The 56,894-nt window shown below is 64.8% G+C and carries 49 protein-coding genes and 6 pseudogenes (1 of these 55 running past the window's edge); 31 read left to right on the top strand and 24 right to left on the bottom strand.

The features are described from left to right. On the top strand, positions 1 to 1,086 hold the 3' portion of the coding sequence (locus BEMPMBAN_RS19365; protein WP_159232870.1) for a hypothetical protein. Its footprint begins 57 nt before the window's first position; only the last 1,086 of its 1,143 coding nucleotides appear in the window; its start codon lies beyond the left edge, outside the window; its stop codon occupies positions 1,084 to 1,086. Here the strand turns inward: BEMPMBAN_RS19365 and BEMPMBAN_RS19360 are convergent. From BEMPMBAN_RS19360 to BEMPMBAN_RS19350, 3 genes are all read right to left on the bottom strand, one after another. Next, entirely contained in the window at positions 1,063 to 1,920 is an 858-nt protein-coding gene (locus BEMPMBAN_RS19360) for a hypothetical protein (RefSeq protein WP_159232869.1), read from the bottom strand. The two genes, BEMPMBAN_RS19365 and BEMPMBAN_RS19360, sit on opposite strands and share 24 nt — an antisense overlap. 129 nt (positions 1,921 to 2,049) lie before the next feature. Continuing rightward, positions 2,050 to 2,709, bottom strand: coding sequence for a hypothetical protein (locus BEMPMBAN_RS19355; RefSeq protein WP_159232868.1), 660 nt, complete (start codon positions 2,707 to 2,709; stop codon positions 2,050 to 2,052). A gap of 73 nt (positions 2,710 to 2,782) precedes the next feature. After that, positions 2,783 to 3,301 (bottom strand): hypothetical protein, encoded by a 519-nt coding sequence (locus BEMPMBAN_RS19350; RefSeq protein ID WP_234897580.1) that lies wholly within the window; start codon positions 3,299 to 3,301, stop codon positions 2,783 to 2,785. Between the two features lie 146 nt (positions 3,302 to 3,447). On the opposite strand from BEMPMBAN_RS19350, the gene BEMPMBAN_RS19345 reads away from it, so the two are divergent. From BEMPMBAN_RS19345 to BEMPMBAN_RS19335, 3 genes are all read left to right on the top strand, one after another. Beyond that, positions 3,448 to 4,632 carry a helix-turn-helix domain-containing protein gene (locus tag BEMPMBAN_RS19345; RefSeq protein WP_159232866.1) on the top strand — a complete coding sequence of 395 codons (1,185 nt, stop codon included), beginning with the start codon at positions 3,448 to 3,450 and terminating at the stop codon, positions 4,630 to 4,632. Between the two features lie 20 nt (positions 4,633 to 4,652). Continuing rightward, positions 4,653 to 5,948: a hypothetical protein gene (locus BEMPMBAN_RS19340; RefSeq protein WP_159232865.1), complete on the top strand. Its 1,296-nt coding sequence runs from the start codon at positions 4,653 to 4,655 to the stop codon at positions 5,946 to 5,948. Positions 5,949 to 6,088: 140 nt separating this feature from the next. Continuing rightward, positions 6,089 to 10,915 (top strand): DEAD/DEAH box helicase, encoded by a 4,827-nt coding sequence (locus tag BEMPMBAN_RS19335; protein WP_159232864.1) that lies wholly within the window; start codon positions 6,089 to 6,091, stop codon positions 10,913 to 10,915. Positions 10,916 to 11,307: 392 nt separating this feature from the next. Here the strand turns inward: BEMPMBAN_RS19335 and BEMPMBAN_RS19330 are convergent. Next, positions 11,308 to 12,578 (bottom strand): IS3 family transposase gene (locus BEMPMBAN_RS19330; RefSeq protein ID WP_159232863.1). Its coding sequence is split into 2 segments (ribosomal slippage): positions 11,308 to 12,305 and positions 12,305 to 12,578, totalling 1,272 coding nucleotides; the frame shifts between segments, so codons are not numbered across the junction. Here BEMPMBAN_RS19330 and BEMPMBAN_RS19325 point away from each other — a divergent pair. The 10 genes from BEMPMBAN_RS19325 (at position 12,577) to BEMPMBAN_RS19280 (ending at position 19,153) form a co-directional block, all read left to right on the top strand. Next, a complete protein-coding gene (locus BEMPMBAN_RS19325; protein WP_337761920.1) occupies positions 12,577 to 13,107 on the top strand; it encodes a uracil-DNA glycosylase family protein in 531 nt (176 codons plus the stop codon). The genes BEMPMBAN_RS19330 and BEMPMBAN_RS19325 overlap by 2 nt on opposite strands. 105 nt (positions 13,108 to 13,212) lie before the next feature. Next, positions 13,213 to 13,698: a hypothetical protein gene (locus BEMPMBAN_RS19320; RefSeq protein WP_159232862.1), complete on the top strand. Its 486-nt coding sequence runs from the start codon at positions 13,213 to 13,215 to the stop codon at positions 13,696 to 13,698. A 78-nt stretch (positions 13,699 to 13,776) separates the two neighbouring features. Continuing rightward, on the top strand, positions 13,777 to 14,097 hold the full coding sequence (locus BEMPMBAN_RS19315) for a hypothetical protein (RefSeq protein ID WP_159232861.1): 321 nt from the start codon (positions 13,777 to 13,779) through the stop codon (positions 14,095 to 14,097). A gap of 112 nt (positions 14,098 to 14,209) precedes the next feature. After that, on the top strand, positions 14,210 to 14,479 hold the full coding sequence (locus BEMPMBAN_RS19310) for a type II toxin-antitoxin system Phd/YefM family antitoxin (protein ID WP_425294992.1): 270 nt from the start codon (positions 14,210 to 14,212) through the stop codon (positions 14,477 to 14,479). Beyond that, a complete protein-coding gene (locus tag BEMPMBAN_RS19305; RefSeq protein ID WP_159232860.1) occupies positions 14,476 to 14,865 on the top strand; it encodes a type II toxin-antitoxin system VapC family toxin in 390 nt (129 codons plus the stop codon). Before BEMPMBAN_RS19310 ends, BEMPMBAN_RS19305 begins: the two co-directional genes overlap by 4 nt. A 24-nt stretch (positions 14,866 to 14,889) precedes the next feature. After that, a complete protein-coding gene (locus BEMPMBAN_RS19300; RefSeq protein ID WP_159232859.1) occupies positions 14,890 to 15,474 on the top strand; it encodes a thermonuclease family protein in 585 nt (194 codons plus the stop codon). 31 nt (positions 15,475 to 15,505) lie between these two features. Further along, complete coding sequence (locus BEMPMBAN_RS19295) at positions 15,506 to 15,811, top strand: hypothetical protein (RefSeq protein ID WP_159232858.1); 306 nt, start codon at positions 15,506 to 15,508, stop codon at positions 15,809 to 15,811. A gap of 17 nt (positions 15,812 to 15,828) precedes the next feature. Then, entirely contained in the window at positions 15,829 to 16,398 is a 570-nt protein-coding gene (locus BEMPMBAN_RS19290; RefSeq protein WP_159232857.1) for a hypothetical protein, read from the top strand. Continuing rightward, complete coding sequence (locus BEMPMBAN_RS19285) at positions 16,398 to 18,164, top strand: hypothetical protein (protein ID WP_159232856.1); 1,767 nt, start codon at positions 16,398 to 16,400, stop codon at positions 18,162 to 18,164. The genes BEMPMBAN_RS19290 and BEMPMBAN_RS19285 overlap by 1 nt, the downstream gene beginning before the upstream one ends. A gap of 125 nt (positions 18,165 to 18,289) precedes the next feature. Then, positions 18,290 to 19,153 (top strand): DUF4226 domain-containing protein, encoded by an 864-nt coding sequence (locus tag BEMPMBAN_RS19280; RefSeq protein ID WP_159232855.1) that lies wholly within the window; start codon positions 18,290 to 18,292, stop codon positions 19,151 to 19,153. Positions 19,154 to 19,249: 96 nt separating this feature from the next. On the opposite strand, the gene BEMPMBAN_RS19275 is transcribed toward BEMPMBAN_RS19280, so the two are convergent. The 6 genes from BEMPMBAN_RS19275 to BEMPMBAN_RS19250 all read right to left on the bottom strand — a co-directional run bounded on the left by BEMPMBAN_RS19275 (position 19,250) and on the right by BEMPMBAN_RS19250 (position 27,276). Further along, entirely contained in the window at positions 19,250 to 24,559 is a 5,310-nt protein-coding gene (locus tag BEMPMBAN_RS19275) for a helicase-like domain-containing protein (protein WP_159232886.1), read from the bottom strand. A 176-nt stretch (positions 24,560 to 24,735) separates the two neighbouring features. After that, a complete protein-coding gene (locus BEMPMBAN_RS19270; protein ID WP_234897577.1) occupies positions 24,736 to 25,512 on the bottom strand; it encodes a hypothetical protein in 777 nt (258 codons plus the stop codon). Positions 25,513 to 25,526: 14 nt separating this feature from the next. Continuing rightward, the gene (locus tag BEMPMBAN_RS19265) at positions 25,527 to 25,772 is read right to left on the bottom strand and encodes a hypothetical protein (RefSeq protein ID WP_159232853.1); all 246 of its coding nucleotides are present in this window, start codon (positions 25,770 to 25,772) and stop codon (positions 25,527 to 25,529) included. Then, a complete protein-coding gene (locus tag BEMPMBAN_RS19260; RefSeq protein WP_234897576.1) occupies positions 25,769 to 26,284 on the bottom strand; it encodes a hypothetical protein in 516 nt (171 codons plus the stop codon). Before BEMPMBAN_RS19260 ends, BEMPMBAN_RS19265 begins: the two co-directional genes overlap by 4 nt. Beyond that, positions 26,281 to 26,550: a helix-turn-helix domain-containing protein gene (locus BEMPMBAN_RS19255; protein WP_159232852.1), complete on the bottom strand. Its 270-nt coding sequence runs from the start codon at positions 26,548 to 26,550 to the stop codon at positions 26,281 to 26,283. Before BEMPMBAN_RS19255 ends, BEMPMBAN_RS19260 begins: the two co-directional genes overlap by 4 nt. 342 nt (positions 26,551 to 26,892) lie before the next feature. Next, a complete protein-coding gene (locus BEMPMBAN_RS19250; RefSeq protein WP_159232851.1) occupies positions 26,893 to 27,276 on the bottom strand; it encodes a WhiB family transcriptional regulator in 384 nt (127 codons plus the stop codon). Positions 27,277 to 27,682: 406 nt separating this feature from the next. Here BEMPMBAN_RS19250 and BEMPMBAN_RS19245 point away from each other — a divergent pair, with 406 nt between their 5' ends. Next, a complete protein-coding gene (locus tag BEMPMBAN_RS19245) occupies positions 27,683 to 28,303 on the top strand; it encodes a helix-turn-helix domain-containing protein (RefSeq protein ID WP_234897575.1) in 621 nt (206 codons plus the stop codon). A 32-nt stretch (positions 28,304 to 28,335) separates the two neighbouring features. On the opposite strand, the gene BEMPMBAN_RS19240 is transcribed toward BEMPMBAN_RS19245, so the two are convergent. After that, a complete protein-coding gene (locus BEMPMBAN_RS19240; RefSeq protein WP_200846046.1) occupies positions 28,336 to 29,433 on the bottom strand; it encodes a VldE C-terminal domain-containing protein in 1,098 nt (365 codons plus the stop codon). A gap of 538 nt (positions 29,434 to 29,971) precedes the next feature. Here BEMPMBAN_RS19240 and BEMPMBAN_RS19235 point away from each other — a divergent pair. Together BEMPMBAN_RS19235 and BEMPMBAN_RS19230 are read left to right on the top strand one after the other, a co-directional pair. Continuing rightward, entirely contained in the window at positions 29,972 to 30,244 is a 273-nt protein-coding gene (locus BEMPMBAN_RS19235) for an ATP-binding protein (protein WP_425294991.1), read from the top strand. Beyond that, positions 30,175 to 30,426 (top strand): annotated as a pseudogene (locus tag BEMPMBAN_RS19230) (integrase core domain-containing protein); the annotation flags it as partial. The gene BEMPMBAN_RS19235 and the pseudogene BEMPMBAN_RS19230, both read left to right, overlap by 70 nt. Positions 30,427 to 30,432: 6 nt before the next feature. Here the strand turns inward: BEMPMBAN_RS19230 and BEMPMBAN_RS19225 are convergent. Both BEMPMBAN_RS19225 and BEMPMBAN_RS19220 read right to left on the bottom strand, forming a co-directional pair. Then, positions 30,433 to 30,954 (bottom strand): RES domain-containing protein, encoded by a 522-nt coding sequence (locus tag BEMPMBAN_RS19225; RefSeq protein WP_234897574.1) that lies wholly within the window; start codon positions 30,952 to 30,954, stop codon positions 30,433 to 30,435. 340 nt (positions 30,955 to 31,294) lie between these two features. Further along, complete coding sequence (locus BEMPMBAN_RS19220) at positions 31,295 to 31,684, bottom strand: antitoxin Xre/MbcA/ParS toxin-binding domain-containing protein (protein ID WP_234897573.1); 390 nt, start codon at positions 31,682 to 31,684, stop codon at positions 31,295 to 31,297. Positions 31,685 to 32,358: 674 nt separating this feature from the next. Here BEMPMBAN_RS19220 and BEMPMBAN_RS19215 point away from each other — a divergent pair. The 5 genes and pseudogenes from BEMPMBAN_RS19215 to ripB all read left to right on the top strand — a co-directional run bounded on the left by BEMPMBAN_RS19215 (position 32,359) and on the right by ripB (position 36,712). Then, positions 32,359 to 33,219, top strand: coding sequence for an ICP22 family protein (locus BEMPMBAN_RS19215; RefSeq protein ID WP_159232847.1), 861 nt, complete (start codon positions 32,359 to 32,361; stop codon positions 33,217 to 33,219). Positions 33,220 to 33,792: 573 nt separating this feature from the next. Then, positions 33,793 to 34,563, top strand: coding sequence for a helix-turn-helix domain-containing protein (locus BEMPMBAN_RS19210; RefSeq protein WP_159232883.1), 771 nt, complete (start codon positions 33,793 to 33,795; stop codon positions 34,561 to 34,563). A 48-nt stretch (positions 34,564 to 34,611) separates the two neighbouring features. Continuing rightward, positions 34,612 to 34,713: pseudogene (locus BEMPMBAN_RS33050) on the top strand (sterol desaturase family protein); the annotation flags it as partial. After that, positions 34,712 to 35,625: pseudogene (locus tag BEMPMBAN_RS19200) on the top strand (Ig-like domain-containing protein); the annotation flags it as partial. The pseudogenes BEMPMBAN_RS33050 and BEMPMBAN_RS19200, both read left to right, overlap by 2 nt. Before the next feature lie 316 nt (positions 35,626 to 35,941). Then, entirely contained in the window at positions 35,942 to 36,712 is a 771-nt protein-coding gene (ripB, locus tag BEMPMBAN_RS19195) for an NlpC/P60 family peptidoglycan endopeptidase RipB (RefSeq protein ID WP_159232846.1), read from the top strand. Between the two features lie 63 nt (positions 36,713 to 36,775). Here the strand turns inward: ripB and BEMPMBAN_RS19190 are convergent, their stop codons facing one another. The 3 genes from BEMPMBAN_RS19190 to BEMPMBAN_RS19180 form a co-directional block, all read right to left on the bottom strand. After that, the gene (locus tag BEMPMBAN_RS19190; protein ID WP_234897572.1) at positions 36,776 to 37,372 is read right to left on the bottom strand and encodes a winged helix-turn-helix transcriptional regulator; all 597 of its coding nucleotides are present in this window, start codon (positions 37,370 to 37,372) and stop codon (positions 36,776 to 36,778) included. 523 nt (positions 37,373 to 37,895) lie between these two features. After that, complete coding sequence (locus BEMPMBAN_RS19185) at positions 37,896 to 38,816, bottom strand: M56 family metallopeptidase (protein WP_159232845.1); 921 nt, start codon at positions 38,814 to 38,816, stop codon at positions 37,896 to 37,898. After that, complete coding sequence (locus BEMPMBAN_RS19180) at positions 38,813 to 39,178, bottom strand: BlaI/MecI/CopY family transcriptional regulator (RefSeq protein ID WP_159232844.1); 366 nt, start codon at positions 39,176 to 39,178, stop codon at positions 38,813 to 38,815. Before BEMPMBAN_RS19180 ends, BEMPMBAN_RS19185 begins: the two co-directional genes overlap by 4 nt. Positions 39,179 to 39,549: 371 nt before the next feature. On the opposite strand from BEMPMBAN_RS19180, the gene ripA reads away from it, so the two are divergent. The 6 genes from ripA (at position 39,550) to BEMPMBAN_RS19145 (ending at position 47,114) form a co-directional block, all read left to right on the top strand. Beyond that, positions 39,550 to 40,959, top strand: a complete 1,410-nt coding sequence (gene ripA, locus BEMPMBAN_RS19175) for an NlpC/P60 family peptidoglycan endopeptidase RipA (protein ID WP_159232843.1) — start codon at positions 39,550 to 39,552, stop codon at positions 40,957 to 40,959. Between the two features lie 915 nt (positions 40,960 to 41,874). After that, positions 41,875 to 42,720 (top strand): F510_1955 family glycosylhydrolase, encoded by an 846-nt coding sequence (locus BEMPMBAN_RS19165; RefSeq protein ID WP_159232842.1) that lies wholly within the window; start codon positions 41,875 to 41,877, stop codon positions 42,718 to 42,720. Between the two features lie 293 nt (positions 42,721 to 43,013). Beyond that, complete coding sequence (locus BEMPMBAN_RS19160; protein WP_234897571.1) at positions 43,014 to 43,799, top strand: pyridoxamine 5'-phosphate oxidase family protein; 786 nt, start codon at positions 43,014 to 43,016, stop codon at positions 43,797 to 43,799. A gap of 226 nt (positions 43,800 to 44,025) precedes the next feature. Then, complete coding sequence (locus tag BEMPMBAN_RS19155; protein ID WP_159232841.1) at positions 44,026 to 44,319, top strand: metal-sensitive transcriptional regulator; 294 nt, start codon at positions 44,026 to 44,028, stop codon at positions 44,317 to 44,319. 162 nt (positions 44,320 to 44,481) lie between these two features. Continuing rightward, the gene (locus BEMPMBAN_RS19150) at positions 44,482 to 44,724 is read left to right on the top strand and encodes a heavy-metal-associated domain-containing protein (RefSeq protein WP_159232840.1); all 243 of its coding nucleotides are present in this window, start codon (positions 44,482 to 44,484) and stop codon (positions 44,722 to 44,724) included. Positions 44,725 to 44,762: 38 nt separating this feature from the next. Next, positions 44,763 to 47,114, top strand: a complete 2,352-nt coding sequence (locus tag BEMPMBAN_RS19145) for a heavy metal translocating P-type ATPase (protein WP_159232839.1) — start codon at positions 44,763 to 44,765, stop codon at positions 47,112 to 47,114. Positions 47,115 to 47,195: 81 nt separating this feature from the next. Here BEMPMBAN_RS19145 and BEMPMBAN_RS19140 read toward each other — a convergent pair whose 3' ends face one another. The 3 genes and pseudogenes from BEMPMBAN_RS19140 to BEMPMBAN_RS19130 all read right to left on the bottom strand — a co-directional run bounded on the left by BEMPMBAN_RS19140 (position 47,196) and on the right by BEMPMBAN_RS19130 (position 49,346). Further along, positions 47,196 to 47,450, bottom strand: a complete 255-nt coding sequence (locus BEMPMBAN_RS19140; RefSeq protein WP_159232838.1) for an SHOCT domain-containing protein — start codon at positions 47,448 to 47,450, stop codon at positions 47,196 to 47,198. 104 nt (positions 47,451 to 47,554) lie between these two features. Next, positions 47,555 to 49,122 (bottom strand): annotated as a pseudogene (locus tag BEMPMBAN_RS19135) (multicopper oxidase family protein). Next, a complete protein-coding gene (locus tag BEMPMBAN_RS19130; RefSeq protein WP_159232837.1) occupies positions 49,119 to 49,346 on the bottom strand; it encodes a hypothetical protein in 228 nt (75 codons plus the stop codon). Before BEMPMBAN_RS19130 ends, BEMPMBAN_RS19135 begins: the two are co-directional and overlap by 4 nt. A 126-nt stretch (positions 49,347 to 49,472) precedes the next feature. On the opposite strand from BEMPMBAN_RS19130, the gene BEMPMBAN_RS19125 reads away from it, so the two are divergent. Both BEMPMBAN_RS19125 and BEMPMBAN_RS19120 read left to right on the top strand, forming a co-directional pair. After that, positions 49,473 to 50,213, top strand: a complete 741-nt coding sequence (locus BEMPMBAN_RS19125) for a response regulator (protein WP_011780858.1) — start codon at positions 49,473 to 49,475, stop codon at positions 50,211 to 50,213. After that, a complete protein-coding gene (locus tag BEMPMBAN_RS19120) occupies positions 50,210 to 51,349 on the top strand; it encodes a sensor histidine kinase (RefSeq protein WP_159232836.1) in 1,140 nt (379 codons plus the stop codon). Before BEMPMBAN_RS19125 ends, BEMPMBAN_RS19120 begins: the two co-directional genes overlap by 4 nt. A gap of 68 nt (positions 51,350 to 51,417) precedes the next feature. Here BEMPMBAN_RS19120 and BEMPMBAN_RS19115 read toward each other — a convergent pair whose 3' ends face one another. Next, positions 51,418 to 52,149 (bottom strand): DUF305 domain-containing protein, encoded by a 732-nt coding sequence (locus BEMPMBAN_RS19115; protein ID WP_159232835.1) that lies wholly within the window; start codon positions 52,147 to 52,149, stop codon positions 51,418 to 51,420. Positions 52,150 to 52,370: 221 nt separating this feature from the next. On the opposite strand from BEMPMBAN_RS19115, the gene BEMPMBAN_RS19110 reads away from it, so the two are divergent. Next, positions 52,371 to 52,784, top strand: coding sequence for a DUF302 domain-containing protein (locus BEMPMBAN_RS19110; RefSeq protein ID WP_011780861.1), 414 nt, complete (start codon positions 52,371 to 52,373; stop codon positions 52,782 to 52,784). A gap of 36 nt (positions 52,785 to 52,820) precedes the next feature. Here BEMPMBAN_RS19110 and BEMPMBAN_RS19105 read toward each other — a convergent pair whose 3' ends face one another. From BEMPMBAN_RS19105 to BEMPMBAN_RS19090, 4 genes and pseudogenes are all read right to left on the bottom strand, one after another. Next, positions 52,821 to 55,211, bottom strand: a complete 2,391-nt coding sequence (locus BEMPMBAN_RS19105) for a heavy metal translocating P-type ATPase (protein ID WP_159232834.1) — start codon at positions 55,209 to 55,211, stop codon at positions 52,821 to 52,823. A gap of 832 nt (positions 55,212 to 56,043) precedes the next feature. Next, a complete protein-coding gene (locus BEMPMBAN_RS19100) occupies positions 56,044 to 56,544 on the bottom strand; it encodes a hypothetical protein (RefSeq protein WP_011767890.1) in 501 nt (166 codons plus the stop codon). Positions 56,545 to 56,621: 77 nt separating this feature from the next. Beyond that, positions 56,622 to 56,792, bottom strand: a pseudogene (locus BEMPMBAN_RS19095) (DUF3703 domain-containing protein); the annotation flags it as partial. Continuing rightward, positions 56,789 to 56,894 (bottom strand): annotated as a pseudogene (locus BEMPMBAN_RS19090) (IS481 family transposase); the annotation flags it as partial. The pseudogenes BEMPMBAN_RS19095 and BEMPMBAN_RS19090, both read right to left, overlap by 4 nt.

Below are 56,894 nucleotides of genomic sequence, written 5' to 3'. Positions count from 1 at the left end.
GAGAAGATGGACAAGCTGGACCAGGACACCACCAAGGCCATCAGGGAGGCGCGCGAGGCGCGAATCCGGCGCCTCGAACAGCTCGACGTGCAGGCCGACGCCATGAAGCGCGCCACGTCCAAGTACCGGAGGTTCGACAACGGCGATCATCCCGATATCAGGATCCGCCGGCGGTTCCTGCGGCTCGCGACGGCTCGGCCGCGTCGGGAAAGTAACCCCCGGCTCAAAACTGTGAGGGGCGACGTCGACACCAGGCCGGTTTTGACCAGCCTCATTCACCGGCCCAGTAATGCGCTGCAGGTGTATCTCAGCTTGCTCTACACCGCACACCTGGAGTTCGAACCCGGCGACCGGTGGAAGAACGAGCGGCCGAACAACGGTGTGGACGGTTGGAGCGAACTGTGCGGCCTGCTGGCGCTCGACGTGTCCAACCGCGAACTCAACCTGCGGATGACGAGGGCTCTCGCCAAGCTCGCTGAGCACGATCTCGTGCGCGTGGGCGCCCGCAGGAGCGAGCACCGATTCGACCGCTTCACCCTGTTCTGCGAAGACCGATCCCGGAAGCGCTACTTCGTCCCGTCAGAAGAGACTGGGGCGGTGATACTGCCTGCTGGTTTCTTCATGGCGGGGTGGCACCTCGTTCTGACCAACGAGGAGATGGCGACACTGCTCGCGGTCGCCGAGCAGACGCAGCGTCCACGGAGCCGCAAGGACGCCGACGAAGCTGGCGTTGCCTTGCCCCAGCTGACGCGGTGGCAGTGGTACGGCTTGGCGCCGGAGGCCTTCTCTGCCCGCCACGAACTGCAGGAGTTCGGCCTGATCGACATGTTCGACCCGATGGACCGAACCAACGGGAAGCTCTCCGAGAATCAGCGCCAGAAGGATCTCCTGCGCGCGCCACGAATTACGTTGAAGCTCGGCGATGTTGACTTCTCTCGCCCAGCGATCGAAGTGGTCAAGGCCAAGCTCCAGAAGCCAGTGGCGCCTCGGTGGGAAGACCGGGCCATCGCACTGCAATTGATCGACAACAATCGGCAGTGGCGAGAGCGCCCACCGATGGGGTCACCACATCATGGGGAAAAGTAGCCGCAAATCGCGCTCGATCATGTCCGCGAGTCGAGTCGGATCAGCTGCCTGCCACTGGTACCTAGCCCCGTCTGCTGGTTGAGTCGAGATCACGCCGGGGTTGCCGACATGATCGTTGAAGCCACCGACTCTCAAGCTGGCCATCCACGTCCAGGTGCAGTGCATTGTGGGCCGCGGGGCGAGTAGAACAGGCTGGTCCACCGCGACTCTGGTGCGGCCAACCGGAACCCCTGGCAGCACATCTGGCACCAGGCCGACGTTTAATACCGACCAACGATGGCCTCCCGGCTCCTCGCACAACCAAAGGTTGTACGTCGCAACTAAACTGCCGTCACTAAGGCGGTCGCCGTAATAGGTCGCCGTGGGCTCCAGCGCTTCTGCGCCGTCGCGGCGGCGGGGTAGAAACCTGGCGTCAAAGACGTCTAGCAGGTCGGCATAGGCGTTGCGCAGGTAATCGCTCACCGCATTGCTATAACTGATCTCAGCGTGCGGGTAACAGAGCCAGTCGTCGAACGGCGCCGGCAAAGCGGATTGAAGCGCACTGCGTACCGCATCGATCACACGTGGAATGTCTTCGGTCGTCCGGCGGCGATGCTCGGCCTGGGGCACCCGGATCATCCACTGGTAGTAGGGGATCTCATCCACCTCGTCATCGTCGTAGCAGCAGTCGAAGATGCAGCCATACGACGCAGCGACTGCGGAAACGGTGCCTTGTGTGCGCTCGCCAACACTGTCATCTACCAAGATCTTGGCCGGGTCTCGAACCTCGATGCACCACACCACCGAACGATAAGTTTGGAGTGCGTCGTCACCGCGCGTCGGCAAAACCTCCATGCCCACAATGATGGCACTAATGAAGCGCCGGGCGGTCCTAATCCGTTGCTGTCAGGTCTCCCCGCACGGCACTCTCATCTTGTCCCGGATTGGCCCCTTCACCGCGGTAGGACGGCAATCGGGGAGTGCTCACCAGTACTCAGGTAGCCGCTGCATGTAGGCGTGAGACTCCTGGCGAAGGATGATCCGGGCCGTAGCTGCACCGGATTCATTGTCCCACGTGTTGATGCGCTCCTCGAACCATGAACGCCAGTCGATGTCGACGCCGCCAGCCGCCAGTGCGGCACGGTAGGAGGCGGTTAGCTTGTCGCGCTGCATGATGAAGGTTGACAGGGACTGTCGTGCGGTGGCGTCGTTGCGGTCGTCGAGACTGGAAATCTGAGCCATGGCGTCGGCCACGGACGGCGCCATGGAGACCCGGGTAGCCACCGGAAGGAGTTCGGTGAGCTTGGTCAGCTTGGCGTGCTGTATGAGCGTGAGTCTGCGGTGTTCGGCCAGCGCACGACGTGCGTCATTGAACCAGCTATCGGCGGCGGCCCGCCAACCGGGCGAACGCCCGGGTTCCCAAGCGGCAGGCGGACGTTCGTTGATCGCGGTTACAACAAGTGGATGCACGTTCATCGGGTCAGGGCCAGACAAAGGACTCATGGTCGCGACTAGCTCGCGCCAGTGCGGAACAAGCAATCCGTCGCGGGCATTCTGCAGGACTCGTTGCAGCACTTCTACGTAGAGCAGTTGGTAGAGCAGTTGGCCGACCTGCTCGCCGGGGTTTGGGGCCGGTTGCGTCATGCTGATCTGCACCTCCGGAATTGGTCAATAGTTATGATGGTCAACGCATTTCGTCATGTGACGGTTAGGCGGGTTATGCATTACTTGGATGGGGGCGGTGGGGTCCGAGGTAGTAGTCGTCGTAGTGGCGATCGAGGTACTGAAACAGGTCCGCGATTTCACCGCCGTCGAGGGCTACGCGCAGCGCTACCTCGATGCCGGGCCAGATTGCGCTCAAGCCGATTGTCGCGCCGACAACCTGCTGCAGTTCGTCGTGAAAGGACGCGAAGGCGCGTAGGCACAGGTCGGAGTCAGTCCGCCAAGTCCAGGCCAGTAGACGCCCCACGGTATCGCCGGCATGCCACAGCCGCGCCTCACGCCACTCGTAGGCACCGGCCGACGCAGCCTCACTCGCGGCGAAAGATGCAATGAGTGCGTGCCGCAAGCTCGGGTCGTCGAGAACCGGTGCCGAGGCTGGAACCAGATGCGCCACAACGGTTGATCCCTTCACGATGTGCGTGGTGAGGCCATTCTCGGCCTCGCCGACCAGGGTGCTAAACGCATTGCGGGCGTCAGTGATCGAACGCATCCGACTGGGTCTGATGTTCACCATGCCGCCAACATAGCACGAACCGCCAGATATAGCGCCATATTTCGCGCCCGATCTAACGCCGATAACCTTCGTTATGTCAACTAACAGTGGGCACTACTGCGTACCGATGGTTGACTCCTTATCACTGCCGCAGAATACTTGGCGGTATGGCAGCCCCTCGCCTGGTCGAGCTGATCGACCGCTACAGAAACGCGCACGGAGTCAGCGAGGCCGAGCTGGCGCGCCGTATTGGCGTCAGTCGAGAGAATCTCCGCAAGTGGCGAATCAACGGCGTGAGTCGGCTGCCGAACCGCGCGAATCTCACTGCGGTGGCTCGCGTTATCGGCCGTCCTTATCGTGAGGTCCTCTCGGCGGCCCTCTTCGACACCGGGTACGTCACCGACGACCAGGCCGCTAGCCCGCGGCCCTACGACGAGGTACTCCAGGACGCCATCGGCGTGCTGACCGAAGCCAGTCGCCTCACGAATCAGCCCATGCGCCAATCAAGTTCGGGTCAATGGGAAGCTGATCCCGACCCACGGTCTGCGCTGCAGATCGACTGGGCTGCTTTCGTGACCGAGGCCCTGGCAGGCGCGGCAGCGAACGCCGGCGGGATCGACACGATCCTGGCCGGTCGGCCCGGGTCCTGGGAGGCGTCAGTGGTTGGCGACGCGCTGCGGGCCGCGGTTGGCCACGATGAGTGGGACCTCTGGCGCCACCGCACTGAGCCCGTGACCGTCGTACTGAACCCCGAGCGCATCCTCTTCGATGACGACGCGTCGGATTGGTTCGAGCAGGTAGACGCCGCTGAGCGCGAAATCCAGCGCCGCGAATCGGCGATCCGACCCGGGATCGTTTACTCCTACGACAAGGATCCGCAAACCCTCCAGTGGGCGGCCGACGACGGCACCGAGATCAGACCGGGCGCTCCCCCGCCGCTACCCACGACGGAGGAGTGGGCAGCCGTAATGGCGGCTGAGGATGCCAATCCGACACCGCTCAGCGCCGAAGAGCAAGCCGAAGAGGACGCACTTGAGGCCCTGGAGGTTCTTCGGGGCCGGGTGACCGTGCAGGAACGGGCCGAACTGGCCGAATACGGCGACCGGCTCGGCCATGCGGTGCGAACCGCGCTGGCTGCCCTCCAGCTGCCCGTACCGATCACGGTCACTGTCGACCTCGACACCCCGTGGGACCAGGCACCGGAAACACCCTCCGAGTGGACGGCCAACGCCATTGATAAGGCGACTGCCACCGCGGTCGCATCGACTCCTACGCCCGACACGCTGCCGGGGACACTGCTGGAACGGGCCGCGGTGGCACATGGGCCCGACAATGCCGACAACAGACGGTGAGGCGAAGGGAAGGCGTTCCGATGGGAGATGCTCCAGCTGCACAGCACGCCGGTCATCCGCTTCCTGAAGAACGCCGGCTCCGGCACGTCCTGAACGGCTCGCTCGCCGTAGGCGCACTGTTCATGGCCGCCTTCGTCACGCTCACACTGATCAAAGCGGTACGTTCACCGAATGACGTGACCTCGAACTGGTTCGCCGCCTGGGGTACGTGGGCCGGCGGATTCGCCACTGCCGCAGCCTTTCTCATCGCAGCATTCAGCATCGCAGTAGCCAGCGCCCATGCCCGGGTGGACCGGCACGTGGCGGCCACCATACGTGCCGACGACGAGATGGCCCAGGCCCGGTTGCTGGCGATCTACAAGGTCGACATCCCCGGCGCATTCCAAGGGCTGGCGACCTTCCGCATCGAAAATCGAAGCCAGCACTTCGTGTTCGACGTACGCGTGCCCTTCGCCGACACGCCGAGTGACACCGGAGCCCCTCCGGTACGACGTACGCCCGACAAAGTGGAATCCGAGGGACTTCTCCACGAATACCTACCCCGCGGTGAGACGCTGACCCCCTACATGCAGTCGACCAGCCACGAAGGCTGGTTCACTGAAATGACGCTGCACACAAGGCAATGGCAACATGTCTCGTTCGTCGTCGAGTACACCGATGGGTCCGGACTGCGTTGGCGACAACACTTCGGCGGCGGGATCGAGCGGGTGCTCACTGATCAGGCGCCACGCGTCAAACCCGCCGACCGTTTCCAATCGGGCTACCAGATCACGCCGATCACTGACGACAAGGCGCGTCGACTCGGCGGCAGCTTCGCCGCCCACCTTCCCCCGCTCGAATCCGATGAGGACTTCCTCGAGGCGATCGGGCCGACCGTGGCCAAGACGTGGCGGCGCGCCACCCACGATCACGCCCCTGATATCCGCCCGTCTTCTACGCGTGCCGGCGGTGTGAGAATCGAGATGCCCTACAAACCCGCCGCCCCACCGTGGTGGGACGAACACCTCAAGAGGCGGCTGCGCGAGCACGGATTCGGCGACTTCGTCATGCGCAGCGTGGGCGAGCATGCGTCGGTCGCTGTGGAATGCTCCGAGGACACCGCTGCCGCGTCGATTAGCGCGATCCACGACGCCATCGAGTTTGCCAACGATCAGTTCGAAGCCACGGAACTGGCGGCCGCCCAGCGTGCCATGGAGCAACGGGCGGCCGACCAAGGCACTGCTCAGAACCGCCGAACCCAGATCAACGACATAGCCCTTGGCCAACGGCCAGGAGCACCGCCAAATGCTGGCATCGGCGGTGTCCCAGGCCAGTGACCACCGAGAGCCCCACACGCACCGCGGCTTCAAGCAACATCACCGCCATGCCGATCGGGCCAGGCGCGGGCACGCCGCTGAAGCTCGCAACTAGGGTTAACACTCAACACGCAGCCATGTAATTGGGGGGGGGCCGAAAAATGCCGACGTCGGTCCACGAGGTGTTCGAAGCCTTCCGAGCCGCCGGTTCCAATTACGAGCGTGGCAGCAAGTTCGAGAAGTTGATGACGCAGTACTTACTGCTCGACCCGGTGTATGGCCGCTTGTTTGAGCAGGTGTGGATGTGGGCGGACTGGCCTGGACGCGGCGGGAAGCCGGACACCGGCATCGACCTCGTTGCGGCGGAGAGCGACACGGGTGCGCTGTGGGCCATCCAATGCAAGTTTTACGAACCTGATCATGTTCTGGGCAAACCGGACGTCGACTCTTTTCTGTCCGCATCGGGCAAGCATCCGTTCGCACACCGGCTGATCATCTCCACCACCGACAGGTGGGGCAAGAACGCAGAGGATGCCGTCGAGGGACAGCAGATTCCAGTCCAACGCATCGGGCTGGCGGACATCGCAGAGGCGCCGATCGACTGGGCATTCGCGGGCCCAGCCGAACGTCTCGACCTGGAGCTGGCGCTCGCCCCGAAACGCGACCCTTGGCCGCATCAGCGCGAGGCAATCGACAAGGTAATCGCGGGCTTCGGCGAGCATGACCGGGGCAAGCTGATCATGGCGTGCGGCACCGGCAAGACCTTCACCGCTCTCAAGGTCTGCGAGCAAGTCGTCGATGATCTCGGCGGAACCGCGAAGGTGCTCTTTCTGGTGCCGTCGATCTCCCTGCTGTCCCAAACGCTGCGCGAATGGACCGCGCAGTGTCGAACCGACCTGCGGGCCTTCGCCGTGTGCTCCGACACCAAGGTGTCGCGCGCTGTAGAGGACATCAACCCCTACGACGTGCCGTTGCCAGCAACCACAGACCCGGGAACACTTGTCGCGCAGATGGAGCACCGCAAGCGCGCCAAAGGCCTCACCGTGGTGTTCTGCACCTACCAGTCGATCAACGTCATCGCCGACGCCCAGACCGCGGGCCTGGCAGACTTCGATCTGGTCATCTGCGACGAGGCCCACCGTACGACGGGCGTCACCCTGGCCGACGGTGACGACTCGAACTTCGTCAAGGTCCACGATAATTCGTTCCTGGCCGCCACAAAACGGCTGTACATGACGGCCACGCCGCGACTGTTCGCCGAAGAAACCAAAGCCAAGGCCGCCGAGTATTCCGCAGTCCTGGCCTCCATGGACGATGAAGCGCTGTACGGCCCCACCTTTCACCGGCTGGGCTTCGGTGAGGCCGTGGAGCGAGGATTGCTCACCGATTACAAAGTGCTCGTCTTGACCGTTGACGAGAAGTACATCGCCGGCCCGCTGCAACAGCAGCTCGCCGACGTCAACAGTGAACTCAACCTCGACGACGCCACCAAAATCGTCGGCTGCTGGAATGGTCTGGCCAAGCGCACCGGGAAAGCGGTCGGCGGCGCCGACTTCGGCGCCGACACCCGCCCCATGCAACGCGCCGTCGCCTTCCTTCGTGACATCAAGTCCTCCAAGAAACTGGCCGGCAAGTTCGCTACCGTAATCGACGCCTACGACCAGGCAGACGACCAACTTCTGCGCTGCGACGTCGAGCACGTCGATGGAACCTACAACGCACTGGAACGCAACCACCGACTGCAGTGGCTCAAAGCACCGCTGGCCGACAATCAATGCCGCATCCTCGCCAACGCCCGCTGCCTCTCAGAAGGCGTCGACGTACCCAGCCTCGACGCAGTGCTGTTTCTCAACCCCCGCAGCTCCGTAGTCGACGTCGTGCAATCGGTGGGGCGCGTGATGCGCCGAGCCGAAGGCAAGCAATACGGTTACATCATCCTGCCCGTCGGCGTACCTGCCGGCGTAGCGCCCAGCCAGGCGCTCGCCGACAACCGCCGGTTCAAAGTCGTCTGGCAAGTCTTGCAAGCACTTCGCGCTCACGACGACCGCTTCAACGCCACGGTTAACAAGCTGGAACTGAACAACAAGGCCACCGACTCCATTCTCGTCGGCCACGTGCCTGGAGCTGCAACGGAGAACCTCACCGGAGCCCCTACGAACGGCGCTGCGGCAGATGAACACGCCGCCGGGGAGTCGGCCCAAGTCGCCGAACAGCTCGCGATGTTCACACCCGACCAGTGGCGCGACGCGGTGTACGCCAAGATCGTCGACAAGGTTGGCACCCGCACCTATTGGGAAGACTGGGCCAAGGATGTCGCCGCCATCGCGGTCGCTCAACAGACCCGCATCAAGGCCCTCCTCAGCGACGCGACCCCAGACATCGCGACCGCCTTCGACAAATTCGTCGAAGCGCTGCGAGCCAACCTCAACGACTCCATCGATCGCGACCAAGCAGTCGAAATGCTCTCCCAACACCTCATCACCAAACCAGTCTTCGACGCCCTCTTTGAGGGCTACGACTTCGCCGGCCACAACCCGGTCTCCCAAGTCATGCAGACCATGGTGGCGACGCTGCACGACCAGGCGCTGGAGTCCGAAACTGAAAGGCTGGCCGGCTTTTACGAGTCAGTGCGGATGCGCGCCGCCGGAATCGACAATGTCGAAGGCAAGCAACGTATCGTCGTCGAACTCTACGAGAAGTTCTTCCGGACGGGATTCCCACGCACCTCCAAGGCACTCGGCATCGTCTACACCCCCACCCAAGTCGTCGACTTCATCCTGCGCGCCGCCAACGACGCTCTGCAAGCAGAGTTCGGCCTCACCCTCACCGAGCCCGACGTTCACATCCTCGACCCATTCACCGGAACCGGCACCTTCATAGTGCGGCTCATCCAAACCGGACTTATTCGCCCAGAAGACCTCGCCCGCAAGTACGCAAAGGAACTGCACGCCAACGAGATAGTCCTCCTGGCCTACTACATCGCAGCCATCAACATCGAAGCCGCCTACCACGGTGCCGCGGGCGGCAACTACCAGCCGTTCGACGGCATTGTTCTGACCGACACCTTCCAGATCGCCGAAGCGGGCGACACTATGGACGCCGACCTATTCCCACAGAACAACGACCGCATCATCACCCAACAGGCCTCGCCAATTCGCGTCATCGTCGGCAATCCACCGTACAAATCCGGCCAAAGCAGCGCCAACGACCGCAACGCTAACCAGCCCTACCCCACCCTCGACGCAGCTATCTCGGCCACGTACGCCGCTCGCTCAACCGCCAAACTCAAGAGCAAACTCTACGACTCCTACGTCCGTGCGATCCGATGGGCCACGGACCGCATCGGCGACACCGGCATCGTCGCCTACGTCACCAACTCCGGCTGGATCACTGGCAACACCACCGCCGGCATTCGTCTCGCCCTGCCCGACGAGTTCTCCGCGCTCTACATCTATGACCTGCGCGGCAACCAACGCCAAACCGACTGGCGCGCAGAGGGAGGCAAGATTTTCGACGACGGCTCTCAAACCGGCGCTGCCATCCTCATCGCGGTCAAGAATCCCTCCGCGACCGGCCCGTGCCAAATCCACTACCGAAACATCGGCGACAGGCTTTCCCGCGAAGACAAGCTCGCCATCATCGCCAACAGCCACCTGCCCAGCATGAAATGGGACCTCATCACACCTAACACTGACGGCGATTGGGTCGACCACCGCGACGCCGCATTCAGTGCCTACACGCCGCTGGCAGTCAAACGGGGTTCCGACGAAACTGCCCTATTCACCGACTATTCCGGCGGGCTAAAGACCAACCGCGACGCATGGGCATACAACTTCTCAGCCAGTCAACTCGCCGACAACATCACCGCCACTATCGACTTCTACAACGAGCAAGTCGACTCCTTTCAGAGCGCTGTCGCCATGAACCCCGAGCTAGCCGTCGAGGACGCGGTGACCTACGACGACGCCAGAATCAGCTGGTCGTCGGGCCTTCTGCCGAAAGTGCAACGTGGACAACGGCTTGCATTCCATTCCAGCCACCATCGAACCACCATGTACCGGCCCTTCTGCAAGATGCACGTCTATTTCGACGACGACCTCAACGACCGCCGCGGGCGACTTCATCACCTATTCCCCCGCGCCGATTTGCCGAATTTCGGATTCTTCATCCCAAACCCCGGCAACCTCGCTCCGCCGTTCCTCAGCCTGATGACCAATGCCCTGCCCGACCTCGGTGCCGCAGGCATCAGCGCCGTGAACTTCTATCCGCGCTGGACCTACCAAACACGTACGCATGACAACGGCCAGCTGTCATTGGAGGCGGCGTCGGACATCGACCAGGAGTATCGACGACTAGACACCATTAACCCCAACGTTCTAACTGCATACCGCGCCGCGCTCGGCGACGACATCACTACCGACGACATCTTCTTCTACGCCTATGGATTGCTGCATTCGCCGCATTACCGAAGTCGCTTCGCCGCCGACCTCAAAAAGATGCTTCCCCGCATTCCAACGCCCGCCACCCGGGACCACTTCGACGCCTTCACTCACGCCGGCCGCAGTCTCAGCGACATACACCTTGGCTACGAAACCGCACAGCCCTACCCCCTGTCGGAGGTCTTCACCGGAACACTCGACCAGAACGAGCGAGAAGCACTACGTGTCACCAAGATGCGGTTCAAGTCCAAGACCGATCACAGCACCCTGGTCTACAACTCCCACCTCACCCTCGCCGGTATCCCCCAGGACACACACCGGTACCAACTTGGTTCTCGATCTGCGCTCGAATGGATCATCGAGCGCTATCAAACGAAGCTCGACTCACGCGGCTCGGGAATTATCAACGACCCCAACGCCTGGTGCGACGAACACGACGACCCCCGGTTCATCGTCGACTTGATCAAGCGGATCGTCACAGTCAGCGTCACCACGATGAGCATCATCGACGACCTGCCGCCCCCGGCCACCTCAATCGGCGCGCCGTGACGGGCTGTGCCCGCGGTGTTAACCCCAGCCCTCCGTGTCGGTGACGCGCGACATCATGGCGTACAACCTCGATTGAGAAGGGACGGCACCGGCTCTTGAAAACTTCATGCGGCCATCGCCGCAACGCCCACCACCCGATACCCTGCCGGGCATCCGCTGGAACGGGCGCAAGTATCCCTCCGCGCGACCGAACGGATACCGACGGTGAGTGATCGAGACCCTGCCAAGTTGTCGGATCAGAACCGTATCCGCCGCATGCGCGCCCTGGCGGACCGCATCACTAGCTGCACTGCCTGCGCCGGCATGAACGTCCCCTCAGTAACCCAAGCAGCCCCGGGCTACGGCTCGCCCCACTCGCCGGTTGAATCGCCCCGGGTTTGATGCACACCTGGTTACTGGTGTGCAGCCGCTGATTGGGCTGTGTTCGTAGCGTAGTGGATGGCCTCGTACTCGGTCGGTGGGATGCGGCCGAGGCGGTGCATGAGCCGGTCGGTGTTGTACCAGTGCACCCACTCGGCGGTGAGCAGTTCGACGTCGGTATGGCGGTGCAGCGGGCCGCGCCGGAACGGGGAGTCCTCGCGGACGGCTTCGGTCTTGTAGAGCCCAATCGTCGTCTCGGCCAGAGCATTATCGAAGGCATCCCCGACCGTCCCGATGGAGGCCACCAGCCCAGACAGCGCCAGGGTCTCGCCGAACCGCAGGGATGTGTATTGCGAGCCTGCATCGCTGTGATGAATAGTGTTGCCCGACAGTGGATTGCCCTCGTTCACGCGGAGTTGAGCAGCCTGGCGGATCACCTGGCGCACGAAGCGGTCCTCCTTGCTGGCCGAGCAGGTCCACCCCACGATCCGGCCCGCGTAGGCATCGATCGCGAACGCGGTGTAGACAAACGCTCCGTTGGACAGTCGGACGTAGGTGAAGTCAGCGACCAGCAGCACGTTGGGGGCGGGCACCCGGAACTGGCGCTTGACCAGATCAGCCGCCCGCTCTGCGGCCGGATCAGCAATCGTGGTGCGGACCTTCTTGCGACGGGTGACACCCCGCCAGCCGTTGGCCCGCATGAGCCGCTCCACGGTGCAACGCGACACTGCGATGCCCTGGCGCTGCAGGTGAGCCCACATCTTGGTGGCGCCGTACAACGACTCCGGGGCGCGGCGGCCGTGCTCGTCAGGCTCATAGAAGCCGGCCAGCACCTCAGTGATCACCGTGTCCCAGAGGGCCCGTGCCGACGGTGGCCGAGTCAGCCAGGCGTAGAAGGTTCTCGGGGCGATCGTGACGCCGTGCTCAGTGAGCACGCGGCAGATCGGAGCGACCCCGAACCGAGCACGATGCTCAGCGATGAACGCACAGATCAGTGGTGTCGCGGGTCGCTCTCCCGCACGAAGAAACTTGTTGCCGCCTTGAGGATTTCGATCGTTTCCTCAAGCTCACGATTCTTGCGCTTGAGTTCGCGCAACTCGCGCACCGTATCGCTGGGCGCCCCGTCACGTTGGCCGGTGTCGACCTCGGCCTGGTTGACCCACCGGCGCAGCGATTCGTAGGACACTCCCAACCGCTTGGCCACCGCAGTGATGCAGGCCGTGCGGGTGTCGTACTCCTCGGCATGGTCGGTGACCAACCGCACCGCTCGGGCCTTGAACTCGTCGTCGTACTTCCTCGGCATGATGCGAACAACTTTCCCTCGAAAGAAGGTGTGCATCAAACCCGGGGTGGTTCAGGTAGTCATCGTGGGTCAGAGCCTGTGCGGCCCATGCATGGCAACCCAGATCCCGTTCACCGGCGGCAGCGGACGTTTTCTAGACCGCGCCTTAGCCGACGCCAAGCTCACGAAGGAAGCCGTCTTCACCACCAACGTGGTCCACTGCCACCCGCCCAAGAACCGGCCGTCCATACCCCATGAAATCGACAACTGTCGCCCCTACCTGGGCCTCGAAATCGCCATCGTGGAACCAACACTGATCATCGGCCTGGGACGCGACGCCCGCGCCGCCTTAGAACACTTGCAGCCCACCGCGCCGGTGCTGCCGTGGCCGTTCATCCGCCCACGCAAGGCACCAACCGACACCCACTCCACCCGGGTCCTCTTTGCACCCCATCCGTCGTGGATCGCCCGCCAACCCCGCGGGGAACAAGTCGACTATGTGTCCGGCTTGACCAGCGCGCTCAAGTTGGGGTTCGCGCAACCGCGGTAGTGGCGCCACACGCTTCGAGGAGGCCGGCTCAATCAGCGACATGACCAACCGTTGCCTTGAAACCGTCATCACCACACTGCTCGACGAACACACCCGGGAGCTGCCGTGACCACTGAGCCGATCGACCTGAGCGGCTTCGCCGGGTGGGTACCATTCGCCGCGCTGCCCACCGCGGACGTGCCAACCGGCCCCGGGGTCTATGTCGTTGTCCGACCCACCGACGATCCACCGACGTTCCTCGACACCTCACCCGCCGGGCACTTCAAAGGCAAAGACCCAACTGTGCCCATCGCTGAATTACGGGGGCTGTGGGTGCCCGGCGCCCGCATCGTGTACATCGGGAAAGCCAACCTCGGCAGCAGCGGCAGGCGCGGCCTGCGGAAACGGCTCGATGAGTTCCGCCGCTCCGGCGTCGGCGAACCGGTGGCCCACTCTGGCGGCCGACGCATCTGGCAGCTGACTGAGCATGCCGACCTGTTGGTCGGCTGGCGCGTAACCGATGACGACGAAGCGGCCAAGATCGAGACCGACCTGATCGCGCAGTTCCGCGCCCACTACGGACTCCACCCTTTCGCCAACATGCGCCGCTGAGCACGCGCTCCCAAACGCGTGGGCTTTCCCGGTGCTACGACTACTGATCATGTCGCACACTGAGGCCACAATTGGCGGGTGACCGAACCCAGCGACCCCTCACCCCATGTAGTGCAGCGACCGCGTAACCGGACCGACCAGGTGGCGGTGTCAGACTTTACGATGCTGGTGCGGGTATCGGGCCAGCCCGAAGCGCTGCAAGTGTTCACCGACGCTCAGGCCGATGAAGCCAACCAGTACGCCGCGAGCACCGGCGGATCCGTTGTGCCGCTTCCACTGGCTCCACCCTCCGGCTACACCGCTGACTCCGATGGCACCCTTCACCCCGCACCACCGCCGGGGCCTACGTGCACCGGGATGGTGTACGGACCTGACTCGGATCACGGCGCCGCTAGCTGACGCCAGCAGGGGCCACCGTGCTCGGAACAGGTGGGCGGCAGCGGCTGGAACCTATCGACATTCGCGAACCGCCCGTGGTTCTATTCACGCTAGTAGCGCTAGCGTGAACGGCGTGGGTGACGGTAAGCTGGCCCGTATGACCGTGGAGAAAGTGTCCAGCACTGACGCCAAGAACCGGCTCAACGCGCTGCTCGCCGACGTCGAGCGCACCGGTAAGACAGTGATCATCACCAACCACGGCCGCGATGTCGCACGCCTGGTCCCCGCGAACCCAACCCCTCGGCAGTTCGGCCAAATGCCGAACCTCTCCATCCCCAATGACTTCGACGAGCCGCTACCAGATACCGAGCTGGCACGCTGGGAGGGCGACGAGTCGTCGTGAACATCCTGTTGGACACCCACACCCTGCTGTGGCTGCTCAGGGAGCCGACCACGCTGGATCCCGAAACGCTCGCACACCTGGCCGACCCCTCGACATCTGTGTGGGTCAGCGCGGCCTCAGCCTGGGAGATCGCCATCAAAACGCGACTCGGCCGACTTGACGGCTCAACGCTGTTGGCGACCTGGCCTAGCCAGTTGGAGGCGATGCGTGTGGACGACCTGCCGATCAGCTCCGACGACGCCATCCTTGCCGGGCGACTGCCCTGGGAACATCGCGATCCGTTCGACCGGGTGATCGTTGCCCAAGCGCTGCGCCGCAACCTCACCCTCGCCACCCGCGACGCGAAGATCCTCGCCGCGGCGCTCACCCCGACGCTGAAAGCCTGATCCGATCATACGGAAGGAGCCGTGATGCCAGAAGATTACGAGCCGAAACCGGTGTCGGCGCAAAGATTGCGCACGCACGCCATCCTCGCCATCCTCGCGAGCGCGCTTGTCATCGTCCTGAGTGGGTACGCTCAGCTCGGCTCCCCGGCGGCCGACGCAGCTCCAGCTCCAACAGCCACGGTGCTACGTGTAATTGACGGAGATACCCTGGACGTCCGGGACGACGACCGCGGCCGACTCCGTGTCCGCGTCTTGGGCATCGACACCCCCGAGGTTCATCGGCCGGGCTGGACAGTTGGCTGCTGGGGGCCCGAAGCCGAGCGCTTCGCCACCGAAACCCTGACCGGGCAACGCATCACCCTAACCGCGGACCCCACCCAGGACGCCAACGACCGCTACGGCCGCACCCTCGCCTACGTGAACTTGGCTGACGGACGGGACTTTTCGGTTGAGTCGGTGCGTTCCGGCATGGCCCGGTCCTACGTCTACGACGACAAGCCGGTGAGCCGCTACCCCGATATCCGGGCTGCCGAAGACGAGGCACGCGCGGCCCTTCGCGGGCTGTGGGGACCGCCCTGTAACGGTCGCACTGAGTCCACCCCGACCTGATTGACACCGACAAGACGGGAAGGACGCCAACATGACCAACTTCAACCGGCCCTACACCTTCGAGCTGGCGGCGATGGCCCTCGCCGACACCGGACAGCACGATGAAGTCGGGGCCTTGGGCGAGCGCAACGGAGTTGGCCCGGACCACTTCGAGCGAGCCGTGCTGATACTCAAGGCGATTGCGTCTAGCGGTGAGAGGATCGAGGACTTCGTTCGGCGCGAGTACATCCTCGATGGGTGGCTGCACGGTTACGTGCCCCTCGATGCCTCTCCTGGCGACTCCACGTTGACCACCTGGAAGCTCGGGCAGTTCGCCGAAGCCCACTACCGGTCCTAGTCCTGGAAGCGAACCGGATGGTCGACATGACGACGCCCATACAGATCGCCGCAGACCAGCTCGCCTACATCGGCCTTCCCGCAACGCTCTACAAACAGGTCGAATTTGCGGAGTCGACGGGCTGGCCGCCGCGGGCTGGGTGCCGCAGTTCTCCTGACTTCTCCCCTGCCCGGGTGTGGGCCCGCATTGATCTCGCTGAATGGCTCGACGTCTCATCGCATGTCTTCGGGCCTCACCGCGCCAACGAACTCGCAACCTTGGGCGGCGTCGGCCGCACCCTGCGCCTCGCCGGCGAGGGCAGCATCGTGCTGTGGGCACTCGACATCATCGAACCCCATATCTGGGTCGACCACCCCACGGTCGCGTTGGCCGTCACTGAACTTGTCTGCGTCGGGCCTGTCCTGCCCGACCGCCTGGTGGCCGCAACGTACGACGCTCTGACCGCTGTCGGGTGGGCCGAGCACCCCACCATGCCCCCCAATAGCGGCTGCGTGGTCAACCGCACGACCTGCTCCCACAGTGCCTGGTATGACGGCATCGCCACCCCCCAATATCAGCTGCCGCCCGGCGTCGAGCAGGCCTCTTGATGGACTCGATCGACAAGGCTCTTGATGCGGACTGGTGGCGCGACCAGACGATCCTGGCCGCACAGCTGCGCGACCTCGTGGAGGGCTTCGACAGCATCGCCTCGTTTGCCGTCCCCTACGCCCGGCTACCGCGCCGACTCGGGGCCTACGCCGAGGAGTTCCCTCGCTGGGCAGACTTCGCCAGCCAAACCCCACAGGCACTGCTACTGCGGCCGAAGCTGGGCGGCTCGGCCGTCCGCGCACTGATCGAGACCGCGGCGGAGGCGGTGCGGGTCCACCGGGAGACCGTCGCGGCCGGAAAGGCCGGCGCCGCCGCGGCGGTGGCGCGCTTGGTCGGGCAACTCGACGACTTCGACCGGGAGATCCTGGCTGCCCAAGATTGGACTCTCGACCCCGTTCCACAACGGGTGATCGCAGAACGCCTTGGCGTACATCCTGTTTCGGTGAGCCGGAACCTGCCGCGGGCACGAGCACGGTTCGCTGAGATGCTGGCCGATCCCGCACATCAAGAGGTCGTCGAGCACGCCAGCGAGTTGCGGCGCCGCCTAGGACCGTATCTGCCCGCAGAAGCTGCTGCCCTCGACCTGCGTCGGCTCGGAGTCGATCCGTCCAGTCAGGCGGGCCAGGTCCTGCTTCACATCGCCGGCCCCTACGCCCGTCGCGATGACTGGCTAGAAAGCACCGCCACAGCCGCTGGTGGTCGGGCGCGAGCACTCGCGGCCGTCGGTGCCGTCTTTGACGGCCAGGGCGCGCCCAAAACCGACACCCTGCTCGATGCGTTGACGAGCCTGGGAATATCAACCGGTATCGCTCTCGCCTTTCTCGAATGTCAAGTGGCACTGCGCCGTTTTAGTGACAACTGGGTGCCATGGGCTGGCGATACGACCGCCAACATGACCGAAGCAGCGCTGCACGTCCTCGGGGTCCCGGCGACCGCCGAGACGATCTTCGCCACCATCGGCGGCAGCCGGATTAGTGTTGAGCGCGTTAACGCGGTGCTGTCTAAGGACTCCAGGTTCGCCCGTGCGAGTCGCAGCACCTGGGGACTGAGCGCCTGGGCCCTCCCCGAATACGTCGGCATCGCGCACGCGATCGGTGAGCGCATCGACGCCCGGGGTGGAAGGGCCACCTCCATCGAAGTGATGAGTGACCTTCGGGCCCAGTTCCCAGACATCACAGAGTCGTCGATCCGTTCCTACATGAGCACACTGGAATTCATTACGACCCGGGGCATGATTCGGCGGCGGACCAAGGCCGATGGATGGCCACCGGTTCCACCCCTGAACACGATCCGGGGAGTGTTGCGCAACGGACCCAACGAGATTCGAATTGCGATTCCGGTCACGTCGGAGCTGCTCCGCGGGTCTGGACAGACTGTCCACCCGGCGGTGGCCACCGCCGTTGGGGTAGCCCCCGGCGAGCAGCGGACTTTCGTCAGCCCGCACGGCGCGGTCACGCTGTACTGGAAGCTCGCGTCAACAACAGGTGCCAACCTCGGGTCGTTGCGCGCCCAGGCCGCGGGGGTTGAGGCGGCCACCGGGGACACCTTGGTCCTCGGGCTCCGGGTCGACGACACGTCGCTGGAGGTGACTCGCCTTGGCTCGGAGGAGCAGGCCGCGGTGCGGTTGCACAAGCTACTCGGACGCGCGATACGCAATCCCGTTGCGGCGCTCGCTGCGGCCTTGGACTGCCGGCGAGAAGACGTCGGTGCGGTCTTGGCTGCCCGCGGGGATCACAACCTGGCCAGCCTGCTCGACATCAGCTGAGCCGCGATCAGGAAGTTGTCTGGGCCGCGAGGGTTCAAACCGGTGTTCGATGACGGTGCCATTTTGGCGGCAATGTGGGCGTTGCTGGTAGCGGTGACGCCGAGAGTGCAACTATCTTCGTTGGCGTGGGTTTCTGGGGACAACAGGTCAATGACCTGATGACGGGCATCGGTGGTCTGGGCGGCTTCAACCCGCCGCTGGACACACCGGTCCCGGATCCCACGCTGCCGCCCTACCCGGCGCCGACTTACTCCCCCCAGATTCCCGGGCCCGATGGCGTCGCACCGCCAGTTCCGCAGTACCCGCCTTACATCCCCGAGCAGGACATGAACACCTCATCGAGGATGCCGCGCTCGACGCTGGACGGCATCCACGACGATGGCGGTGTCATCCTCAAGAAGCCTGGCGAACTTGGCCCACCGGTGTATCCGATGGGACCTAAGTACACGGAGTCGCCGGACGGTTCAGGGGTCTGGGTTCCCGATCATCGCCCCTATCCCCCGGGTTCGGTGCGGCCGGCCGGCTGGACGGGCCAGGGCGCCGACGAAGCCGATACGGCCGATGCGTCACTCCGGAAGACGCGGGATGCGCTCAACCAGGCCGATCAGAGCCTGGGCCAGAACATCACCAACGCGCACACCGCTGATGCTCAGTCCAAGATGCAGCTGCAACGAATCCAGCAGGAGATCCAGATGGGCGTCGCCGCGATGCAGCCCAGCCTGGGGACCGCGGCCGGACGCGAGCAGCTCGCGGAGTTCCTCGACCAGAAAGCGTCCGAGGCCAAGCAGGTCGCCAAGAACGCCCAGGAGATGTCGACGCGTCTGGCCACAAACTTCCAGACCGTTGGCCACCAGTACGAAGCCACGGTCACCGCCTCGGGCCCCGGAGATTGGGATGACCCCGACGAGATTTGGCCGGAGTACATCGATCCGGGCGGTGCCGCCGCCGGCCCGGACGCGGGGCCAGCGATCCCGCCGGGCCTTCTCTAGGCGTCTGCGCCACCGCGACGATCGCTCATTCACGACTCAGCACTGGGCACCGATGCCCCATATTGCCCATATGGGTGATATGGGCAATATGGGTCATTACTGCGATAGGCCCGGTCCGTCGTCATCGCGCGTCCGACCGTGGTCACGGCCGGTGATGTCGCGCTGGTGGCGTTCCAGCGCCACGCGTTCACGGATGCGCACCGCGCGCCGCACGGCGTCGGCATTGGGATAGCCAAGCTCCTCAACGAGCGCTGGCGTGGGATTGAGGGTCAGACTCCAGCCCGGTTCGCGGCCGCGCATCTTCATCCGCTGGGTGGCGGCCTCAGCTTTGGCCTTGGCTTCCGGACTCTCTGCTGCCATCCGCAGCTCCAGGGTGAGTGCGGACAATTCTGCCTGCTTGGCCTCCAGCTCGCTGCGCTGCTCGAAGGGTGCCGGCGGATTGGCCAACAAGTCGTCAAGTTCGTCGCGCTGGCGCTCCTGCTCTCGTTGCAGGCGGGCGTGATGCTCAGGGAGCCCGGTGTAAAGATTCTCGACGCGGCGCAGCAGCCCGAGCTGCTTCGGTCCGGAGACGTCAAGCCCGAGTTGGGATCCGGCCGCCAACAGCTCGGTCGCGTCGATCTCGGTGGTGCGCGACGGCACGGCCAGGCGCAGCAGCAGCATGTCGTGGGTAAGGTCACGCGCGCCCAAGACCTCGACGCCGTTGATGGAGGCACCGATCGGTTCGTATCGGGTGGCGCCGCGGTCCTTACCAGCCATGTAGGCGCGCCGGCACGCAGCGGTGAGCGCCGCAGCTGCCTCGGGTCGATCCGTGAACGTGTCGGAACCGACCGCGAGGCGGTGCGGCGCATCCCCGCGGTCCTGGGCCGCCTGTGCCGCCGGCGCGACCTGTTCGATGTCCGTCTGCTTGGCCGGGATCGCACGCTCCAGCACGCGCACCTGCCAGTCCCGGTTGCGCACCGACGACTGGTGAGCCCGCTCCAGTGCGGTCAGGCGCCGCACGGTGTCGTCGAGTTCGACTTGACGTAGGTAGCGCGGATCGCCGGTGGCGATGGCCTTGGTCTCGGCGGCCGCGGCGCCGATGTCTCCGCCACCGAGGTCCTCGATTTCGGAATCGAGAACTTCGTTGCGGCGCATCTGCTCGATGAACAGAGCCTTGGCCTGCACACGCTGCCACATCACCGTGTCGTAGCTGGACTCGGTGACGTAGTTGAAGATGTCGATTTCCTCGTTCTGGTTCCCCTGTCGGAGGATTCGCCCCTCCCGCTGCTCCAGGTCGGCCGGCCGCCACGGCACATCGACATGATGCAGGGCGGCCAGCCGCGATTGCACATTGGTGCCCGTGCCCATTTTCTCGGTGCTGCCGATCAGCACGGACACTTCGCCGCGGTTACATTGCGAGAAGAGCGCTTTGAGCTGTGCGGAGTTGCGAGCTTCGTGGACGAACCGTACGGCCTCGGGCGGCATTCCTCGAGCGACGAGTTCGTCTTTGATGGCCTGGTAGATGGTGAACTGCCGCGGGTCTTTCGACGGTGTACCGCGGTCGCAGAACATCAGCTGCAGCGGGCCGCGGGCGGGCAGTAGCTCGCCGGTGTCGCGGTCGTGGTACTGGCGATCGGCAAGGCGGCGCTGCACTTCTATGGCTCGTTCGGCGACCTCAGCGGCGCGGCTCTGAGTGGGTGTCCCGAGGTGCGCCATTCGAGGGTCCAGCGAGGCGTTGCGGCCGTCGTTGCTGATCTTGAGGATGTTGTCGCGCTGCGGTTTCCGTGCGTCGAGATGGTCTGCGCGCCAGCCGAGGTCACCAATGAAGTCGATGACCTCGACGCCGGGCTGCAGACTCACGATCTGGCGGGCACCAGTGCGGAGTTCAGGGAGAGCCACGGGCACCTGGTCGCGGGTGACGACATCGGTGTAGGCGTTGGACAGCGCCAGCAGCTCGGGCAGATTGGTGTACTTGGCCACCTTGGTGACGGGGCGCAGTTTGGTGCCCGTGGCGTTGACTTCGATGGTGGTGTGAGTCGCGGTGAATGCCGCTCCCCAGTCCCCCAGGTCGGCGACGCCGGCGGCTTGCAGGAGATCGGGGCGCAGGTAGGTTTGCATGACCCAGAGTTCGCCGAGGGAGTTGGCGATCGGGGTTCCGGTGGCGAAGGTGGCGACGCGTTCGACGACGGCGTGTTCGGGAATGCCGCGGGCCCGAGCCTCGTCGTGGCGGCGCTCGCGCAGCACATCGAGTTTGAGGCTGAGGTCTTCTGCGCGTTGCGCGGCGTTCGCGCACGACAGCTCCTCGATGTTGCACACTCGCTGTTTGTTCTTGTACATGTGTGCTTCGTCGATCAGGACGTAATCGCACCCCGATTCTTCGAAACGTAAACCCACGTCCTTGCTTTCGGCGGCCATCAGCTTTTCCAGCCGGGCCTGTGCGGCCTTGATGGCCCGCATGATCGCTTTTTGGCTGCGCTCGACGGTGGCGTTTTCCAGCTGGGCCCGCAGCTCGTCGAGCTGCTTTTCGGCGTAGGCCATCCGCACGTCGTTGGACACGTTGATGGCGGTGAACGCCGACTGCGGCACGATCACCATGTCCCACTCGCTCGCCGCGCTCTGGGCGATGAACCGGCGGCGGCCTTCGGCCGTCGTCGCTGAGGATCCCAGAAGCACATTGGCCGCCGGATACCACTGCTTGGCCTCGCGCCCGACCTGCTCAATGATGTGGTTAGGCACCACAATCCACGGCTGGCGGACCAGGCCGAGACGGCGCAGCTCCATCGCCGCCATGAGCATGGTGCCGGTCTTGCCGGCTCCGACGACATGATCGAGGAGGGTGGAAGGCTCGTTGGTGATGCGGGCGACGGCGTTGCGCTGGTAGCTGTGTGGGGTGAAGTGGTCGGAGAGCCCGGGAAGTCGCAGTTGGCTGCCGTCGTAGACGGGGGCGCGCAGGGAGTTGAAACGCCGGTTGTATTCGGCGACCAGGGTGTCGCGGCGCTCGTCGTCTGACCACAGCCACCGGGTGAACTCCTCGGTGATCTTGGCGCATTTGGCCTGAGCGGCGAACGTCGCTTGGGCGTCGACATCGCCCTCTTCGGTGGTGATGACCACGGCCTTGGAGTTGCAGACCGCTTCGAGCAGGCTCACCGCGTCGAAGTTGCGCCGATCGACGCCCCACTCGTCGGTCATGAGGCGGCCGTTGCGCTTGTAGCTGGGGACGTCGACTGTCCAGCGGCCCCCGATGTGTTCGGCCTTGACGCCGTTGGCGCCGAACGTCTTTTCGGCGAAGGCGGCGATCACTGGGGCCGGGATCCACGGGGCGCCGGGACGGACCTTGATGTCTTCGGCCTCGCGCTGTTCGGGTTGTACGTCGCGCAGCGCTGCGACGTAGGGCTCGTAGACGGGGTTGGTGTCGACGGCCTCGATAGCGGCAGCCAGCTTGGAGCGCACGTTGCCCGAGAGCGCCGTGGTGGCTGGGACCAGCTCGTCGGGGTCGTCAAGGCTGGGGTAGACCAGCCCGTCGAGCAGGGCGCGGGTGTCTTCGTCGCCGACGCCGAGCAGTTCGGAGATCAGGGCGACGTCGACCCGGCGTGTGCGGTCCAGGCTCATCGCCAGGGCTTCTCCGGGGGTGTCGGCGGTGACGCGCTCGACGGTCGCGGTCAGAACATCGCGGGTGAAGATCGGATTCTTGGTGGCGGTTCCGGTGTCGTCGTCGAAGTCCTCCAGCGCCGACACGACCGCCCAACCGGGGTCATACCGCATGCCGCCTTCGAGGTGGCGGAACTTCTTGAACGGCTCCGGTGGCTGCCACGCCTCGGTTTCCCATTGCTCGGCCAGCTCCTCGGGGACGGGGCCGTCACAGGGGCGCCCTGTGGTGCCCTCCTGCTCACGCCATGTCTGTTCGAGCTTGGCGATGCGCTTGTCGTGCAGGGACTGAGTTGCGTTGCGCTGCACCCAGTCGAAGCGGTTAACGGGTCCACGCTTGCTGACGTAGTTGTCGTAGAGGGTGTTGAGGTGCCCGCGGAGCTGCTCGCGGTCGTGCTCGGGTTCACCGTCACGCTGTGCGGCGATGAGCGCGGTGGCGACGTCGCGCAGGGCGATGAGTTCCTTGGTTTCCTCGACGAGAGTCTTGGGCGTCTTGTTCGGCTCCCAGCTGTGCCCGGCCCAGTAGTCGATGCTGCGCGTGGCGGCGTTGTAGCGCAGGGTGTACAGCGGCGGATCGTCAACCTGGGCGCTCGGGGTGCGCAGTCCGGGCGCGAAAACTGTTGCTGCACTAGCAGGCAAGTCTTCACTGCGTGCGGTGAGCCCGTGCCCGCGTGCCACGGCGGCCGCGATCATCGGCTGGAGCTGGTCGCGGATCTGGTCGGCCAGCTGCAGGCCCGTAGCGCCGGCGACGGCGAGCTGCGCCGATCCGTGCAGGCCGTGGCCGAGTTCGGTGCTCCCGAGCACCCGGTGCGGGTTGTTGAGGAAGTAGGCGTTGATGGGCACCTGGTCCTCGTCGCCCGTGCGGGGGTCGACGAGATCGGCGGTTTCGGTGTTGATCCAGTCGAGCGTGTCGCTGCTGATCTCGGTGCCGTCCTCGCGGCGGCGGAAGATGAGCAGGTCGGTGACAACTTCGGTGCCGGCGACCCGGCTAAAGGCCTGGGAGGGAAGTCGCAGCGCCCCGATCAGGTCTGCGCGCTGGGCAATGTCCTCGCGCGCAGCGGTTTTCACCGAATCCATGGTGTAGCGACTCGTCAGGACCGCGACATAGCCACCTGGTGCGACCAGGGCCAGCGATTTCACGATGAAGTGATTGTGAATATTTAGGCGTCGAAAATTGTGCTGGGCGTCCGTGAGCGCGTAGCGGCCGAACGGCACGTTGCCGATCGCGGCGGTGAAGCTGGCCTCGGGGACGCGAGTAGTCTCGAAGCCTTCGTGACGCACCTGGGCTGAGGGGTACAGCAGCGCGGCGATGGCTGCGGTGATGTCGTCTGCTTCGACGCCGACCATGGCCGTTCCCTGGGGAGCATGACCGATGAAGGTGCCGCTGCCACAGCCGGGTTCGAGCACCGGGCCGCCGGAGAATCCCGCCGCACCTAGTGCATCCCAGACCGCGGACACGACGGCGGGGTCGGTGTAGTGGGCGTTGAGGATGGAGGCTTGGGCGCGACGATACTGCTCGGGAGTCAGCAGACCGGCGAGTTGAGCTCGCTCGGCGGTGAAGTCTTTGGCGCGGGGGTCAAAGATCTGCGGGATGGCGCCCCATCCGGACCAGGCGGCCAGGACGCGCTGCTCGGGCAGCGTCGCCGGCCGCCCGGCGTCGCGCAGTGTGTGGACTAGTTCGATGGCGGCGAGGTTGGCTCGGGCGCGGGCCTTGGCGCCGGATGGGACCAGGACGTCGGTGCTGGCCGGAAAGTCCGCGGTGCTGTGGAACTCCTCGGCCACCGCCGGTGGCTCCGCCGTGGGCTGTTCGAGGGCATTTGGCGCGACCGCGACCGCGGGGCCGTCGTCGACCGCGATGGGATCGAGCGCGTCGACCGTCTCCGCGGTGAGCGTGCCGGTCTCGATGTCGTCGTTGATGTCGATGTCGACTGGATCGTCGAACAACGAGGCCTGGGGGCCTACCGCTCGGGGAGCCCGTCCACTCGCAGGTCGCGGTAGATCATCTGCGCCAAGTCCGCGGTCAAGGGGTCCTCGGGGTGGGCGGGTAGCGGCTGGCCGTCCTCGGCCCGCGCCGAGATCAGGTACCCCGCCTTGATCCGGAACGGTCCCGAATAGTCCGGTGCCGGCCACAGGCGATCGATCAGCGCTTCCAGGTCCTCGCTGGGCTCGCTCTGGTGCGCCGGGTTCGTCCAGCGCCGCTCCCACCCGAGGTGTGCCGGATCGGGGCTCCCCCATGAGGGTGGAATCTCGTCGGTCTCGATCAGGTCGTCGGTCTGGTCGGTATCGATCAGCTCGTACAACTCGTTGTTCAGCACTGTCTGGGCTGCCTGCGCTCGGGCCGCTTCCAACAACGCCACTTTGGTCGCGTGATTGGGTGTCTTGCCGTTGCGGTTGCGGCTCCACACCGCGATGGCTTTCTCCCACAGCTCCTCGGCCATGCTGGCCGCCATCGAGCTGATCTTGTCCGCTTCGGCCGTCAGGAACTCGGTGCGTTGTTCCGGGGTCCACTCCTCGGGCAGGCTCAGATCGGTCGAGTAGACCGTCTGCACCGCCTTGAGGATCTCCGGGTCGATCACCGTCACTGCCTGCCTCGTCGAGGATGCTGAACAGATCCGGCTGATCCGGATCCGGCGCTTTGTTGCGGCCCATATTGTCCTCTCCTGGCTGACGGTGGCGGGGTCCGGGTAACCCCGGACGGCGAAGAACGCGCGTATCCGCCGGTCGTTGATGCCCATGGGCAGTCCCGGCGTCATGGCCGCCGGCCGATGTCGACGTCGACGAGCGGGACTGCCGGGTGGCATCCGGCCCGTGCGGCGTGCAGGTGAGCGTCGAGGATGCTTCCGGCTCGCGTCATCCGCGGTGGGCCGCTCCATCCGCAGGTGCACAGCGACCGCCGGCGACGCCACGCCGCAACCAGCACCCGCACGATTCCGCGGGAAGGCGTGCACCCTTGCCCGGCAACTGCGTGGAGGTGGGTGGCGATGGCTGTGCTCATCGGGCTGGGCTCCTCTGTCCTGCCGGCGGTGCGCCGAGGTACTCGCCACACCCGCCCGTTCCGAACTGTTGCCAGGGCACGAACGCTGGCGGGCCTGCCGGTCGTGGGCACCAGAAACCCCACCGGCGGCAGCGGGGTCCGGTGACAATGACCGTCGTCACCGGCTCCCCGGCAAGCAGCTCCACGCGATGGCGTGAGCTGGCGCGGCGAAAGGCCACCGACCCTGGCCGGCGCACGATGGTCCCGCGCTCGCCGATTTCGCGATAGCGCCCCTTCACCACGACACTCGCGAAATGCCACGGATGGTCGTGCGGCACACTGGGATCGGACCGACAGAAGCGGTGTCGATAGATGTTGATGAGCGGGTTGCGCGGGATCAGGAACCACCGCAGGAGATAGGGCTCTGCAGGGTCGTCGCCGATGACCTGGTGGGGCCGCCCGGACAGCAGCGTCAGCAACCACTCCCGCAGGGGCAGTGACTCCTCTGTGGTGTGGTGGTCGACGGCGGTCACGATGCGCCTTGCTGAGATGCGCCGCAGCTACAGGTATGTGGCCCGGTGGCGACTTCCCAGTACCGGACTCGTTTATTGCTCGCGGCTTTGAGTCGGCGGACAGCGCCGCGAGCGCGCAGCGCATCCACGGCCCGGTACACCTGGTCGACCACCAGCGGGGTGGGGCGGTCGCGGTTGAGCAACCGCATCAGGTCGGTGGTGGTGACAGGACAGCCGATGCGCTCTAGAGCCGCGAGCACTTCTGCGGTCAGCGGCGTCGCCGGCATCGATCAAACTTTGTGGTGCGATGCGCGGCCGAAGCGCTGGGTGCGCTGAACAGTGCATCGAGACTGGCGATTTCATCGTCGGCGGCGGGGTTGGCGGTGGCCACCCAGGCGCGTCGGCAGGCGGTGGTTTCGGCGACGGCGACCGCCCCTTCCCCTTGGAGACTGCGCAGTAGCCGGTAGATGGCCTCTTGGGTTGGAGGGAGTGGCCGGGTGCTTCCGGGCACGGCGACCGGTGGCGCACCCTGGCGCAGCTGCGTGGTGGTCAGGGGATGCGGGGAGCAGCGCAGCGCGGCGACGAGATAGTCCCGCAGGAGTCTATTGGTGTAAGTCCGTGGACCTGAACTAGGCACTGACTGACTCCGTGACAGGGGCGCGCTGGCCGGGGAACGCGGCGTAGTGCATAGCCTCGCGGATCGCCAGGCAGCGTTGGCGGTGCGCCTCGGGCTGATGGTCCATCGCCGCGACGACCATGGCGAGCTGGCGGCGGGCGATGGTCTGTTCCTCGACCGTGGCGTGTTCGCCGGGCAGGTCAACCCCGGCCCACACACCATCGGTGGCTTCCACGGCCAGTGCCGTGCGGGCGCAGGCCTTGCGCAGCGGGCAGTTGCCGCAGATCCGCTTGCACTGCATGGCCTTGCGGTAGTCGAACCACTCTTCTGGATCAGCGGAGTAGTTGCAGAGCCCGTTGATTTCCATCTTGACCGGGTTGGCCACTAGATGCGTCATCGCGCTACCTCCCGAGTTGGGCGTTAAGTGATCTTTAGTTGTGCCCCTCTTGAGCATGCGGTGATCATAACCCCCACTTGGCGTAGTTGTGCAGCACCAATCTCCATCTGTCCGCGCCCGACCCCGAAATTTGGGCGAATCTGACGGCTTTCTACGCTGCCGCGCGAGGATTGGTCACCGGCTCTAACTGGTACTTTGTCGAATGCCCGAGGCGTGGCACCGCCAGAGAAGTGCCCGCGAAAGTGGAAGAAAAATTCATCTTGAGTCACTCCCGATAACGCCGCCCTTATCCCCTAGTTGTGCATCAGTAACGTGTGAAGCGCGCACTGCACAGGCTCATAGCGGTGCCGAACCGGCACATAGCTAGATACGTGTCTGTTCGGCCAGCATGTGGTTCACTTTGGGTGTGGAAGGCAACACCGACGACGAGGTGGGCGAAACGACGCCTGCCAGCGACGATGCCGCCGACCCGTCCCTGGTCCGGCTACGAGACTGCGTGGCGCGTCGGCGCGCCGAGCTGGGCTTGAGCCAGCGCGCACTCGCCGAATTGGCCGGAGTGTCACTGGGTACCGCGACCAGACTCGAACGTGGCGGCGGCCCGATACGGGTGAGCACGGTGCCGAAACTCGAGGATGCGCTGGAGTGGCCGCGCGGCACCTTCCAGGCCATTCGTGACGGCCAGGACCCGCCCAAGATCCCGCCGCGGGGACGTGAACGCGCCGCGCCGGCCGCACCGGGCCCGTCCTCGGCGATGCGCAACGCCACGCAGTACGGCCAAGCACTGTCGATCGCCTCCGCTGTCGTGGCCATCAGCGCTGTCTGTCTTGAGGTGTTGACCAGTGACCTCGCCGATGCCTCGGCACGCGTTGCAGCTCTCAACGCTCTGGATTCGAACATGCGTGAGATGGAGAGTTTGATCGCAGCTAGCCTGCCCGACGCCGACTCCTTCGACGACGCGATAGCGGTCATGCGTGAAGTTCACGAAAGCCGTGAGTCGATCCAAAAGGCCGCTGAGTCACTGAAATAGCCCAACACGGGCCGGGCGCTTAAGGCGAGGATCTAGTAGCCGCTGTATCCGCCGCCGATGCTGGCGATATGGACGTGGTTGAAGTGGTTGGCGTTGGCCGATCCTCGATCGCTCATTCCTGAGGAGCTTCCGTCAGCGTTGTGCTGCGTCTGGCGCCAGAGGGCGTGGTCGAGTCCGAGATCCTGAGCGTTGGCCTGGACGAACGCAACCACCCGGTCACCGAGCGCCTTGCCGGCCGGGGTATCCCACTGCGGGATCATGACGTCAAGCGCAAGCCCCGAGGGATGCCACTTCATCGAATCCGGCCGGTACCCACCGATATCGGTGATCTCGGGGAAGGCCGCCGAGATGGCGCGGCTGAGGCGGCGGGTGTACTTCTGCAGCCGGGCCTCGTTGGCCAACCCCGGCCGGTCCAGTCCCGGCATACCCGGAACACCCTTGCCGCTGCCGGCCTGCCCCGATGACGACCTACCCGCAAGCGCGGTCTTCGCCACCGGCGAGAAGAGCCCGCCGAGGCCGCCGAGCCCGCCCCCGCCTCCGAATGCGCTCATCGGTGAGCCGCCGCCCATGCCGCCCATGGGCATCCCGCCACCACCACCGCCCATTGGCATGCCGCCACCCATGCCGCGGCCACCGCCGTAGCCGCCGCCCGCAGCGCGAATCATGTTCGCCATCGCGATGTTTCGCTGCTCGGATTTGGTGAGCAGGGCTTTGGCCCGGTCGAGCTGGCCTTCGAGGTGATTGACCAACACCGTCTTACCCGCCGGGGTGTCGGTGCTGGGCGCGATCGCGTTGACACCGCTGCGGGTGTCGCTCACGACGCCGTTCATCCCCGCGCGGCCATCACGCGACTCGTTGGACGCGGTGACGACTTGTGGACCCACCCGGCCATCAGCGCCGATTACGTTGTCCAGCGCGGTGATGCCGTTGCCACCGGCCTGCTTGTAGCCTTCTCCCCCGGTCCCCCGCCACGTCGCCGGCACGGTATCAACCGACGTGCGCAGATCAGTCCTGAGGTTTTGCAATCCGCTGGTCGACGGCAAGCCCGTCGCATTGGGGGCTTGGCCGTACAGCTCTCGGGCGCCGCCGAGGGCCGTTGCGGTCGCATCAACCAGGCCCTGCAAGGACATGATCGGCAGTATCACCTATCACCTGCGTCAACGGCCACTACCAACGCCACAATCGCTGCGCGATCAGTGGGTAATAGCTGTGCGTCCCCTGGAATATGGAGGTCAGGCGACCACCCGGCGGACCTCGATGTGGCCGCTTGGTATGGGAGAGAACTTCACGGTTTAGCCAGGGGTTGGCGCCTCGATGGCCATCGTCGGTGAGACGGCCATCATCACGTGCTCAAGTGTGCCCGGGCAGACCAGTTGCACAGGATGAGGTCCCTTTCCTGGATGTCGTTGCGGTTTACGGCTTGACCGGCGTTCACGAGGTCATAGATGGTGCGGGGAATGCGACAGGCGACCTCTAAGGTATGAGCCGGTCAGTCGCCGCCTCACGCGGTCAGTTGTGTCCTGAATGCCCAGGTCAGGTTACTTAGTGCGTCTCCAGTGTCATTCTCGTTCGGCCTCATCTCACGCTCAACGCACCGTTTCGTTCACAAATCCGTTCACACCGGGGCCAGAGTCTCTTGGCTTGGTGGAAGCCGACTGACAGCAGCCGGTGCTCGTCTTCCCACAGCTTCGGGGTGACGCGGGCGGAGTCCTGGGCAATCTGCTCGAGAATGCGCTGCGGCACACTCCACCGGGCGGTTCTGTCGAACTCGGCTGTGTCCGCGACGGCGACCGGCTGACGATCGCCGTCGCCGACAATGGCGAGGGAATCGCTGCCGAATGCATTACCCGGGTATTCGAACGGTCTACCGCGCCGACGCCGCCCGCGACCGCGAGCACGGCCGCTCTCGGCCGTACCGGCCGCAAACCAACGGCAAGGTAGAAAGATTTCACCAAACCCTCGGCGACGAATGGGCCTATACCCGGCTCTACACCAGCGACGCCCAGCGCTGCGAGCAGTTCCCGATCTGGCTACACACCTACAATTACCACCGCGGCCACACCGCACTCGGCGGCCAACCACCCGCCACCCGCATACCTAACCTCTCAGGTCAGTACAGCTAGTCGCGCTCAGAAGATCCGCATGCCGCGCAATCTTGCCGCGTCAACAAAGGGTTTTGTGTGCTTGCCGATGCTGGAGGGTTCTATCTCGGTCACCGGATCGGGGCCAGTCCCGTCGTCTGTACGCCGCAGCCACATCGCGTAGTTGTCGCCCAGCGTCGTACCCCATTTGGACGGGTAAACAATCCCAAGCGGACGCTCCCCGTCGAACAGAACCGTCCGGTCTCGAATCCACGTTGCGATACCCGTCGTGAGCTTCTTCAAGTCTTCGGATGAGCTGGTCAGCTCGCTGAGGGTCAGGTGCTCGACCTCACACTCAGCCAGCAGTGTCGAGCCCAGCCGTTCGGAAAGCACCGAGATCGATTCGGCGCCAGTGACGTCGACGAACCAACCGCTGTAGGGCAATTGAAGTTCGTAGAGGGAGCGCAATTCCCGCCAGCCCTTCGAGATTGACCGGTAGGGCATCGCCCCGTGCTGTGGCAACTCCGTCGCAACCTGCGCGGCGAACGTCGCGGCGTCATCGGGCTCCACGTCGTCGAAGAGGTCACTCAGCAGCGTCGCCGGCGGGTCCGGTCGGATATACTCCAACACTTCAACGAAAGCGCCTGTCGCCGAGGAACATCCGTATATGGTTCGCCCAGGCGTATCCCATCGCGACCAGTCCTCGACTGGATGTTCACCCGGAACGCGCGGGGGTGGATTAACCGGACCGTACTGCGTCCGAGCCACTCGAAAGACACTCTGACCCGAACTCGCAACGATGTTTAGCCCACTCGACGCGCAGATAGTCGCACCCACCAACGACACCCGCGCCTGCCTCTCTGTACACAGCGAACGGGCTGAGTATAGGAAGAGTCGACGTCACGAGTGACTAGGCATGGTAGGTGTCGGTGATAAACGCGTCCGCGGCGCGAAAGACAGCACCAAACTGATCTTCGCGTAGCAGTTGCGCCGGCGTGATCCCGTCTAGGCGAGGATTCGCAGAAATCAGCCAGTTCCGGGCAACCTGGTCGTTCTCGGCTTCCTCGATCAGCCAGAAGACGGTATGCGTTGCCGTCAGCCGCCGCGCTTTCTCAATCGAGGGTTCGGCGTGGTTGCGCTCCCCCGGAGGGGTGGCCCACCGGGCTGGCATTGCACGACTTCGTGAACTGGCGATATACGCCGTCAGGGTGGGTCCGAGGCGCGCCAGAAGGTAGGCGACAACCTCGTGGGTGTCCATCCGCGCGGTGTCGTCCCCAGCCTTGACCAACAAGTCGGACATCTCGCGAGCACCTCCTTCGTCAGCAGCGACTCTACAGCGCCTAACCATGAAAGCGGCGAGGATAAACCGCAAACTGACTCAACAAGCTCCACAAAACATACACATAATGCGCGTTATTTGCCCCTCTCAGACACCCCGTCGTGCAGGTAGACGCCCGATTACAGCGCCTAAGACGCCGCCGCCACTACCCAATCAAGTGACATATTCCGGCCAATGCTCGCGGATGTCGTCGAGGCGCCGTAACGGCACCGTGCAACACGAAATGCTCGAAGGACAACGGGCCGTCGCGTTCGCAGCGGACGATGCGCTTGAGATCAACGTTGACTGCCGCGTGGACGTGGGCCGGTTGGCGGCACCGGTCCGCTATGGACTGGCGGCGACGCTTGAGGTTGCCCCGACCATCAGAGTCGACATCCACCAAGAAGTACGTCAACAATTGCAGGTCCGACTGCGCACCAGGACCCGCTGACACGCGTATCCCGGACGAATGTTTGCGACCGCTCCTCAGCAGCGAGCAACGACCCGCGAAATCGCTACATTCGCCGACGCTAGGTGCGAGCGGGCGTCCTACCGCACGGCCACCCGGCGGTGGTCGAGACTCAGAGGGTGGCATCGACGGCATCTACGTAGGAAGACAGTAGTTGATGACAAATGAATCTCGGTCGTGTTGAGATGTGGTGTCATGCAACCGCTGTCGCGGGTGGCGCTGTCATCCTGGTTCGGTGACGCCAAGGACAGCGAAGAAGACCGACAGCAGGCTGGCCGCTCGGCTCGCCGCGCTCGCATCGCTGGGCGCCGCGGTCATCCACTTCGCCGTCGTACCCACCCACTGGCAGGAGTGGATGCCAGCAGGCTTGTTCTTCGCAACGATCGCACTCTTCCAACTGCTCTGGGCGCGCCTGGTTCTCGCACGAACCACGACTCCTGTGCTTGCTGCCGGCATCATGCTCAACGTTGGAGCCATTGCTCTTTGGGCCCTGTCCAGGACCGTGGGAGCCCCGTTCGGCCCCAGCGCGGGAGAAGCGGAATTGGTCCAAGCCGCTGACCTTTGCGCGCTGCTGCTTCAGATTTACGTCGTGATGGGCGCCAGCTGGGTGTGTTACCGCGGCCTGCAAGGAGAGCCGATACCGTCGTTCGGCAGCGCATTAGTGCTCATGGGCGCAGTCGGTGTCGTGGCGCTGGCGTCTACGGTGGGGGTTGCGTCAGGTCTGCGGCACGGTGATCATGGGCCAGCGAGCGCAGATGGCGGTCACCACGGCACGGGCCCCGAGGATGCGCATGGAGAGCCCCACGGGACGGCTCCCGAAGATGCACATAGCAACCACCACGGCGCTGGCGCCGAGCCCCGGGAGGCCAATGACCATGGGACGACCGGCGGGGATGTCTATCGCCCTGACAGCAGCCACGAGCCGATCGCCCCGCCGCCGGTGAGCGAGCCTGCCGACGAGTCGGCGGCACCGGCGACGGCAGAAGTTCCGGCCCCACCCGCGGTGCCTGCGCATGACGACCACGGCGATCATGATCACCGCGAGTAAACACCTGACTTCTCCGCTCGTGTGAGCACAGGCGTCAAACTAAGCTAACGCATCTCTGAGATCGCTTGGGCGCTAGTCGTTTTCACGGAATCTGGGACGAGGAATACGCCGTGGGCCTGACCGTCCCAGCCGACGGCGACCACCGTCTTGCCCTGCGCTTCGGCCGCTCTTTCGCCTGCACCGATTCGCTTGGCGATCGACCGCGTGGTCGAACTGTGGATGAGCCGCCGGAATTTCTCTTTTGCCGTCACGAGCAACAGGCCTTTCCAGTCGACGAGGCACCCGCCGCGGGTGCAACCACAAAATACCCCTCCGGGGTATCCGCGCTCAACGTGGGCTCCATCAGAGGGTGCTCGCCCGCCTCTGTTATTCGGCGCCTAAGTGCATCGGTAGCGCGAGCAGCGCGGCGAGTTCGGTGCAGATCAGTGCGGTACGGGGGCCGACATCAATCCATCGCGCGGACCCATCGCCGCCGCTGGCGGACCATGCCGCCGGCGTCCGACTCATCGCCCTGTCATTGCTGGTACCGCGGCGAATCCAGCCATGGGAGATCGTTAGCATCGTTTGGTGGCGATGACTCGGGCTGGCGGTGATACCACCGGTGCACCCCGCTGGGGCGGGACCGCGCTGCTGCGCCCGGGGGTGTTGGCGTTCACCGGATCGATCGGTACCACTGATGTTCACGCCCACCACGCCGTCCAAATCCTGACGGCCACTACACCTTTGACGGTGCGTGACGGGCACGGCATCGGGCATCGCGGCACGAAGGTGGTCGTGCCCGCCGATGCGCCACACCGGATCGAGGTCGGCGCGCAGGAGGGCACGGTGGTGTTCTTGGAACCGGAGTCCGTGCCGGGGCGGTCGGCACATCTGCGCGCGGTCCATTCCGGGTGGACTGTTGCTCCCGTGTTGACGTCGACGCGACGACGAACTCTGGCCGCCGTGGTGGACGAGCTGGTCGAGCACCTGGCGCCCGTCCTGACCGGAGACGGAGCAACGCCACGCCATCCCGCCGTTGATGACGCGCTGCGACTGCTGCCCAGCCTTGTCGCCGCAGGCCCCGTCAGCGGTACGGATCTCGCTGCCCAAGTAGGGCTCTCGGTGAGCAGGTTGACGCATCTATTCACTGATCAGGTCGGCATCCCGCTACGCCGCTACGTGCTGTGGTCGCGGTTGCGACTCGCGGTCATGCGGGTGCAGGCCGGTGATGACCTGACCGGCGCCGCGCACGGTGCGGGGTTCGCTGATAGCGCTCACCTGACCCGCACCACCCGCGAGATGTTCGGCCTGGCGCCCTCGGTGCTGAGCCGGCACGTGTCCTGGGACCTCGAAGCCGGCCTTTAGCCGGATCATTCAAGCGCCGCCGCATCGGTGACCGCGACGATTCACGGCATGAGCACGACTTCTCCGACATCGACGGCGGCTACCGCGGCCCAGGCGGTGGCCCGCTACGGCTACGTGCCGTTCATGCTGATCGGCCTCAACGGCGCCGGTGGCGGTGTTGCTGATCGCGACCGCCTGCACCTCGTCTCCGGCGCCGGCACCCACGCCCGACGTCATCACCGACAAGGGCCACGCCCTACGCAGACTTGCTCGTACCGAAAGTGGAAGCGCCCGTCACTGATGGTGCCATCGGCGTCGCTGTCGATGCCCCCGTAACCGTTACCGCCGGCGACGGTGTTCTCGGCCAAGTGTCGCTGACAAACGAGGAGGGCGAACTTGTCGACGGGCAGCTGGGCCCCGACGGCGTTACATGGTCATCGGCGGAACCGCTGGGCTACAACAAGCAGTACACCCTGCAGGCGCACGCACAAGGGCTTGGCGGAACGACAAGCACCAGCGCAACATTCGAAACCCATTCCCCCCCGAAAACCTGACGATGCCCTACGTCTTGCCCAATGACGGCGAAACGGTGGGCGTAGGTCAACCCATTGCGATTCGTTTTGACGAGAACATCACGAACCGGGTTGCGGCGCAGCAGGCGATCACCGTGACCACGAACCCACCGGTTGAGGGCGCCTCCTACTGGCTCAGTAATCGTGAAGTCCGCTGGCGCCCCGCCGAGTAGTGGGAGCCCGGAACGACCGTTGAGGTGTCGGTGGAGGCTTACGGTGTCGACTTCGGCGACGGGCTCTTCGGCCAGGATGACGTCACCACGCGCTTCACAATCGGCGACCACATCATCGCCACCGCCGATGACGCCACCAAGACGATGAGCGTGCGGCGCAACGGCGAAGTCGTCAAAACATGCCGATCTCCATGGGCAAATCCAAAACGCTCACCGACAACGGCGCCTACATCATCGGCGACCGCTACTCATTCCTGGTGATGGATTCGTCCACCTACGGAGTCCCCGTCAACTCACCCGACGGGTCCCGCACCGAAGTCGAATGGGCCACGCAAATGTGTTGCTGCCCCCGACGACGACCCATAGTGCCTCCTTCTCCGAGAAGCTCGTACAATTTGCGTTCATCGGCGCGCTATTCACGCCCGTCCTCCCAACCGTAAAACGGTTCTGGTCCAGTACTTGCCGCATCCAAACCACCCTGCCGCAGCGAATTTCACCATTGTAATTATGTGGCTACTGTTACTGGTGGGACTTTTGTGAGTTACGCTTTTCTACGTAGGAGCTACGTATTTTGGTGCTGCGCCGTACGTATGCGATTCAGCCCCGCTATTGGTGCGTGAGATAGCTCACCGCGCGGCGCACTGAGGAGAAGACATGAAATCAGACGTCCGGACCAGGAGTGCGGCAATTGCCGGCGCCGACCGGTCTGACCCGGCGATGCGCGCTGCGAGACGCGTTCGACGGCTCCCCGGTGTGATCGCCATCGTCGTCTTGCCTTTCCTTGCGTGCGCACCGGTCGCGTCGGCCCAACCTGCTGCTGGTCCGTGGGATCCACTGCTGCCGAAGGTGGCGAGCGCAGGCGCTCCCGGTGATCCGGTTGCCATCGCGAACGCCTCTCTTCAGGCCACGGCCACGGCGACGCAGACGGCCATGAGTATGGGTCGCAACTTTCTCAGCAGCCTGGGAATTGTCAGTCCGGCCGCGAATCCGTCGACCAGCGTGCGCGGAAACCGGGTCAATGGTGCGCAAGCGATCGAGTACGTAATCCGAAGGGCGGGAACGCAAATCGGCGTTCCCTACTCCTGGGGTGGCGGAAGCCTCACCGGTCCAAGCCGCGGCGTCGACCAGGGGGCCGGCACCGTGGGCTTTGACTGTTCAGGCCTGACCCGGTTCGCCTTCGCCGGCGTGGGAGTGCTGCTCCCGCGATGGTCCGGTGACCAGTACAACGCCGGCCGCAAGGTCCCACCCTCGCAAGCAAAGCGGGGCGATCTGCTGTTCTGGGGCCCGGGCGGGAGCCAGCACGAAGCCATCTATCTCGGCGGCGGGCAGATGCTCGAGGCGCAGCAGACCGGCGTGCCCATCAAGATCTCCCCGGTGCGGCTGTCAGGGATGACGCCCTACGTCGTTCGCATCATCGAAAGCTAAGCCTTCGCCGCAATCTGTCACCGCCTTCATCACTGCGCCGCAGCAGGCACTCGCTGCACCCACTCAGCCGGTCAGACAGTAACCGGTCCCCCGCACCGTACGCAGATAGCGCGGCGAGCGTGGGTCCTCACCCAGCTTGCGCCGAAGATTGCCCACGTGCACCCCCAGCGTGGACCGGCCACCGTCGGAGGCATCCCCCCACAGGCTCAGCTGCAGTTGACGACACGTCACCGGTTCACCCGGACTCTCCGCCAGCGTGCACAAGATCTCGAACTCCGTGCGGGTAAGTGACAGTGCCTCGCCGCGCAGAGACACCCGGCGTGCGGCCACATCGATACGGAGATCCCCGAATGCACGGCGATGCATCTCGTCGCCGTAGTCGCCGCCACGTAGTTCGCCGCCGACACCGCAGCGCCTCAGCGCCAGCCGAATTCGCACGTTCAGCGCCTCGATGTCGCCCCCGCAGACGGCCGCGGTACTCACGAGCAGCGGCGTAATATCGCCGTCGCTGAGAGCGACCACGCCGACCTGCGTCTCCTGACGGATGCGGTCAAGCAGGGCCGTGCCCAGCCCCTGAGTGCCGACGCACACCACGACCACATCGGGATCGCCCTCGTGCAGACCTATGCTCGCGGCACGGGGCGAGTACGCCACCTCCACCGCGAAATCGTCGGCACGAAGGTGTCGCGCTACGGTGGCCGCATAGATGCGTCGAGGCTCAACGAGGAGCACGCGGATGCGGCCGGCGGCCGCCGCTGGCGGTACGGAACCGGCGACAACACGGTGCGACTCGATCGTCGTGGCATCCTCCTAGCCGTTCACGAAAACTCGAGCACGCCCATGCATCCTGCGCCGCCCTCGCGAGATAGTCTACCTCAATCTACGTAGTTACTACGTAGATGACGCGCCGATCGGGACATTTAGCGCCGGCTCGCGTCATCAACGGCCTTCGGCGTTGATCCCAGCCGTCCTCGCTGATCCAGGCGGTACAGCGCAACCGCCGACAGCAAGCCTTTGCACTGGTCATCTACGGTTTGACTCCGTAGATGATCTACGGTGTGGACGCAGGCGTCAGGCGGTCAGCGAAGACTTTGCTGGGTGGGCCGATACCCGACCGTCGAAGGGTTCTCGTCCGTCGATCTGCGCATTGGCCGACCCGAACCCGGATCAGAGCTAGGGGCACCTAGTGGTGACAGAGCACCTGGATGAATGCCGGTGTGGCGAGCATCGTGGCGATGGCGGCAACCAGGACAGCGCGATGACGCCACTGCACGTGCCGACGCGTCGGGGTGACCAGTCGCTCGGCGCGGGTGATGACCGCCGTTGCCGCCGCGGCCAGACCTTCGGCCACCGGAGGTCGGTGACCGGCCAGCGCGAGCAACCCCGCCAGTAGAGGACGAGTGCCGACGCGACGAGCGGCGGTATCGTCGGCGCACATCTCCAGCAGTTCCGCCACAGCCTGATGCGCGCAGGCGAACAAGGGCAGGTGAGGAAGGGTGGCTGCGAGGGCACGCAGCACCATGAGGATGTGGTGATGATGCCCTGTTAGGTGAGCATCCTCGTGGGCCAGAACCGCTTTCAGTTGCGCTCGGTTCAACGATTTCACGGCCGCCGAGGTCACGACGATGGCATGGGGGCGGCCGATGACACAGTAAGCGGCGGGAAGGTCCGCCTCGACGACAACGACGTGGGGATGGTCGGTGGGCCGACCGACGATCCGCGCGGCGTGTGCGTGCTCGTGACTTCGAGTGCGAAGCCTGGCCAGGCAGCGTCCCAGTCGCAGCGCCACAACCGCCGAGGTCAATAGCCCCCCGCCGATGAGCGCAATAGAGCCGAGGCGTCCCGCCAGCGGGGTGTGATCGGAGAACCCGAACAGTTCCAGGCAGAGGGTCACGACCGAGCCGTCGAGGATGCTGTTTGACGTCGCGTCGACCGCGAGTACCACTGCCGCCAGCCATGCCGCAAGCACGGCGGCCACCGTGGCCAGCCAGGCGGCCACACCCATGGACGGGCTGACCCCGCCACCAGTAAGGCGCCGCAGTACCGGTGGAGCAAGCCACGCCAACACCGCGCCGTAGAGCACCAGCCACAGAGCCGTCGTCATGATCGCCGCCCCTTACGCAGCGCCGCCTTGAGTTGCGTTGATTGCTCTGTACTCATCTGCTCGACAAAGAATGCCAGCACGGTGTTGGTGTCGCCGCCGGAGTCAAAGGCAGCTTTCATCAGCCGCGCTGACCGCTCCTCACGACTCATCGCCGCCCGGTATACATAGGCCTTGCCGTTGCGCTGCCGTTTGAGCCACCGCTTGCGATACAGGTTGTCCATGGTCGACAGAACCGTGGTGTACGCGATTGGCCGCTGCTCAGACAGGTCCTCGAATACATCACGCACCGTGATCGGCTCCTGGTGATCCCACACCCAGTCCATGACCACCGCTTCGAGATCGCCGAATCCTCGCTGTTCCATCCGCCGCAACTCCTGCTTGCTCTAACGAGGTGGCCGATTCGCACAGCGCGGCACCCTGCAGCCTCTTAATGTAGCCGCCAACAGACCAGATGTCGGGGACCTCGCCGTGGCTGCGCAACCGATTTCGGCCCCGGCGTGCGTCATCGAATCGGAAAGGCACCGGCACCTCGGGCCAACAGCAGTTCCTGCCGGCCCGGTCAGGTGTTACCGAGTTGAGACTGTGACAGGCGTTTCTCCTGATGCTGCAGTGATGTACGTTCCAAACACGTACTAGGCAACTACATACTTACAGCGGTAGTAGGCCGTCAGACATGACGGCGCACTGCCCCGTCCGACTCGCGGTCACCGGCAGCCACCCCACAGGAGAATTGATGCGGCGCCTCACTTCACTTCTCACCACCGGGGTGATTTTTGCGGTGCTGGTGCTGCACACCTCCGGCATCGCAACGGCCGGCCACGGAAGCGAACCTGATGGTGACAGCGAAACGGTCGCAGGACTTGTCGCCGCCGTCGCCGAAGCCAACCAGCACGTCGCCGATATCGGCGCGGACATCCAACACCAGCAGGAGAGCGTCAATCGGACGCTGGTGGAGCTTGCCACCGCCCGCGAGGCGGTCGCCGAGGCGCACCGCACACTCGCCGACAGCGAGAAAGCACTCGCCGACAGCCAAACCGCCATCGACGCCACGCAGCAGCGGTTCGACGAGTTCGCCGCCTCGACCTATATGAACGGTCCCTCGCGCTCACTGCCGCTGGCAAATAGCCCCGAAGACATCCTCTCGGCAGCCTCAATGCAGCAGACCTACCTCATCGCCTTCAGTACGGTCAAAGACGATCTTCGCCGAAGCCAGACCGAACACGCCAACCGACTCTCAGCCGCCAAACAGGCCCGGCTGGACGCCGACGCCGCAGCGGCCGAAGCGCAACGACGGCAGGACAGTGCAGTCGCCGAACTCGTTGCCGCGCAACGCGCATTCACCGATCAGCAGTCCGACCTCACCCGGTTGGCCGCCGAACGCGACTCCGCACAAACCCGACTCACTACTACCCGACCGGTAGCAGCCACCACGCGCCAGCCCACGGCCGCACAACCCGGTACCCCGGTGCCGCCGAGCGGCCAATGGGACCGCTCCAGCCCGGCACCGGCGGACAGCTCGGGCACCGGCCAGTGGGACACCACGCTGCCGATGGTGCCCAGCGCCAATGTGGCCGGCGACCCCATAGCCATCATCAACGCCGTCCTCAAAATCATGGCGACCTCGCTGCAACTCACCGCCAACATGGGCCGAAACTTCCTCGTCAAACTCGGCATCCTCTCCCCTGCGGCCGCCGCCGCAGATCCCGGCATCACCAATGGACGCATCCCCCGCCTCTACGGCCGCCAAGCCTCTGAATTCGTGATCCGACGCGCCATGTCACAACTCGGCGTTCCCTACTCATGGGGCGGCGGCAACGCCAACGGGCCCTCTCGGGGAATCGATCAAGGAGCCAGCACCGTCGGCTTCGACTGCTCCGGCCTCATGCTCTACGCCTTCGCAGGAGTCGGCATCAAGCTCGACCACTACTCCGGATCCCAGTACAACGCCGGCCGCAAAGTACCGTCATCGCAGATGCAGCGCGGCGACCTCATCTTCTACGGCCCCAACGCCAGCCAGCACGAAGCCATGTACCTCGGCGACGGCATGATGATCGAAGCCCCCTACACGGGGTCAGTGGTCAAAATCTCACCCGTACGCAGCTCCGGCATGACGCCCTACGTCACGCGCTTGATCGAATACTGACACCCCGCGCGAGCGCTACGTTCGGCCGCGTCGCTGACACGTCAGTCCGCCCCGACGTGGCCGCTGCGAACAGGCTCCTCCATTGCCTCACGCCGCTGCCTGCGGCGCGGCCGGCGCCAGAAGCGTGGAACAGGGCCGTCGCGCCGGCGATGGCGGCGGCCCACATCACGACAATGACGGCGCACAGGATCAGCCACGTTTGCCGCCCGAGACTGTTCGGGCAGACGTCCATCAGCCAGCGCATATCAGGCCCTCCTCCACAGTGAACGTCTCCCAGCCGCAGGACGTAATCGGTATGAGTCTCGTAAAGATCTGCTGAAGATCGCGCCGCTTCGGACGGTCGTGCGCCGCCGCGGCTGCTCAGCGGGCACCATGCGGGATATGAAGGATCACCCGGGTACATCACATGAGCAGGCGAAGGGATACCGCGTCCTGGTCGTCGACGACGAACTTCCGCTGGCGAAGTGGTGGCCAGCTATCTAGAACGCGAGCAGTTCGAGGCGGTCGTGGCCGGCGTCGATTGTCACATCAGCGTCGTTGTGGGCCGCGTCGCTGCTCGCAGCGCTCGGCGATGACTGAGAGTCTGTTGTCGCATTCGAACAGGCAGTGATGAACAGGTCCGACGCCGCCAACGCCGCAAACCCAGTTCGACATCGCTTGTGCTGCACCGCGCATCCTTCTCATACAACTTCGTGACACCAGGCCACGCGGGAAGCGCTCTCGCCGCCTCGGTCCAGCCTCAAGATTCCGAGTATGGGTCGGTTCGTGTCCCGATGAAGACTTGATGAAGAAGCCGCACTGTCCTGTCGGTACGCGCAGCCCTGCCCAGGGCGTCATACCAGCGTCGCGCCGTTGCCCTGTGCCGCCCATCTACTGATGCACTACGTAGATAGTCCGCGACCGGAAGGTTTCACCGTGCAGCTCCGCAGATTCGTTGCCGCAATTCTGACCGGAGCCCTCGCCGCGGCGTGTTCGTCGAACGCCCCCGACAGCGCGCCGCCCGCGATAGTGCCAGGCATGGTGCACATCCACGGTCTCGGCATCAACCCGTCCGACGAAACCCTCTATGTAGCCACTCATTACGGCCTCTACACAGTAGAGCGCGATCGGGCGCCACAACGAGTCGGCGATCTCAGCCAGGACTTCATGGGCTTCACCATCACCGGGCCCGACGAATTCTTGGCCAGCGGCCACCCCGATCCGGCCGATCGTCAACAACCGCCACACCTAGGCCTCATCAAAAGCAGCGACGCCGGCCAATCCTGGGAAAATGTGTCGCTGCACGGCAGCGCCGACTTTCACGCACTCGAGTACCGCCACAGCCGGGTCTACGGTCACGACAGCCAGTCGGGCACGGTGATGGTCAGCCTCGATCAGCAGTCCTGGCAGCGGCGAGCACAAATCGCTGCCTCGGACCTCGCAGTATCACCCGCGGACGCCGACGAGATCCTCGCGACCACACGCCAAGGGCTCCTCCGAAGCAACGACGGCGCAATGACATTCGCCGCAGTCAACGGTGCACCGACACTGGCGCTCGTCAGCTGGCCCGAGCGCGGTCCCGTCCTCGGAGCTGACCTCGAAGGAAACCTCTACACCAGCACCGACAACGGGCAGACCTGGCAGCCACGACACGCCCTAGACGTCAAACCTCAAGCACTTCTCGCCGCTAGCGACGGCCAGGTCTACATCGCCACGGATACCGCGATCTACACCTCCACTGACGACGGTGCCTCGGTGAACGTCCTCACCGCTGTCGATTAGACGGCCAGCAGAGGAACACGAAGCCACCACAGGGTCCGCTCACCTCAGTCCGCCAGCCCACGTCGGCCCTGGCCTGGGACACTTCCCGACCCGACCGTCCCCCTCGCTCACACTATCGACGAGATCAACGAATGGACGGTCCTCAGCACCAGGTCTTCAGCAGTCGCCACCGCGCCACCTAGCGGCGGCGACCTAGTACCGCCGGACGTTATGAATCGGCGCGGAGGATACCGCGGCTGATCGCCGCCATCTACCTGGCAGCCACCGACATTCGTAATGCCGAGTCGTCGGCAGTGGCGGTACTGGCGGTCGCCGGCGCATCGTCGATTGGGGTCACGGCGTTGGTGAATTTCGCGCTGCACTCGACATTTCGGTGGCTGCTTTCCGCTGCGGCGGCACTCTGGATCGTGGCGACGCTGGTGGCGTGCTGTCGTGACCTTCCGGGAGTGGGCCTGGCAGGTACCCCGTCCGCGCATGCACCCCGGAGTGCACACCATGGGCTCTTTCCAACGATTCCCCGCCCTTGGTCGGTCACCGAGCCACCGGACGTCATGATGAAGAATCACCCTGTCACGTTCGAGGTCGTTCTCGGCCATCTAAGGAAGCGAACGTTTGCGGTACTTTCGACGACCGACGAAGAGGGCAAACCGTGCTCAGCGGGAGTCAACTACCGCGTGTCTGAGCTCGGCGGTGCCGTCTCCATCTTCGTAATGACCCGCCGGCACCTGAAGAAGGCGCGCAATGTCGTGCGGCTTTCGCGGGTCTCGCTCGTGGTTCCGCTGCCCAGGCGGCTCCTGTGGTTCCTCCCACCAGCAACCCTCCAGTTGAGCGGACACGCGAAGATCCTGGACTGGACTGACGACGAAGGGCGGGATGCCCTCCGCCAGTTCTGGATAGGCCGCCGAATCCTCAAGGCTTACGAAGAGTCTTACCGCCGCGGCGAAACGCGAAACTGCTTCCTGAAGATCACACCAGATCCTGCGATCAACACCTACATGGTCGGCTCCAACATCTGGCAGCTCAGGAATCACATGGAATCAGGTGCGGCCAAAGTAATCGACCCGCGCGGGAACATATGAGCAACGGGGCGGGTCGGCTTGATGATCATGCGGCGGGCTGATGCGCCGCACGCGGGAGGGCCAATCGGCACGCTGAATTGCACACCCTCGACGCCCACACGGGCGGGCCCGGTCATGCAGCTGAGGTATCCGTCGCACTTCTGGTGACGTTGGCCCCTTGACAGATTGATACCCCATAGGGGTATATTACTCCCATACCCCCAAGGGGTATCACGGAGGAGGAGTCATGGATGCGACGACACCCGGGTATGCAGGCTCGAAGGACGCACATCTCAAGCGACTGCGCAGAATTGAGGGGCAGGTCCGCGGTCTTGCGCGCATGGTCGACGAGGACGCCTACTGCATTGACGTGCTCACCCAGATCTCGGCAGCAACCAAAGCGCTGGAGTCGGTGGCGTTGTCGCTTCTCGACGAACATCTGTCCCATTGCGTCCGTGACGCAATCCACCAGGGTGGCGAGACGGCCGAGCAGAAGATCGATGAGGCCTCGGCGGCAATCGCGCGTCTCGTCCGTTCCTGAGCACACATCCGAAACCGCCCATCCCGCAAGCGAAAGTAGCCAGAAATGACCCGACAGCCCACCGCCACCCTGCCCCTGGTCCCGTCTACCTCCTCGGGCTGCAGTTGCTGCGCACCGAGATCCTCCGACACACGCCCACCAGCATCGGTCAAGGAGAACGCCATGAGCACGACCACAACCACCAAGTCCTACGCCGTCACCGGCATGACCTGCAGCCACTGCATCGCCGCGGTGAGCGCAGAACTCGGCGCACTCGCCGGTGTTACCGACGTTCATGTCGATCTGGTTACCGGAGGCATCTCCACCGTGACGGTTTCCAGCGACACACCACTGACCACGGAGCAGATCACCTCCGCACTCGATGAGGCCGGCGACTACCGCCTATCCACCGATCAACCTCGCTAGCGCTCGACTTCGCGCGAACCCGAACCAAAGGACAGAGCATGACCCTGCCGAATCACGTCGTCGGTGTCGATCAACCCCACAGCATCGAGTTGTCGATCGGCGGGATGACCTGTGCATCGTGTGCAGCCCGGATCGAAAAGAAACTGAACAAGATCGATGGGGTCGAGGCCAGCGTCAACTATGCGACCGAAAAGGCCAAGGTGGCCTACCCCAACTCCGTCGATCCGGCAGTGTTGATCGCCGCGGTGGAAGCGACCGGCTACACCGCAACCGCCCCCGCGGCGCCGAACGACGCGGCCCCGACCGCGGATTCCGGCCCGGACACGGGCGAAGCCGACTCCTTGCGGAGCCGATTGCTGATCTCCCTGGTTCTGACGGTGCCCGTGATCGCGATGTCGATGATCCCCGCACTGCAATTCACCAATTGGCAATGGCTCGCGCTGACCTTGGCCTCTCCCGTCGTGGTGTGGGGTGCATTGCCATTCCACCGCGCAGCCTGGGCCAACGCCCGCCACCGCGCTGCCACGATGGACACCCTGATCTCACTGGGCGTCAGCGCCGCGTACCTGTGGTCACTGTGGGCGCTGTTCATCGGACACGCCGGCATGCCGGGGATGAGGATGGCCTTCAGTCTGCTACCCGACGCGGGTTCCGAGACCGAGCACATCTACCTCGAAGTCGCCGCCGCGGTGACGGTGTTCATTCTGGCCGGCCGCTACTTCGAGGCGCGCGCCAAGACACGATCCGGTGCCGCGCTGCGGGCACTGCTCGACATGGGCGCAAAAGATGTCGCCGTCGTGCGTGACGGTACCGAAATCCGCATTCCAACAGCAGAACTCAGCGTCGGAGACGTATTCGTGGTGCGACCGGGTGAGAAGATCGCCACCGACGGGGTCGTGACCGACGGCTCGTCGGCAGTCGACGCATCGATGCTCACCGGGGAATCCGTGCCCGTCGAGGTCCGTCCCGGCGACCACGTCACCGGTGCCACCGTCAACGCCGGTGGCCGACTGCTCGTCCGCGCCACCCGAATCGGCGCCGACACCCAACTCGCGCAGATGGCGCGCCTGGTCGAAGACGCCCAGAACGGCAAGGCATCGGTACAGCGCCTGGCCGACCGGGTCTCGGCGGTCTTCGTACCCATCGTCCTGGCGCTGTCGGTCGCAACGCTGGCGGCCTGGCTGCTCACCGGCCATTCAGCGACAGTCGCATTCACCGCGGCAGTCGCCGTCCTGATCATCGCCTGCCCCTGCGCGCTCGGCCTGGCCACCCCCACCGCCCTCATGGTCGGCACCGGCCGCGGCGCCCAACTGGGCATCCTGATCAAGGGACCGCAGGTGCTCGAGTCCACCCGCCGAGTCGACACCATCGTGCTCGACAAGACCGGAACCGTCACCACCGGCCGCATGAGTCTCGTGGGGGTGCATCCCGGCGCAGGCCAGAACTCCGATGAGCTCCTCGAGTTCGCGGGAGCCTTGGAGAGCGCGTCTCAACACCCCATCGCGGAAGCGATCGCCGCCTCAGCAGCCGCCGGCGGCACGCTGCCAGCGGTCGAAGACTTCTCCAACCACAACGGCTACGGCGTCAGCGGCGTCGTCGCCGGCCATGCGGTCCTGGTTGGACGGCTCAGCTGGCTTACCGACGACTGGTCGCTGACAGCCCCCGACGACCTCACCTCCGCCGCCGAACACGCTCAGTCCCAGGGCCACACCCCGGTATGGGTGGCCTGGGACGGGGCGGTGCGCGGCGTCATCGTCGTCGCCGACACGGTGAAGGGCACCTCCGCGGACGCCATCGGCCAGTTCCGCAAGCTCGGCCTGCGTCCGTTTCTGCTGACCGGCGACAATCGGCGCGCCGCCCTCGCCGTCGCCGCAGAGGTCGGCATCGACCCCGACGACGTGATCGCCGAAGTCCTCCCTGCCGACAAAGTCGACACCATCAAAAGCCTGCAAGCGCAGGGGCGAACCGTCGCCATGGTCGGCGACGGCGTCAACGATGCCGCCGCACTGGTACAGGCCGATCTGGGCCTGGCGATGGGCACCGGATCCGACGTCGCCATCGAGGCATCCGACCTGACACTGGTGCGCGGGGATTTGCGCGCAGCCGCCGACGCCATTCGATTGGCCCGGTCAACCCTGAGGACCATCAAGGGAAACCTGTTCTGGGCCTTCGCCTATAACGTCGCCGCACTTCCCTTAGCGGCACTGGGCCTACTCAATCCGCTGATCGCCGGCGCCGCAATGGCCTTCAGCTCGGTCTTCGTGGTCAGCAACAGCCTGCGGCTTCGCCGGTTCACCAGCAGCGCATCCCCTGGGCAGACGGAAGACGTCCACGTTGCGACAGTGCCGCCAGGGGGCGACGAGTACCGCAGGGCCCACACCGCACCATAACCCCAGGCTGGGCACCTCACGCTTTAGCGAATACGCCCGCGGCGCGGGACTCCCCCGCCGCGGGCTTGGCGCTGGCGTCAGTTATCGGCGCACAGCCTCGCGCAGTATCGCCAATCGTTCGCGGTAGTGCGTTTCGTCGATCTCGCCACTGGCGAATCGCGCCGCTAGCAGTTGTTCGGCTGTGGGCGCGTCACCGCGTGGCGCTTGCGGGCTGCCCGTGGTGTATCTGATCAGAGCGACGATACCGACGATGATCAAGCCCCAGAACAGCACCATCCCGACGCCCATCCCCGCGTATCCCCACCAACCCATGTCGTGGTCGTACCAAAACATCATGACCGTTCCTCCTCTTGATGTATCCGTGGCCGATAGGCCACAGTCTTACGGTTTGCGTCTCGTCCCGACAGGGCCAAGAGCACTGCGCTTCAAGGTCTTTGGGCTCATTGCCGCTGACCGTGCGAAGGCGCGGCACCGGGTTGGGGCGAGTAGTTCAGGCTCGTCATCATGCCGGCTTCCTGGTGATAGGTGTTGTGGCAGTGCATCATCCAGACGCCCGGGTTGTCGGCGGCGAGCGCCACCGTCAGCTCTTGCATCGGCAGAACGATGACAGTGTCCTTGCGTGGGCCCGGAGTCCCGTCCGGCTTGATCACTTGAAAGGTGTGGCCGTGCAGGTGCATGGGATGCCACATCATGGTGGTATTGGTGAAGGTCAACGTCGCCTTCTGGCCTTGCCTCACAGTCAGTGGGACGGTGTCTTCGAACGGTCTGCCGTTGATCGTCCAGTCGTAGGACGCCATGGAACCGGAAAGCCGGGCCGACAGAGCGACATCGGCCCTGCTGACATCCAAGACCGCCTCGGGCGCGGCGGTGAACACGCCGACGGTGCCGACCCGGCGCTGCAGTTCGGGTGGCATGAACGTCGGATCGGGTGCGGCACCGGCGCCGGTCGACAGTAGGGCTCGCGCGAGCGCGTTCTTCCCTTCGGCCGAAGCGACAAAGGGGAACACGCCGTCACCGGTGGTGATGAGCGCGTCATAGCGCTCACCCATGCCGATCAGCAGCGCGTCCACCTCGGTCGTCACCACAGGGAAGCCGTCGGTGTGGGTGACAGTCATCCGGTGCCCGGCCAACGCGACCCGAAATGCGGTATCGGAGGCGGCGTTGATGATCCGCATCCTTATCCGCTGCCCAGGGCGAGCGGTGAGAGTGGTCGGTGCCGCCGGAATGCGACCGTTCGCCAGGTAGAAGGGGTAGCTGACGTCACCCGCGTTGCCCCCGAGAAGCGGGCTCGCGCCCACGCCGCCGACACCGGGAACCCCTGGCATTCCAGGGGTGTTCCGCTCATGCCGGGCATGCCACCCGAGTGGCCGCCGGCCCCCGTTACGGGACGCAGCCCGTCGTAGAGCTGCTGCGGGCTGGAGCCAATGCCGTCGGTCCAGTCATCGAGCACCACGATCCACTCGGCGTCGTAGCGTCCCGGCTCGGCCGGATCGTCGATGATGACCGGCGCGTAGAGCCCGTAGTCGGCGTCGAGGCCGGTGTGCGGGTGTGCCCAGTAGGTACCGGGATGAGGCGCGGAGAACCGGTAGGTAAAAGTCGATGACGGGTCGATGTTCGGGGTCGCCGGCGTTGCGCCATCCATGTCGTTGCGCAGCGCGATGCCATGCCAGTGCAGCGAAGACGGGTGGTCCAGACCGTTGGTGACGCTGATCGCCAGTTCGTCGCCGACGTTGGCGCGGATCAACGGTCCGGGAACGCTGTTGTTGTACGCCAGTGTGCGGGCGACGGGTCCGCCTAGGTCGATGTCCGCCGGCCCAGGTGTCAACGCCGCGGTGACAGTGCGCCCGGTGTGGGGCCGCGCGGCTTCGGCGACCGCGATCGGATCCGGAGCCGGGTTGACACTTGTGGGCTTTCCGCACGCGGCCATGGCCGCGGTACTGGCGGCGAGGGTGGCCGCGAGAAACGTGCGTCGTGTCAATATCGTCGTGCCGACGCTTTGACGGTTCACGCGCGTTGCGGGGGTTTCGTCGTTGCGACGCAATCATCAATGCCGAGGCCGGGTACCTGTGCGTCGCGCTGAATTTCGATGTCCTCCCGACGCTGCGGCCTGTTCGCCCCGAGTAGCGCCGCCAGCGCCGCGATCACAGCTCCCCAAAACGCGAGCAGCATCACGATGGCCAGCAGGCAGCCACCCCAACCCCACAGGGCGCCGGCTTCGTTCCACCACGTCATCGGGGTCACCTCCTTCGCGTTCCACACTCGTGCGGTCGAGTAGCGAATCGACGATGGTTTTATGAAGATTCACTCAAGACCTGGGTCGCGGGTTCCTGAATCCCTTCGGGGCGGCACGATGAGGACATGGAAAAGCCTGCGGCCACCCCTTCTGCGGGTTATCGAGCGTTGGTGGTCGACGACGAGGTACCGCTGGCCGAAGTCGTGGCGAGCTACCTCAGACGCGAGCAGTTTGACGTCAGCCTCGCCCACAGCGGAGCGGACGCCTTGGCGCAGGCCCGTGAGATCGACCCGGACGTGGTCATCTTGGACCTCGCGTTGCCGGGCATCGACGGCGTGGAGGTATGCCGCCAACTTCGCACGTTCTCCGATGCCTACGTGGTGATGCTGACCGCACGCGATACCGAAATGGACACCATCGTGGGCCTGTCGGTCGGTGCCGACGACTATGTCACCAAACCTTTCAGTCCCCGCGAATTGGTCGCGCGGATCCGCGCCATGTTGCGCCGGCCTCGCACCGTCGCAACGCCGATCAGTGCTGCGACCGCGGCCGACGAACCCCCGCCGCGGGCCTTCGGGCCGTTGGCCATCGACGTTGCGGGCCGACAGGTATTCATCGACGACGAACCAGTTCTGCTCACCCGCACCGAGTTCGACATCTTGGCCGCGTTATCGTCGCGGCCGGCCGTGGTCTTCAGCCGCCGCCAACTCCTCGAGGCCGTGTGGGGCGACTCCTGGGGTGGCAATGAACATCTCGTCGACGTCCACATCGGACATCTGCGCCGCAAATTGGCGGATGACCCCGCCGATCCCCGCTACGTGATCACCGTCCGCGGAGTCGGATACCGAATGGGAAGCGGCCAATGAGGACAGACACGAGCATTCAACCCAGGTCGCGGCGCAGTCCTGGAGTCGGGGCGCGACTCCTGCTGGCGCAAGCCTTGGTGCTCCTCGCCGGCGGCGCAACCACCGGGGTCGTCGCCGTCATCGTCGGTCCACCGCTGTTCCGAGAACACCTGAACCGCGCCGGACTTCCTCACTCATCCAATGAACAGTTCCACGCCGAGGAGGCCTACCGGTACGCCACCGCGATCTCCATCGCGGTGGCGATCGGCGTAGCCGCATTGACCGCCCTGGTTGTGACCTGGTACTTCAGCCGTCGCCTGCAGCACTCCATCGCCGAGGTCGCATCGGCCGCCACTGCGGTCGCCGACGGCCGCTATGACATCCGTGTGTCGCCGCTGCGCTTGGGGGAGGATTTCGCGAACCTGTCCCGCGCGTTCAATCGGATGTCCGAACGGCTCGAATCGGTCGAGACCACCCGGCGCCAACTCTTCGGTGACCTCGCCCACGAGATTAGGACACCCGTCTCGGTACTCAAGGCCTACATCGAGGCCGTCGAGGACGGAGTGAAAACCCTTGACCCCGAGACGGTTGCCGTGCTCAACGATCAAGCCAGCCGGCTGGTGCGCTTCTCCGATGACTTCGCCGCGCTCGCTCAAGCCGAGGAAGGTCCCGGCGCGGTCACACCGCAGTGGATCGACCCCCGGGCCGCGATCGTCACCACCGTGTCTGCCGCAGCCGACCGATACGCCCAGAAGGATGTCGCGCTGATCTTCGATGCCGCGAACCCGCTGCCCGAGGTGTGGGTCGACCCTCTGCGCCTCGCGCAGGTGATCGGGAACCTTCTCGACAACGCTCTGCGCCACACCCCCGCGCGAGGCCGCGTCGAGGTCGACGCGGCGGCAAAGCCCGGCGAAGTGATCATCACCGTGCGCGACAATGGTGATGGCATCGCTGCCGAGCACCTCCCGCACGTGTTCGAACGCTTCTACCGCGCCGATGTGGCCCGCGATCGAAGCCACGGCGGCGCGGGGATCGGGTTGGCCATCGCCAAAGCACTCACCGAAGCCCACAGCGGCCGCATCACTGCGGCCAGCCGCGGACCAGGAATGGGCAGCACCTTCACCATCGAGCTACCCGCACGCACGGACCGCCCATGACCACTAATCGAACTCGACAACGCTGTCATGAAACATGACTCGCGCGACACGCAGCCATGCCCTGACTTCTACAACGAGGCCAGGATCTTGTTCATGGTGTCGATCTCCTGCTGCTGGCTGGTGACGATCGAGCGTGCCAACGCGACCGTATCGGGGAACTGGCCGTCCTTGATCTCATTCTGCGCCATAGTAATTGCACCCTCATGATGCTTGACCATCTGCGTCAGGTACAACTTGGAGGCTTCCACCCCCTGGGCGTTTTGCAAGGCGGCCATGTCCTCCTCGGACATCATGCCCTCCATCCCCGGCATATCACCCATACCGGGCATGCCCGGCATATCGCTCATGCCCGGCATCCCAGGCATCATCGATTGAGTCGGCGCACCAGATTCGCTGGGCGCGGCACTGGCGCTGGGCATCCCACTGTGACCGGGCATGTCGTCCATTCCGGGCATCATCGGCATCGTGGACATGCCCCACTGCGTGAGCCAGGCCTGCATCTGTTCGATCTCGGGAGCCTGAGCAGCCTTGATCTGCTTGGCCAGGTCCACCACTCGCGGGTCGATTCCCTGCTTACCCAATAGCATGTCGCTCATCTCGATGGCCTGTTGGTGATGCGGGATCATGTGCTGGGTGAACATGGCGTCAGCCTGATTGTGGGCTTCGGTGGCCGATGTCGACGAAGGCGCCGACACCGACGACGACGAAGCTCCCTGCGTAGTGCTGGTATTACTACACGCACCAACGGTGACCAGCGCCGCCAAGGTGGCCGCACCGACGGCCAGCGTCTTCCTCTTCATCACAACAAGTCCCTTCCCGGGTTTCACGGTCGATGCGGCTGCAGCGCGCCCAGTTTGACGCGCGGGTATCCCGACCTGTCTTCGAGCATTCGCGCCGCCGGTATGGCCCGACTAGTCGTTCTATGAAGATTCGATAAAGAACGGCAACCGCCCTTGGCGTCGGGAGGTCCGCGGCGCAGCCTTGGCTGTGTTCGCCCCACAGGACCATCGAGAGGACCGGCATGACCATCGCACTGTCGACAGCGCTGCAGACGTCGTTCGCCGACGCTGTCGCTCGCACCCGAGCCGCCCTGACAGAGCAGGGTTTTGGCGTCCTGACCGAGATCGATATGAAGGCGACGCTCAAGGCGAAGCTGGGCGAGGACATGGAGGAGTACCTCATTCTGGGCGCCTGCAACCCACCATTGGCTCACCGGGCAGTGAATGTGGACCGTCAAATCGGCCTGCTGCTGCCCTGCAACGTCGTTGTCCGAGCCGACCGTGCAGACGACACCTCCGTCATCGTCGAGGCGATGAACCCGCAGATACTGGTCGAGGTGACCGGAGAGCCGGCTTTGCGTGACGTCGCCGACGAAGTGACGCGAAAGATGCAGGCCGCCATCGACTCACTTCAGACTGCGGCCGCACCCGCCTAGTCCCTCAAACACAGAACAGCGACGGCACGCGGAGCGTTACGACTTGGCGCCCGCCTCCGCTGACGCCGGTACGGGAAGCTTCAATCTCTTCAGCATCAACGCATTGACGGCCACGATGAAGCTGGAACCTGACATCGAGAGGGCAGCGATCTCGGGCCGCAGCACCAAGCCGAGCGAAGGTACGAAAACCCCAGCCGCGATGGGCAATGCGATCACGTTGTAGCCGACCGCCCATCCAAGGTTCTGCCGCATCTTTCGTAGCGTGCCCCGGCCGATCCGCAGCGCGATCGCGACGTCGAGCGGGTCTGATCGCATCAACACCAGATCTGCGGTTTCGATGGCGACGTCGGTGCCTGCACCGATCGCCACGCCGAGATCAGCTTGGGCGAGCGCCGGTGCGTCGTTGACGCCGTCGCCGACCATGGCGACCTTCTTGCCCTGTCGTTGCAGCTCAGCGATCTTGGCTGCCTTATCACCTGGCAGCACCTCGGCGATGACCGTGTCGATTCCCAGTTGCGCGGCGATGCGATCGGCAGTGGCCTGATTGTCGCCACTGAGCATGACCACCTCGACACCGAGGTCGTGCAGCGCGGACACCGCTTCGGCAGACGTCTCGCGCACAGCGTCCGCCAAGGCGATGACACCGACTCCCCGGCCGTCGACGCCCACCAAGACCGCCGTGCGTCCGCTGGCGGCGAGTTCGTCGCGGCGTTGCATCAACACGCCGAACTCGACGTCCTCCTCGACCATCAGCTTGCGATTGCCGACGGCAACGCGGCGCCCATCTACCGTCGCGACAGCTCCGTGACCGGGCACGTTACGGAAACCAGTCAGTGACGCCGAAGCGATCCCGTGCGCGGCCGCGTAACGCACGATCGCCCCCGCCAGCGGATGCTCGGACTCAGTTTCGACCGCAGCCACCATGGCGAGTACTTGATCCTCTGGAATGCCGTCGACGACGACGTCGGTCACTTCAGGCTCGCCCTTGGTCAACGTGCCGGTCTTGTCCATGACGACGGTGTCAATGCGCGCCGACGTCTCCAACGCGGTCGCATTCTTGAACAACACTCCCCGCTTGGCACCCAACCCGGTGCCGACCATGATCGCGGTCGGAGTCGCGAGTCCCAACGCATCGGGGCACGTGATGACCACGACAGTGATGGCGAACAACAACGCGGTCTGAACACCGGCGCCGACCGCCCACCACACCAGGAAGGTGGCAGTGCCGCCAATCAGCGCCACCAGCACCAACCAGAACGCTGCCCGGTCGGCGAACCGCTGCCCGGGGGCTTTGGAATTCTGCGCTTCCTGAACCATCGCGACGATCTGAGCCAGCACCGTGTCGGAGCCGACCTTCGTTGCCACGACCCGCAACGTGCCGGTGGTGTTGATCGAGGCGCCAATCACCTTCGAGTCCGGCGCCTTTGACACCGGCAAGCTTTCCCCGGTGACCATCGACTCGTCGACGTCTGACGTCCCCTCGGCCACCGTGCCATCGACGGGAATCTTGGCACCGGGCCGGATGAGCAGGAGGTCACCCACTGCCACCTCGGCGGTCGGAATCTCCACCGGCTCACCGTCGCGCAGCACAATCGCCATCGGGGGCGCCAGCTCGAGCAGGGTGCGAATTGCATCGTTCGCGCCACCGCGAGCTCGCATCTCGAACCAGTGCCCCAACAGAACAAACGCCGTCAGCACCGAGGCGGCCTCATAAAACACCTCACCGCCGCCGGTCAGCGTCACCCCGAGGCTGTAGAGCCAGCCTGCGCCGACCGCCACGGCAACGAGCACCATCATGTCCAAGGTGCGGGCCCGTAGCGCTCGCCAGGCACCGTCGAAGAAGATCCACGCCGAGTAGAAGACGACCGGCAGGCTCAGCAACAGGGTGAACACGTCATCGCGCAGCCCGAACGGCGCAGGCACGGTGAACCCGAACATATCGCGGCCCATCGGCGACCACAGCATGATCGGAATCGACAATGCCAGCGCTACCAGGAACCGGTTGCGCATATCGCGGACCATCTGATCCATCGACATGCCGGCGTGTCCGCCGCCGTGACCCATCGCTTCTTGCGGAGTTCGTGCCGGCGCGGCCTCATGCGCATGCACCTCCCCGGAAGTCGGCGACGGAGCCGACGCTGGCTGCTCGTGCAGGGTGGCCGCTCGGTCGTGATGGGGCTCGGACATCGGATCGCAGACGTGATCTGGCACCGACCGCCCCGCGCAGTGAAAGCCGCAATCACGTATCCACCCGGCCAGGTCAGCGACCGAGGTCGTCGCCGGGTCGTAAACCACTGTCGCCGTTTGATTTACCGCATTGGCTTCGACCGACGTCACGCCCGGACGTCTAAGCAGAGCGGCCTCCACCACCGCCGTCGAACTGGCCCAGTTCAATCCGTGTACGTCGAGAATCGTCGACTCCGTCATAGCGTCTCTCGTTCAGTGTTACCAAAGCGGCTCCGATGTCCTGCGACCTGCGCTGTCCTCGCCATCCCCATCCCGCATCCGTCAGGCTAGTCATCTCAATCACTCACCCTTGCGGTGATCGATAAGCCTGCAGTGCTGGTTCGACAAAGATTCGATGAAGATTGCGCGCAACACGCCCGCAGCGCTGTGGTGACGCCACGGGCAATGTTGCCGTCCGCGTGGACGCGACGAAAATTTCCTGTGGCCGAGACGAAAGCCAGCATGACGGCCCACATGGCCGCGCGGGCTAGGAGACTCAGGTGCGCTCGGCGACGTTCAGATGTGCTGCCCGCCGTGCTTCACCACTACAGCGAAACTCGCCCCCAGCCGGAGGATGTCCAAGAGTAGCCAGCATCGCCGCCGGTGCCTGCGGTGTCGCCTCTCTGTCATGAGCCCCCACGCCATCGAGACTACGCGCGCTGCCAGCCGCCGCAGCGTCGGGAAAGTTCGTAAACAACGTGTTGCGACACCGCCCGCTACGGCCACGTACCGCCGCCCAGCCTGCCCCCAGCCGACACACCAGCCACGCCCCTCCAGGTGAGGGCCAGACTCACCACGGCGTGGGCTGGTCGCCAAGCAGCGCTGCCTGCACCGCGGCGGATCCCAGCCGTGCCGCACCGCGTCGCGTTATGGCACCGATCGTTCGCGCCGCACGTCGCGACTATCGAAGCGCCGCAACGCATAGCGGCCACCGGGGCGCATCCGCTCCATGTTGTCGCTCTGGCGGCCGACCTTATCTGGGATGACGCCAGCCTCGGCATGTCGCTTTCGGGGTTGTCAAGACGCCCGTCCCTCAGCCGCGAACAAGTCGCCACATGCCCCACCATGCGACGGGAGCAAGAGCGAGAACGGTCCACATTCCAGGGACGTAGGCAGTGATTCCGCTGGGGTTCAGCCAGGGAAAGACGGCGAAGTGAGCGAGTTCAGTCAGACCCATGGAGGCGAAGAATGTCCAGGCCAGGTAACGACCTAGGGGGTGGTTGCGGCGCATCAGGATGGGTGTCAGCAGCCAAGCGCCAACCGACACCGCGACGAGCAGCAGGACTGGCAGGGATGTCGCGGAGGGTTTGGAGGTTCCGGTAACCGTCGCCAGAAACGCGAAGAACTCCATCTGCTTTTCTTCGACGCGGTGAAGTAGGAAGAGGCTCAACGCAATCCAGAATGGCATTCGGACATCTGCCCAGAGCCCGCCGGCGGGGAAGAACAGCCACAGCAGGAGGCCGCCGGCAAATCCGGCGGTGAAGATCGTCATTGTCAGTAGGTCGAAGGCCCACCATCCCAGGCCCAGCGTCACAGCGGTGATCCCCGTTGCGGCCGCGACAGCCCAGCGGGGTCGTTCCGGCAGGCGTTTGGTAAGCGGCGCCGTCGGTTTCATCTGTTGGTGAGGGCGGCGAGGTCGTCGGGAATGGGCATGGGTGTCATGAGGCCGGCCGTCACGCGGCCGGTGTTGCCGACGGGATAGCGGCCGGTCAGTGAGCCAGGGGCGGCGACCATCAGGCGTAGGACCTGGCCGATGGCTTCGCGGCGGTCGTGCTGGCCTAGCTGTACTGACCTGAGAGGTTAGGTAAGCGGCTGGCGGGTGCTTGACCCTTGAGTGAGGTGTGGCCGCGGTGGTGATTGTAGTGATGCACCCAGAGCGGGAAC

It is taken from the genome of Mycolicibacterium austroafricanum (assembly GCF_902705885.1).
GTDB classification, from domain to species: domain Bacteria; phylum Actinomycetota; class Actinomycetes; order Mycobacteriales; family Mycobacteriaceae; genus Mycobacterium; species Mycobacterium vanbaalenii_A.
Note: the sequence above shows the minus strand (reverse complement) of the source record. Positions and strands in the feature narration are given on the sequence as shown.

What these genes read in the sequence shown, in the direction of transcription:
- BEMPMBAN_RS19350 (WP_234897580.1), bottom strand. Translation starts at nt 3,301, where the DNA reads ATGGTGAACATCAGACCCAGTCGGATGCGTTCGATCACTGACGCCCGC.
- BEMPMBAN_RS19220 (WP_234897573.1), bottom strand. Translation starts at nt 31,684, where the DNA reads ATGTCCGACTTGTTGGTCAAGGCTGGGGACGACACCGCGCGGATGGAC.
- BEMPMBAN_RS19115 (WP_159232835.1), bottom strand. Translation starts at nt 52,149, where the DNA reads ATGAAGAGGAAGACGCTGGCCGTCGGTGCGGCCACCTTGGCGGCGCTG.
- BEMPMBAN_RS19125 (WP_011780858.1), top strand. Translation starts at nt 49,473, where the DNA reads ATGGAAAAGCCTGCGGCCACCCCTTCTGCGGGTTATCGAGCGTTGGTG.
- BEMPMBAN_RS19140 (WP_159232838.1), bottom strand. Translation starts at nt 47,450, where the DNA reads ATGATGTTTTGGTACGACCACGACATGGGTTGGTGGGGATACGCGGGG.
- BEMPMBAN_RS19255 (WP_159232852.1), bottom strand. Translation starts at nt 26,550, where the DNA reads ATGCCGGCGACGCCGCTGACCGCAGAAGTGCTCGCGGCTCTAGAGCGC.
- BEMPMBAN_RS19210 (WP_159232883.1), top strand. Translation starts at nt 33,793, where the DNA reads ATGACTCGGGCTGGCGGTGATACCACCGGTGCACCCCGCTGGGGCGGG.
- BEMPMBAN_RS19240 (WP_200846046.1), bottom strand. Translation starts at nt 29,433, where the DNA reads ATGTCCTTGCAGGGCCTGGTTGATGCGACCGCAACGGCCCTCGGCGGC.
- BEMPMBAN_RS19340 (WP_159232865.1), top strand. Translation starts at nt 4,653, where the DNA reads ATGGGAGATGCTCCAGCTGCACAGCACGCCGGTCATCCGCTTCCTGAA.
- BEMPMBAN_RS19120 (WP_159232836.1), top strand. Translation starts at nt 50,210, where the DNA reads ATGAGGACAGACACGAGCATTCAACCCAGGTCGCGGCGCAGTCCTGGA.
- BEMPMBAN_RS19185 (WP_159232845.1), bottom strand. Translation starts at nt 38,816, where the DNA reads ATGACGACGGCTCTGTGGCTGGTGCTCTACGGCGCGGTGTTGGCGTGG.
- BEMPMBAN_RS19360 (WP_159232869.1), bottom strand. Translation starts at nt 1,920, where the DNA reads ATGGAGGTTTTGCCGACGCGCGGTGACGACGCACTCCAAACTTATCGT.
- BEMPMBAN_RS19180 (WP_159232844.1), bottom strand. Translation starts at nt 39,178, where the DNA reads ATGGAACAGCGAGGATTCGGCGATCTCGAAGCGGTGGTCATGGACTGG.
- BEMPMBAN_RS19105 (WP_159232834.1), bottom strand. Translation starts at nt 55,211, where the DNA reads ATGACGGAGTCGACGATTCTCGACGTACACGGATTGAACTGGGCCAGT.
- BEMPMBAN_RS19290 (WP_159232857.1), top strand. Translation starts at nt 15,829, where the DNA reads ATGGTCGACATGACGACGCCCATACAGATCGCCGCAGACCAGCTCGCC.
- BEMPMBAN_RS19355 (WP_159232868.1), bottom strand. Translation starts at nt 2,709, where the DNA reads ATGACGCAACCGGCCCCAAACCCCGGCGAGCAGGTCGGCCAACTGCTC.
- BEMPMBAN_RS19325 (WP_337761920.1), top strand. Translation starts at nt 12,577, where the DNA reads ATGATGCGAACAACTTTCCCTCGAAAGAAGGTGTGCATCAAACCCGGG.
- BEMPMBAN_RS19110 (WP_011780861.1), top strand. Translation starts at nt 52,371, where the DNA reads ATGACCATCGCACTGTCGACAGCGCTGCAGACGTCGTTCGCCGACGCT.
- BEMPMBAN_RS19270 (WP_234897577.1), bottom strand. Translation starts at nt 25,512, where the DNA reads ATGGGCATCAACGACCGGCGGATACGCGCGTTCTTCGCCGTCCGGGGT.
- BEMPMBAN_RS19285 (WP_159232856.1), top strand. Translation starts at nt 16,398, where the DNA reads ATGGACTCGATCGACAAGGCTCTTGATGCGGACTGGTGGCGCGACCAG.
- BEMPMBAN_RS19250 (WP_159232851.1), bottom strand. Translation starts at nt 27,276, where the DNA reads ATGACGCATCTAGTGGCCAACCCGGTCAAGATGGAAATCAACGGGCTC.
- BEMPMBAN_RS19130 (WP_159232837.1), bottom strand. Translation starts at nt 49,346, where the DNA reads ATGACGTGGTGGAACGAAGCCGGCGCCCTGTGGGGTTGGGGTGGCTGC.
- BEMPMBAN_RS19345 (WP_159232866.1), top strand. Translation starts at nt 3,448, where the DNA reads ATGGCAGCCCCTCGCCTGGTCGAGCTGATCGACCGCTACAGAAACGCG.
- ripB (WP_159232846.1), top strand. Translation starts at nt 35,942, where the DNA reads ATGAAATCAGACGTCCGGACCAGGAGTGCGGCAATTGCCGGCGCCGAC.
- BEMPMBAN_RS19300 (WP_159232859.1), top strand. Translation starts at nt 14,890, where the DNA reads ATGCCAGAAGATTACGAGCCGAAACCGGTGTCGGCGCAAAGATTGCGC.
- BEMPMBAN_RS19150 (WP_159232840.1), top strand. Translation starts at nt 44,482, where the DNA reads ATGAGCACGACCACAACCACCAAGTCCTACGCCGTCACCGGCATGACC.
- BEMPMBAN_RS19295 (WP_159232858.1), top strand. Translation starts at nt 15,506, where the DNA reads ATGACCAACTTCAACCGGCCCTACACCTTCGAGCTGGCGGCGATGGCC.
- BEMPMBAN_RS19265 (WP_159232853.1), bottom strand. Translation starts at nt 25,772, where the DNA reads ATGAGCACAGCCATCGCCACCCACCTCCACGCAGTTGCCGGGCAAGGG.
- BEMPMBAN_RS19145 (WP_159232839.1), top strand. Translation starts at nt 44,763, where the DNA reads ATGACCCTGCCGAATCACGTCGTCGGTGTCGATCAACCCCACAGCATC.
- ripA (WP_159232843.1), top strand. Translation starts at nt 39,550, where the DNA reads ATGCGGCGCCTCACTTCACTTCTCACCACCGGGGTGATTTTTGCGGTG.
- BEMPMBAN_RS19155 (WP_159232841.1), top strand. Translation starts at nt 44,026, where the DNA reads ATGGATGCGACGACACCCGGGTATGCAGGCTCGAAGGACGCACATCTC.
- BEMPMBAN_RS19335 (WP_159232864.1), top strand. Translation starts at nt 6,089, where the DNA reads ATGCCGACGTCGGTCCACGAGGTGTTCGAAGCCTTCCGAGCCGCCGGT.